This window comes from Spirillospora sp. NPDC048823, from assembly GCF_043198445.1.
Lineage (GTDB): Bacteria > Actinomycetota > Actinomycetes > Streptosporangiales > Streptosporangiaceae > Spirillospora.
The window spans coordinates 109,444-165,864 of record NZ_JBICUT010000016.1; the positions used below are offsets into that span (position 1 = coordinate 109,444).

The window sequence follows — 56,421 nt, forward strand, 5'->3', positions numbered from 1 at the left end:
CGGCGCAGGTGAACACGGCCGCGAGCACCATGGCGCGCGCGATGCGCGCCGGGATGCTCAGCGGAGCCGGGGTCGCCTCCATGGCGTGCTCCGGCTCCGCCTTCACGGCCGTGTCCTCCGTCATGAGCTCCGGCTCCGCAGGTTCCGCACGGCACCGACCGTGAGCACCACGATCGCCACGGCGAGCAGCCCGATCCCGATCACCGTCCAGACGGCGCGGGCGGTGATGGTGGACTCCGCCAGCCTGTCGTTCGGGGGCGCCTGCGCCGCCCGCGAGGTCTCCGCGGGGACCGGCGGGGCGAGGCCCTCGTCCGCGACGAGCATCGGCAGCGCGCCGATGGCGTCCCGGAGCCTGGCGGTCCCGTACTCGCCGTCGATGTCGTCCTCACCGACCTGTCCGAGGCGGCGCTCGAACGTGGCCTCCCGGAAGCGCTCGTCGAAACTGCTCTTGATCTCGAACCGGCCGAACGAATACTCGCCGTACGACTCCGAGTAGCTGTAGCGGGCTTCGAGGATCACCCACTTGGGGCACTGGCCGGGGGTCTGTCGCGGGTCTTTGCCCGGGCCGAGGTTGGAGCCGAACTCGACTCCCGGCCCGTCCAGCTGGTTCAGGTCGTACTCGATCTCCCCCTGCGAGGAGAAGTGCCCATCCCCCGTGGGGACGGGCGCGGGGGCGGAGACGGGGGCGGGGGCCTGCTTCGGGGGGTGGGGACGGAACGTTCCGGGATAGGACGGCGTCACAGGCTTGATCTCGCGGTTCCGGCCGGAGTCGATCACCCAGCCGTAGCAGATGCCCTGCGCGTCGGCCGCCGTGGAGAGCTGCTCGACGAGCCGTCCCGTCTGCTGCGGCCCGAAGACGGGCGCGTCCTTCGCCGCCTTCTTCTCGAAGACGCCCTCGTCGTACAGGGACCACAGGATCCCGCCGACGATGAGGAGGGCGAACACCGTGACGCAGCCCCATCCCTGCACCTGCTGCTGCCGCTTGGAGGCCGGACTCGTGGAAGCCGGACTCGCGGAGGCCGGCTTCGCGTTCCCGCCCGCGCCGCTCCGGGCCGGGCGGTTCGACGGGCCTCCTTTGCCGTCACCCTTGGTCATTTGCCTCCACCTCCGGGGCCGCCGCCGCGGAAGGACGACGCCTTGCCGCCGGGCCCGCCCCAGGTCCCGCCGACGACGGAGTAGTAGCGGGCGTATCCGCGTGCGGGCTTGTCGAGGGTGATCCGGGAGCCGCCGGCGGCGGGCAGGATCCCGACGACCGCGTCGTGGTAGCGCAGGTAGATGCCATTGGGGGTGTAGACGCGTTCGTCCGTCTTGTGTTTTTCGGTGATCTCCTGGGCCACCGCCAGGGGCTTCTTCGACGACGTGTAGGTGCCGTCCGCCACCTTCCGGTAGTCCTTGGGGATGTCGCCGCGGGGTGAGGTCCTCCCCGCGAACATCGCGATCAGCAGGATCATCACGCCGAACGCGGCCAGCAGCCCCGCCCAGGTCAGCGATCCCTTCATGCTGCGGCGCCTCGTACTCAGGAGACCGCTCCGGCGACGATCGCGGCGACGCCGAGGTCGGCGGCGGCGACCACCCAGCCGGCCGGATGGATCTGCTTCCCGGTGCCGTCCGCGTCGACGAGCGTCGCGCCGAGCTTGCCGGGCGTCATCACGTCCAGCAGCAGGAACGCGATGACCATCAGCACGATGCCGATGCCGCCGAAGACCGCGGTGTCGATCAGGCCGGCGCTCAGGTCGCTGTCACTGGTGACGATCGCGGTGGTGACGATCACGCCGACGCTGAACAGCTTGACCGCCAGCAGCAGCGCGGCGCCCTTGTTCGCCTCGGTCCAGATCTGCTTGCCGAGCCTGCCGGGGGTGGTCACCTCCACCACCAGGTAGCCGAGCGCCATCAGGGCGATGCCGACGGCGCCGTAGGCGAAGGTGGCGCCGATCTCTTGCAGGATGTCGTCGTTCATCTATTGCTCCTCATTTACCCGACCCTGGTCCGCCGCCGCGGAACGACGCGACGCCGCTGCTGGTCCATCCGTTGCTGCCCGGGCTCCGCCAGATTCCGCCGACATGGGAGTGGTAGCGGCTGTAGCCGCGGCGGGGGCTGTCGACGGTGATCCGGCTGCCCGACCCGCTGGGCAGGACGCCGACGACCAGCTTCGGATACTGCAGGAATATGCCGCCCGCCGAGCCCCTCGTCGCCAGGTTGTTCACCCGGTCGATCGGCCTGAACTTGCGGCTGATCTCCGAGGCGACCGCCTGCGGAGCCTTCGGGGACCGGTAGGTGTCCGGCCCGGCCTTGCTGTACTTGTCGGCGATCCAGTCCCGGTTCGAGGTGCCGCAGCCCCCCAGCGCCGGGACGATCAGAACGGCGGCGAACACGCCGCCGATCATCCGGTGTCCTCTGTTCACGATGGTCTCACCAACCGGCTCCGTGTCATCACGATCTCCCGGGTCTGCGGGTAGGCGTGCCACGTCCGCCAGCCGATCCCGCCGTCCTCCAATGCGTGGTTCTCCAGTGCGAGTGCGGTGACGGCGTGCCGTGAGCCGGGGAAGGCGCCGGTCAGCGCGTCACCGCGGTCCGCAAGCCGTGCGCAGACCGCCTCGACGGCACGGCCGAACGCCGTGTCGTCGCTGTGGGTGGCCGTCGTCGCGGCGAATTCGTAGGCCCAGCCGGGCATGCTGGTGCTCGCGCGTCCGGGCAGCGGCTCGGCGTCGCCGGGCAGGCACGCCACCGTCTCGCTGAGCGGCCCGGCGATGACCTGGTGGGACGCGCCGAGCAGCCGGAACTCCACGGTCACGCCCGCACGCTCGACGGGCAGGACGGCGAGGGCTTCCAGGGGCGCCAGCCCGAGCGCGAACGAGAGCGCGTCGGCGCGCGCGTCCGCGTAGGGGGTGCGGAGGGAGGCTCGCAACGTCAGGCACCGCCGCCCGGGTAGATCGTCATCGACCCGGTCGGGACGCGTTCGCCGAGGCCCGCCTCCCACTGCCCGCCGCCGTACTGCTCGAACGACAGGTACTTCCCGCGCGGGCCCTCGTAGTCGACGTACTCGACCCGTCCCTGGACGCCGACGCCGGTCGTGCCCTCGCTGGTGTAGTCGGCCGTCCCGTGCTCGTCGCGGCGGTACTCGACGCCGTCCACGACGAGGGTCCGTTCACTGGGCGTCATGTCGCCGATGTCGTGTTCGGTCCACCAGACGACCTCGAGGTCGGGGTCCTCCTCGACGGAGATCCACACCTTGGCGCCCTCGATGGTGTCGGCGTCCAGCAGATGCTCGCTCCAGGTGAAGCCGCCCTCGCGCAGCCGCACCGAACCGCGCACGAAGTAGCGGACGCCGAGATACTCGACCATGTCCCCCGCCTTCAGCGTCCGCGGATCGCCCGCCACCTGGTCCTCGGCGGCGAACGGGTCGCGCGGGGGCGGCGGGGCGGCGGGGGCGGGGGGCTGCCGGCGCCGCAGCAGGACGAAGATCAACACGATCAGGGCGATCAGGATCAGCACGAGCAGGATCACTATCGCCGTTCCGCTCACGGACACCTCCTATGTTTCGTGCACACCCGGTCGCAGACCTGCGGATCCTACCGACTGCGGCCTTCCAGGCCCATACCGTGTTCAGACGTATCAAACGAGTGGTCGGTTGCACGCGAAAAACAACGAAACGGCACACAAACGACGCCGGCCCGCGCCGAAGGGTTTGCCGGGCGTCAGAGGCGGCCGACGGCGGCGGCGACACGCTCGTCGGTGGCGGTGAACGCGACCCTGATGTGCCGCGCCCCGGCGGGGCCGTAGAACTCGCCGGGCCCGACGAGGATGCCGAGGGACGCCAGATGCGCGACGGTGTCCCAGCACGGCTCGTCCCGCGTGGCCCACAGGTACAGGGACGCCTCGGAATGGTCGACGCGGAAACCGTGCCCCTCGAACGCGGCGCGCAGCGCGGCACGGCGCCGCGCGTACCTCTCCCGCTGCTCGTCCACGTGCGCGTCGTCGTCGAACGCGACCGCCATCGCCGCCTGCACCGGGCCGGGGACGATCATCCCCGCGTGCTTGCGGACCTCCAGCAGCCGTTTGACCAGCGCGATGTCGCCCGTGACGAACCCCGCACGGTAGCCCGCCATGTTGGAGCGCTTGGACAGGGAGTTGACGGCGAGCAGCCCCTCGTGGGACCCCCCGCACACGTCCGGATGCAGGACCGAGATCGGCGGCCTGTCCTCGTCCCAGCCGAACTCCAGGTAGCACTCGTCGCTGACGACGACGGCGCCGCGGCCGCGCGCCCACGCGACGACCTTGCGCAGATGCTCGGCGGGCAGCACCTTGCCGGTCGGGTTGGACGGCGAGTTCACCCACACGATCTTGGGTGAGACCGGGCCGAGGGACAGCAGCCCGTCCGTCGCGACGGGCGTCGCCCCGGCCAGCCGGGCGCCCACGTCATACGTCGGGTAGGCCAGCTCCGGGAAGACGACCCGGTCGCCGGGACCGGCGCCGAGCAGCGTCGGCAGCCAGGCCACCAGTTCCTTGGTGCCGATGACGGGGAGCACCGCGTCGGGGTCGGCGCCCGACACGCCGGCGCGGCGCCGCAGCCACCCGGCGACCGACTCGCGCAGCCGCGGCGTCCCATAGGTCTGCGGATATCCGGGCGCGTCCGCCGCAGCGGCCAGCGCCGCCCGGATCGGCTCGGGCGTGGGGTCCACCGGCGTCCCGACCGACAGGTCGGCGATGCCGTCCGCGTGCGCCAGCGCCCGCTCCTTGTACGGCGCGAGCCGGTCCCACGGAAAGTCCGGCAGCGTGAACACGTCCCACCCCTCAACTGGAGACCCTCGGGTCACTCGGAAACCCGCGGGGCCGCGGCCCTCCACCAGCGTGGGAGGCCACGGCCCCGAAATCGGCGCAGGCCGCCCCGGGAACCGCGCCCCGCGGGGGCGCATCCCGGCGCCGCGCGCCGCCCGTCAGTCGTCGTGGCTCTGCGGAGGCAACGCGGCGACGATCGGGTGGTCCTTGTCGATCTTCCCGACCTTGGACGCCCCGCCCGGCGACCCGAGGTCGTCGAAGAACTCCACGTTGGCCTTGTAGAAGTCCTTCCACTGCTCAGGCGTGTCGTCCTCGTAGTAGATCGCCTCAACCGGGCAAACCGGCTCACACGCACCGCAGTCGACGCACTCATCCGGGTGGATGTAGAGCATGCGCTTGCCCTCGTAGATGCAGTCGACCGGGCACTCCTCGATGCATGCCTTGTCGAGCAGATCCACGCAGGGCTGCGCGATGACGTAGGTCACGTCAGTGACTCCTCTCGGTTTTCCGGCCCCGCCGCACGTCACGGCTCACCGCAAGCTCGCTGTGAATAGTATGGCCACCACGGCGCCATCGATTCGACAGCGGGGGTCCCTCATGTCAGGCCGATTCGGCGCGCGCCTGGTGGTCACCATCAGTGGCGCGGACGTGGGGCAGCGGATCTCGCTGCGCCGTCGTCTGCCAACGGGAGAGTACAGCGACGTGGTCGGCGTGCTCGAATCCTGGTCCGGCGGAACGCTCGCGGTGCGCCGCCGCACCGGCGAACTGGTCGAAGTCCCCGAGGAGACCATGGTCGCGGCCAAGGTCGTCCCGCCGCAGCCTCCCCCGCGCCGCAGGCCCCGCAGCACCTGATCGCGCGTTTCAGCGGGTGGGCCAGTCGGGGACGGCGGCCGGGAGGTCCTTGCTGACGCGCATCGGGAAGACCGCGTCGCGCTTCTCCAGGAAGGCCGAGACGCCCTCGACGGCGTCGGCGGCGCCGCCGAGGGCGGCCATGAGGTGGGAGTCGGCGACGTGGGCGTCCCACGGGGACGGGGCGGACAGGCCCGACCACATGAGCCGCCGGATGGTCGCGACGGAGACCGCGGAGGTGTTGTCGGCGATCTCGCGGGCCAGGGCGTAGGCGGCGGGCAGGAGTTCGCCGGGGGCGAGGACGCGGGAGACGAGACGTCCGTCGAGGGCCTCCTGGGCGCCGAAGACGCGGCCGGTCGCGGCCCACTCCATGGCCTGGGCGATGCCGACGAGGCGGGGCAGGAACCAGCTGGACGCGGCCTCGGTGACGATGCCGCGGCGGGCGAACACGAACCCGAACCTGGCGTTCTCGCTGGCGAGCCGGACGTCCATCGGGAGGGTCATGGTGACGCCGACGCCGACGGCGGCGCCGTTGAAGGCTCCGATGACGGGCTTGAGGCAGCGGGCGATGCGGAGCGCGACCGTGCCGCCGCCGTCGCGCGGGGTGCCGTCCTCGAAGACGTCGTTCTCCCCGGCGAACATGTCCTTGGTCTTGTCCTTGTCGAAGGTGTCGCCGCCTCCGCTCAGGTCGGCGCCGGCGCAGAACGCGCGTCCCGCGCCCGTCACCACGACCGCGCGCACGTCGTCGTCGGCGTCGATCCTGTCGAAGACGTCCAGCATCTCGTTGCGCATGGTGAACGTGTAGGCGTTCATCTTCTGCGGACGGTTCAGCGTGACGGTGGCGATCCCGTCCCGAACCTCGTACTCGATCTCTGTGTACGTCACCTGCGAACCCTTCTCCGACCCGGCTGGACAGAATCAGATTCTAGGAACACGCGGCGGGCGGGCCTCGCGGCAGGTGCGGCCTCGGTCAGGTACGGGCCTCGATCAGGTGCGGGCCTCGGTCAGGTGCGGGCCTCGGGGAACAGGCGGAGCAGGACGTCCCGGCGCCAGTCCCCGGGATCGCGGCCGGGCGGCGGGACGGCGACCAGCGCACCGTCGGCGGCGAGTGTGAGACTGATCTCTACTCCGGGGCCGAGGGTGACGCTCGCGGGAATCTCCCCGGCCGCCGCGAGACGCTGCGCCAGTGCGGCGAGGACGCGCGCCCAGCCCTGCCCGAGATAGGGCGGGAGCCCTTCCACACGAAGCTCCGGCAGCCCCCCGGCGGACAGGCCGGAGGTGCGCAGGGCCAGGCCGTCGGGCCCCTCGGATCCAGCGATCCGCACCTCGGACGTGACGTCCACCATCACGAACGCCGCCTCCCCGCTCGCCATTGTCCGATAAATTATGACAGTGAATTGGGCCGTGACGACGTACGACTCCGCTTTCGGGTACGTCTCCGCGCACGGTGCGCCCCTGGTCGACCTACTCGATCCGCAGCCCGGCGAGCGGGTCATCGACCTCGGGTGCGGCACCGGGACGTTCAGCGCGGAGATCGCAGAGCGGGGCGCCGAGGTGCTGGGCATCGACGGCAGCCCCGACATGGTTGCGCAGGCGACCGCGTTGAACCCCGGGCTGTCGTTCATCGTCGGCGACGCGCACGACTTCACCGTCGGCGAGTCCTTCGACGCGATCGCCTCCAACGCCGCACTGCACTGGATGAACCGCGACCCCGACGCCGTGATCGGACGCGTGCACGCCGCACTGCGTCCCGGCGGGCGTTTCGTCGCCGAGCTGGGCGGCGCCGGGAACTGCGCGGAGCTGATCGCCGCGATGCAGACCGCCTGGCGCGTGTTCGGCCTCGGCGAACCCGAGCTGCCCTGGTACTTCCCGACCCCCGCCGAGTACGCGGCCAAGCTTGAGGAGGCCGGGTTCACGCTGCGGCTGCTGGAGCACGCCGACCGGCCGACCCGGATGACCGAGGGCCCGAACGGCGCCGCCGACTGGATCCGCGCGTACGCGGCGCGAGCGCTGTCGGACGTCCCGCCGGAGCTGGTCGACCCGCTGCTCGACCGGGTGAACGACCTGGCCGCTCCGGCGCTGCGCCGCGAGTCGGGGTGGGTCGCCGACTATGTGCGGCTGCGGTTCGCGGCCGTCCGCAAGGCCGACAGCGCCACACCGCTGCCGACCGGGCCGTTCCCCTCCGACCCGCAGCTCTGACCCGCCGCGCCGTCCCGGCGCGCTGACGCCGCCGAGCGACCCGCCGCCGTGGCGTGGGGCGGCCCGGCCTAGGGTTGGGGCATGCTCCGGCTGTACGACCCTCGCACCGGGCGGACGGAACCGCTGCCCGCCGGCCGCGGCCTGCGCGTCCAGGTGCTGGACGGCGCCGGGCGCCGCGTCCTGGTGGTGACCGACCTGCTGCGCCGCGTCGCGGAACGGGCGGGGCGGCGTGTCCGGGTCGTGAGCACCCCGTCCCTCCCGCAGGGCGGCGACTGGTCCGACTACAACATCGCGCCGTTCGAGGTGCTCGACTCCCCGATCGCGGACGCCGACGTCCAGGTGTCCGCCGGCGGCGGCGCGGGCGGGGACGTGCTCAGCCTGGCCGTGCCGCGTGAGACCGGGGAGTGGGCGTCCGCGGACCCGCTGTCGGTGCGGCTCGCGATGCTGGAGGTCCCCTACCGGGAGCCGCTGGAGCTGACGGAGGCGACGCTCGCGCGGGCCGCCGAACGGCTGGGACGCTGGCGCGGCGCGGTCGCCGAGTGGGCGACGGCCCCGGGCCGGCCGATGAGCCGCGAGTACGCGACGGAGGCGCAGGCCGCCCTCGCGGACGACCTGGACAGCCCCGCCGCGCTCGCCGTCCTCGACCGCCTCGGCGCCGACACGGACGTGCCGCCGGGCGCGAAGCTGGAGACGTTCATCCACCTGGACCTCGTCCTGGCGCTCGGGCTGGTGTCCGCGATCGGCACCGCCTGACGCCCGGTCAGGTGTACCGCACCTCGGTGATACGGGCGGTCCTGCCATTCGGGCGGCAGCGAACGATGCGGATACGGGGTCCGCGCCGCGTAGGTCACGTTGCCGTCCGGGCCGCCCAGCCCGACACGCCTCGCCCCGTCACGACACGCGCCCTCCATGCGTCCGGTCGCCCCCGATGGCACCTTTCCGGCAGATTAACCGCACGGATCGACATATTGCGGAGTGACCCGGGCGTTCGCGACGCTCGGGGGAGGCTAAGTTCCTATGTCGTGTCGACCGCCGCACCCCAGTCGCCGATCCCGGCGATCACCGAACCGCCGACCCCCCGGCGCCGCCGCCGTGTCCGCGCACTGATGGCGACGGCCGTCGCCCTCATCGTGCTGCTGTGCACGGTCGTCGGCGGAATCGGCTGGTACTTCGCGGGCGTCGCCATCGAGGTCGACCACGCGGCCGAGTACCCGCTCACCATCATCGACGCGGGCGGCGGCACGGTCACACTGCCCCGGGACGCGGCGACGGAACGTCCGGGCACGTGGGCACTCGTCTGGAAGGGCGGGCGCGCACTGCTCGGGCCGGTCGTCAGCCGGGACGGTGAGCGGGTCGTGCGGAAGGTCTCGTCCGTCGTCGAAGGCTCCCTGGCGAAGGGCGTTCCCGCGGCCATCGACCACTGGATGTACGACGGCGACCCGAAGACGGCGCTCGGACTGCCGTTCCAGGACGTCACCTACCCGTCCAAGGTCGGTCCGATGCCCGCGTGGCTGCTGCCGGGGACATCCCCCAAGAGCACATGGGTCATCGGCGTCCACGGGCGGAACGCGGACAAGGCCGAGACGTTCCGCGCGATGCGCGCCGTCCACGCGGCGGGGCTGCCGATGATGTCCATCGCGTACCGGAACGACGTGGGGGCGCCGTCGTCCGGCGACCGCAAGAACCATCTCGGCGACACAGAATGGCAGGACGTCGTCTCCGCCATGGGCTACGCACGCGCGCACGGCGCGACGGGCGTCGTCCTGTACGGGTGGTCCATGGGCGGCGCGATGGTCATGGCGACCCTGCGGAAGGATCCGTCGTTCGTCCGCGGGGTCGTGCTCGACTCCCCCGTCCTGGACTGGAACGCCACCCTCGACAAGCAAGGCGCCGCCCGCGACCTGCCCGGCTTCATCACCGGCGTGGCCAAACACGTCCTGGAGTGGCGCATCGGCATCGACCTGACCGAGTTCGACCACCGCCGGTACGCACCGAACCTGCGGACACCCGTCCTGCTCTTCACCGCCGCCGACGACGCCACCGTCGCCAACGGCCCCGCCTACACCTTCGCCGCGACGGCCCCGCCCGGCATGGTCACGCACATCACCACTCCGGGCGACCACACCGAATCGTGGAACATCGACCCCGCCGCCTATGAACGCGCCCTCGGCACCTTCCTCAAGAAGGTGGGTTAGCAGACGTCCAGAAGGTGGGTCAGCGGACCTCAAGAAGCGCCTTGCCGACGGTGGAGCGTGACTGGATCGCGGCGTGCGCGTCGGCCGCGCCGTCGAGCGGGAACCGCTGCCCGATCACCGGCCGCAGCCTCCCGGCGGCCGCCTCCGCCAGGGCGGTCCGAGTGAACTCCCGCAACTCCTCGGGGGTGGCCGTGGCCCGGACGAGCGTCACCCCCCGCGCCGCCGCGTCATCCTCCTGGATGTTCGCCCACTCGCCGCTCGCCAGGCCGAAGCTGACCATCCGTCCACCGGTTCGCAGGAGGGTGAACGCCTCGCGCGCCACGTCGCCGCCGACTCCGTCGAGCACGATGTCCACCTGCCCGACCTTCTCCGTCCAGCCGGGTTCCCGGTAGTCGGCGGCCTCGTCCGCGCCCAGCCGCATCGGCAGCTCCGCCTTGTGCGAGCCGCCGGCCGCCGCCACGACCGTCGTCCCGGCCGCCTTCGCCAGCTGGACGAGCAGCGTCCCGACGCCACCGGCCGCCGCCTCGACCAGGACCCGTTCGCCGGGCTTCGGCTCCACCGCCCTGAGCATCATCACCGCCGTGCGCCCGTCCGCCAGCAGCGCAACCGCCTCGTCAAGCGCCACACCGTCCGGCACCTCCAGGATTCCCGCCGCGTCCACCGCGACCATTTCCGCGTAGGCGCCGGTGCCGCCGGTGGCACTCACGACCCGGCGTCCGACCAGTCCCCCGTCGGCCCCCGGACCGACCGCCGCCACCGTGCCACCGACCCCGTTGCCGAGGATGACCGGCGGCTCCTTCATCGGGAACGGGGCGGCGCCCGCCCGCATCTGCGTCTCCACGAACGTGATGTTGACGAACTCGACCGCGATCAGCACCTGCCCGGCGGCGGGGACCGGGTCGGGCGCCTCCCCCGGCACCAGCTTCTCCGGCCCCCCGAACTCCCTCAACCACACGGCACGCATACGGAACCCCTCCGATCACATCGTTCACCCGCAGCCTGCTACCTCGACCATGGTTGAGGTCAAGTCGTTCGCAACGAATCGCTTTTCTCGCCCCACAGACCTCTGTAAGCTTTCGCGCGTATTCCGCCCCGTTGTCGGCTGCCGCTCAGGGATGGCGATGCGCGCCCGGTTGGTACGTTCCTCCCCGCAGGGGTCCCGCCGCGCCACCACCGTGCCGGTCGTCGCGCTGGCCCTGACACTGTGCGCGGCCGCCGGGTGCGGCTCGTCCGGCTCGTCCGGCAACGGCGAACTGGCCCCCAACGGCACCATCGACGGCGGCGCCGCCGCCCCCGCGCCCACCGCCGTCGCACCTTCCGCCATCCCCACGGCGCAACTCTTCGAGACGGTCCTCCAGCGCTACCGCGCCTACCAGGCCGCCTACAAGAAGGCGTACGAGACCAACGACCCGTCCGAACTCACCACGGTCGCCATGGATCCCCTGCTTACCGAGATCACCGAACAGATAGAGGCGACCAAGGCCAAGGGCGAAGTCTGGCGCTACACCAGCACGTTCAACCCCCGCGTGTACGCCCGGTCCAAGGACAGCACGAAGGTCTACGTCGCCGACTGCATCCGGACACTCGTCGGCTACCGCTACTCCGCCGAAACCGGTGAACGTCTCGGCGGCGGCCCCGGCGGGACCCACCTCTTCCGGACGACACTCCAGTACGACTCGGGCGTCTGGAAGGCCGCCGCCAGCGTCCGGGAAAAGAAATGCTGACCGCCGGCAGGGAAGGACACACGATGCGTCCCCATTCCCGTAACCACCACCGTCTGACCTCCACCGCGATCTTCGCGGCGGCGCTGCTGGCCCCGGCATTCATCGCCCTGCCAGCTCAGGCCGATGAATGCAAGAGCGGCAACCCGTTCGACTGCAAGTACTTCGAAAGAGGCAGCGGCTCCGGCGGACAGGGCGGATCGTCCGGCGGCGGAAGCTCGGGCCCCGTGGAGCCACCCGACCCAGTGGGCCTGACCGAGAACGAGGACGTGGGATTCGTCCCCATCGATGGGGATCCGGCGCCGGCCGCACCGACCACGCTCGACTGGGTGGCGGCGGCCGAGAGTTCCGCCAGACTCCCAGCGCCCATCGTGCACACCGCACCGAACGGCAAGACCTACGTCAGGATGCGGACGTCCCTCTGGGTGGACGGCTTCGAGGTGGTGAGAACGGACCCGATCGGTGGCGGCGGGCAGTCGATCCAGGCCACGGCGAATCCCGTTTCCGTCACCTGGAACATGGGCGAGGCACAGAAGAAATGCGAGGACGCGGGAAGCAAAGAAGGCAAGAGCTGTAACTACACCTACAAGCGGTCGTCGGCTGGGCAACCCGCAGGCGCTTACCAGATCACCGCGACCATCACGTGGGATCTCACCTGGACCTGCGAAGGAGCGGCCTGCGACGCCCCGGGGGGCGACCTGGGGCCTGAGAGCGTGACGTCCCAGCCCACGCCGCTCGTCGTGAGTGAGATCCAGACCAACACGGGCCAATGACGTCGCGCGAATACCCCGTAGCCGGGTTCGTCGAGCTGGCGGAGTTAGGGGCCGGGGCACAGGGCAAGGTCGTGCTCGCGCGGCATGAATCCGGCGGCGGGCCAGTGGCGATCAAGTACCTGGCCGTCGATCTGCTCGGGAACACCGAAGCGCGGAACACCTTCCGCACCGAGGCGGAGATGCTCAAGCGGGTCGTCAATCCGCATGTGGCCCGGCTGCTGGACTATTTGGAGTCGCCCTGGGGAGCGGCGATCGTCCTGGAGGCGGTCGCCGGACGTCCGCTCCGCAAGGTCCTGGACGAACACGACGGGCCCTTAACGCCAGAGGCCGCGTTGACGACGTTGAAGGGCTCACTGCTCGGGTTAGCGGCGGCGCACGCGGTCGGAGTCGTACACCGCGATTACAAGCCCGCGAACGTACTCGTCCAAGACGACGGACAAAGCAAGCTGATCGACTTCGGGGTGGCGGTACTCACCGGGCAGGGCGGCCGGGCAGGCACCCCGGTTTACATGGCGCCGGAACAGTGGGCGGGCGAACCCGCCACTCCCGCGACTGACCTTTACGCAGCAACCTGCGTCTTCCTGGAATGCGTCAGTGGCGGAAAACCCTTCCACGGGACGACCCCGGAAGCACTTAAAGCCGAGCACATCAACACTCCGCCACCACTCGAACTGGTTCCCGACCCGCTGCGTCCGCTCATCGAGCGCGGGATGGCCAAGAGCCCGGCCGACCGGTTCTGGGACGCCCACGAGTTCGTCAACGAGCTGGAAGCCATCGCCGTCCAGACGTACGGACCCGACTGGGAACGGCGTGGACTCCTGATGCTCGGAGCCGTCGCCGCCGCAGTGGCGACCACGGTCCCACTCGCGGCGCTCGGAGGCGCGCTACTCGCCCCCGGTGCGTCGTCCACAGCTGCGGGCGCGGTCACTTCCGGTATGACGGCGCCCGGCTCAATGGTTTACGCGCAGGGCACCGCGACAGCGGACTTCATGGCCAAGACCGGTACGTCCGCGTCCAAGGGCTTCATGGCCAAGGTCGGCGGGACGAAGGGGGCCGCGGCCATCGGGGGCGTTGGGGTCGGGGCTGTGATCGCCGCCTGGGTGCTCTGGCCTTCGGGGCCGGGTGTCGGCGGAGAGAGCCGCGGCGGGATCCACGCCTACTTCACCCGCCCGGGGGTGCTGACCGGGCAACCCAACATGCCCGCGTCCGAGACCCCCTACATGGACTTGATCATGACGGTCACTCCGGCCAGGGTGAAGCCCGGGACTGACCTACGCTTGGTCCAGCAGTTCCGAGCCCGGACGCCCGCCGGCGCGAAGTATCTTCCCGGCGGCCGACGCCAGTGTTTCGGTGAGGACACGAAACGAACTGACGTCGTGGGGAACTACGGGTTCGGGTGGTACGACACCGAAGCCCCGTCCGACGGGACCTATCTGGCGTTCTACCGTGTTCCCCCGGCGAAGCCGAAGCAGCTCCCAACTGGACCGGGCGCCGTCTTCATCCCAGCGAAGAGCAAGAAGAGCGGCGATGCGCAACCCTACATAGAGGCGGAATGCGCGTTCCGGAGCAAGTGGACCCAGAGCTCCACACTCAAGGTGCCGGGCCCGGATGTTCTGGCACCAGGGACCTACCTGGTCTCGATGATCGCTCCGTTGCAGATCACCGGTAAGAGAGAAGGCGTCTCCCAGGAGGCGATGGGCACAGTCAACGAAGGGTCCGCCCCGATCGTCGAAGTACTGGACGGCTGAGGAATGAGCAGGAGTTTCGCACCAAAGCCCACGCCGCTCGCCGTGGGCGAGATCGGTGTTGAGCGGATCGAGGTTGGCCATCTGCACTCTCCCCGACTCGTCACCGTGATCTTGCACGGTGACGGACGCGGACCCTGCGGGCGGCCAGGTCGGGTGGGAATGGGGGTTCGCCGTTCATTGCCGCTTCCAGTTGTTCCGGTGACGACGCCCAGATGAGGAGGCGGCCCGAGGAGCGCCACGTGCCCCCGTCCACTGATATGGCCCAGGCGGGGTGCCGCTTCCGGAGTCGGGCCAGTACATCGGGCTCGTTCACGAGGTGCTGTCGGGCAGCAGGGCCCACACTGCCTTTCCGCCGCCCCCGACCGGCTGGGCGCCCCACTCCTTGACCAGCGCGCCCATCATCGCCAGGCCGCGTCCGCCCTCGCTCAACAGGTCCGCCGACGCCGCGACCGGCAGCACGTCGCAGGAGTCGAAGACCTCCACGACCGTCCCCTTGTCGGCCTGAACGACCCGCACGGTCGCCGTCGCGCTTTCGGTGTGCCGCAGGACGTTCGTCAGCAGCTCCGACACCACGACCTTCGCCAGGTAGGTGTCCTGGTCCAGCCGTGCGAGCACCTCCTCTACCCAGTCCCTCACCACCTTGATCGACTCGGCCTGCACCGGGACGACGATCTCCGCGGGGCCCTGCATGAACGATCACCTCCGATTTCTCGTGACTCCCCGCACAGAATCCACTCCAGGGCGTAATGTGACCACGAAAGAACAACAACTCACGCACACCGGTCCCAGGTGGTGTGAGCCGGTTTCTAGGGGGTGTTCCAGTTGGCTGCACGCAGACCGACGCCTCAGACCATCGCCTTCGGCCAGGAAGTGGCCAGGCTTCGCGACGAGGCCGCCCTATCGCGCCTTGACCTCGCCGAACGCGCTGCCGTGAGCCGCAGCTACATAGCCCAGGTGGAGAACGGAACGACCCGCTGCAGGAGGGACTTCGCAGTAAGGCTGGACGAAGCCCTCGGCTCCGGCACCACGCTGACCGACGTGTGGGACGACATCCTCAAGTCCTCCGCCCACCCGAAGTTCTTCACCGACTACTCGGTGGCCGAGTCGTCCGCGGAGCTGCTGCGCGCTTACCACGAGACGTTCGTCTACGGCCTGTTCCAGATCGAGAGATACGCCCGAACGCTGCTGGTGACAGACAGCGCTTACGAAGGACGCATCGGACGCCAGAAGATACTCAAGGCGGAGACTGCGCCGACGATCTGCGTCGTCATCGGAGAGGCCGTCCTGCGACGGGAAGTCTGCGGACCGGACGTGATGCGCGAACAACTCGATTATCTACTCGAGGTATCACGCTGGGAGAACGTCACGCTCCAGATAGCGCCGACGGCCTACTACCGAGGCATCAGCGGCTCGTTTGATCTCGCTTCCCAGGCAACTGGTGAAGAGCTGCTGTATCAGGAGACCTCCACCGGAGGTGTCACCTCAAGCGACCAAAGCGATATCTTGCACATCGTCAAGGCGTTCTCGATGTTGCAAGCCAAGGCACTGAGCGCCAACGCCTCCCGCGAGTTCATACGAAAGGTTATCTCGGAGCGATGGACAGGGACGTGACGGTGTGGCGGAAAGCTCGGCGGAGCAACGACCAGGGTGGCTCGTGCGTGGAGCTTGCGTCCCTCGCTGAGGGCGTGGGCGTGCGGGACTCCAAGGACCCGGACGGGCCGCGGCTCCACCTCGACCCCGGCGCATTCCGCGCACTCTTGACCGACCTCAAGCGGCAGTAGCCTTTCGCCCCGCAGAGCTTCGGCCGGTCGGCCGGAGCTCTGCGAATTAGAAGGCGACCAAGTCCGGAACCACCTTGTAGCGGGTCCCGTCCAAGATTCGTGTTTTCACCAACGGCCGGTCGAGTGTTGATCGCGTTGGCGCTCGTCGCCCTTGTCGGCGTGGCGACACCCGGGCGGGCCTGCGCGTGCAGTTGTGCGGCCATGACCGACCAAGAGGCGTATGCCAGGGCCGATGCGGTGTTCACGGGACGACTCGTTGAGCGTCAGGTGCAGTCCCGGGGGTGGGGGCCGTGGAAGAGGCACGGCAGCGGTGATCCCGCGACTCTGGTCTTCGAGGTGAGTGCGGTCAACAAGGGCAAGGTCTCACGTCGGCAGGATCTGGTCACCGCCTCCAACGGCGCCAGTTGCGGACTTGAAGCAGACGAGGGAAGCGAGTACCTGGTCTTCGCCCAACGGGACGGCGGCGTACTGCGGGCGGATCTGTGCGGCGGCACCCGGTCCGCCGGCGAACACCTCGCGGTCCCTACCGTTTCAGCGCGTCCCCCCATACCGGGTGATGCCACAGGCGGCCTGGCGCCATCCCCGCGGGGTACTGATGATGGCCTGCCGGTCGCGGGGCGCGTGGCGATCGCGGCAGGTCTGACGGCGCCGATCATCGTCGTCCTTCTCCTCGTCCGGCGCCGCCGCCCGCACGGCCGCGGCAGCGGCAGCGGGGACGCGGGTGACTGAGAACATGGGTCATACACCGACGCGCTCTTGCGGGTCACGCTCGGTACCGTCTTGCACCCGGTAGACACCTGGCCTGATTTCCTTGGACCGTGCCCTGATCAACGTCCGCATGTTCGGCGGCCACCGGGTGCCCCTGTCCCACAGCACCCCGACGAGCACCTCCGCCAGGCTGGACTCCGGCAGCTCCAGATCCGCCAAGTCTGCCCGTGACGCGTCGATCTCCATGCTCACCAAGAAGTTCCCGAGGAACCGGACGCCGGAGAGGACGGCGTCGAGGTCACGGGCAAGGTCACGGGCGAGGCCGTGGGCGATGTCGAAGTCGCGGTCGAGGGCGCCAACGACTTCGCTGGCGCGGTCGAGGACAAGGTCGCGGACGCGTTCGAGGTCAATGGCGCGGACGCGGACGAGGTCGAGCGCGCGTACGAGGCCGCAGACCCGGTCGAGGTCGAGGCCGCGATCGCGGGCGCAGGTGCGGGCGAGGTCGAGGTCGAGGGAGCCGGCGACGCCGCCGGCGAGGTCGCGGGCAAGGTTGAGAGGGCGGACGAGGGCGCGGACGCGGGTGCGGGCGACCTCGTGGTCGCGGGTGCGAGTGAGGTCGTGGACAAGCGCGCGGACGCGGTCGAGTTCGAGGTCAAGGTCGCGGACTAGGGCGCGAACCCGGATTTGCTGTGCCGGTCCCGAGAGCACTGGTCTCGTGAACGCCGGCTCGAAGGTGGTAGTGGTGTCGGGCTGGTTGTCCTGAGGAAATTCCTCCAGGAGCGCGGCTAGCACGGGGGTGGGGTCGGCGTGTGTGCGCACATGGTTCAGGAGCTCGGCGTCCCCGGCGGCCAGGAACGCGTCCAGCGCCTGGTCAGGGTCCGGCTTGCTCCAGGGTGGCCATCTCACTGCTTTCTCCTCCTCTCGCGGTATGCGGGTGGGGGCAACTGTTTCTTGAGCTGTTTGCGGGCCTTCTTCCGCAGGTCCCGGACCTTCTGTTCGGTGATGCGCAACGTGATGGCGATGTCTTTCGCGGGGACGTTGTCCAGGTCGAAGGCGATCACCGCGCGGCAGTTGTGGTCCAACTGCTGCAGGAGGGCCACCACGTCGCGGGCCTGATCGGTCAGTTCGGCGTGACCGGGGCCGGGCTCCGGGACGTCGATGTCCGGGCCGAACGCACTCTGGGGCCTGGCGCATTGCTGGGCACGGTGATGATTGAAGGCCACCTGCAGGATCCAGGCCCGTGGGTGGTCGATCTCAGCCCAGCACCCGTCTTTGGCCCTGCGCCAGCCCTGCAAGAACGCTTGCTGCGCAGCGTCCTGCGCGTCGGCGAGGCTGGCGCCATCGCGCATTAACAGCCGCATCACCAGGTGGTACTCGGCGTCGAAAAAGTCCAGGAAGTCCGCAGCACCACTCCGACCGGCCGGGACACGCCCCCCGGTAGGGCTTGGGCTCCTGGCGGCCATCGCTATTCATCGCCGGTGTGAGAGCGATGGCCGTGGCGAACCCGTAGCAAGGTGCCGGCCAGGTTGATCACAGCAGCCAGTACTGGAGCCGCCGCCCCCAGTGCCGTCAGCAGGTTCATGCCGTCCAGTCCTCCTTCCCGGCCCGCCTTCGCCACGGGGGTGCTGCGCCTGGCGGGCCTTTCATACGTAAGAGGGCCACAACCAAGATCAACGGGAAGCGCGGGCCAAGATTTTCTCGGCGCCCTCTTCTCACTAGGAAATCCTGTTTGAAGCAGCAGTAGTCTTCCGACCCCCGCAGAGCTCCGGCCGGGTCGCCGGAGCTCTGCGACGCGAATGGGCGGTGCACTGCGGGCGAGTGCCTGAGACCCCGGGTTCCCATGGGGGGTCAGAGTTTGACGGGGTCTGGGGCGGCCGGTCGGTCCTGGCTCTCGTTCGCCGCCGGGCGGCCCGGGATCAGCGCGAGGGCCAGCAGGCCCGCCACCAGCGCGATTCCCGCGGCGGTCAGCATGCCGATCCGGTAGCCCTCGGTGAGCGCGGCGGCCATGACGTGCTCACCGCCCTCGATGACATGGGTCGTACGGGCGGTGGCGATCGCGACGACGACCGCCAGGCCGAGTGAGCCGCCGAACTGCTGGGCGGTGTTGAACAGGCCGGACGCGAGGCCGGACTGCTCCGGGCGGGTGCCCGACGTCGCCCCGACGGTGGTGGTGACGAACGCTAGGCCGCCGCCGACACCGATCACGATGGACGGGCCGAGGACGTCCACCAGGAAGCTCCCGTCGACCGACATGCGGGACAACCAGGCCAGCCCGGCGGCGGTCACCACCAGCCCGGCCGCCATCGCGGCCCTGACACCGATGCGGGTGATGAGGGCGGACGCCGCCCCGGCGGTCACCGCGATCGTCAGCGCGAGCGGCAGCGCGGCCAGCCCGGCCTTGACCGGGCCGTAGTCCAGCACCTGCTGCATGTAGAACGTCATGTAGAAGAACATCGGGAACATCGCCATGGTGCTCAGCAGGGCGACGATGTTGGCGCCGCGCAGCCCCCGCAGGCGGAAGATCTGCAGCGGGACGAGCGGGTGCGCGGCACGCGCCTCGATGACGAAGAAGAGCGCGATCAGCAGCAGCGACAGCGCTCCCAGGCCGAGGGTCTGGGCGGAGTCCCAGCCGGCGTTGTTGGCGTCGACGAGCGTGTAGACGAGCAACGCCAGCCCGCCGGTGGCCGTCACCGCGCCGGCCAGGTCGAAGCCGCGGGCGCCGGGGTCCTTCGCCTCGGGCAGCAGCAGGGGCGACAGCGCGATCGCCAGGATGCCGATCGGCACGTTGACGTACAGCGTGGACTCCCAGCCGAGCCATTCGGTCAGGCCACCGCCGAGGATCGACCCGGCCGCGCCGCCCGCCCCGGCCACCGCGCCGACGACGCCCATGGCCCTGTAGCGCTCGGGCCCCGCCGGGAACAGGGTCATGATCAGCGACAGTGCGGCCGGGGCGACGATCGCGGCGCCGACGCCCTGGACGGCGCGGGCCGCGACCAGCATCTCCGCGTTCACCGACAGCGCCCCGACGAGGGAGGTCGCGGCGAACAGGGTCATGCCGGCCATGAACATGAGGCGCCGGCCGGCCAGGTCGGCGGCCCGCCCGCCGAGGAGCAGCAGGCCGCCGAACGTCAGCGTGTAGGCGTTGGCGACCCAGGAGAGGTCCTCGGGCGCGAACTCCAGGTCCGTCCCGATGGACGGCAGGGCGACGCCGACGATGGACGCGTCGAGCACGAGCACGAACTGGGTGGCGGCGAGGAGTGCGAGCGCGAGCCCTCGACGCCGGGATGCCTGTGTCATCTTCTGCCTAACTGGGATCCGGTGAGTCGCCGCTATGACGGGCAGCGGCGGACAGAAGTGACGCTAAGGGAAAACTCGATCTCGTCAGCTTTCCGTCAAACGCGCACGTCAAGACCCGGAATGTCAGGCGGTACGGGATGTCAGGCGGGGGCTCTCCGGGCGTCGGCCGCTCCCGGTGTGAGGTAGGCCACCGGGCGGGCGCACCTTCTAGGAGCCCGCCGCGCGGATGTACGCGCCGGCCTGCGCGATCGCGGCGGCCGCTTCGGGCAGGAACGACCAGTCGTCCGCCCCTTCGAATCCGGCAATGTCCTCCTCTGCCATCGCTCGGCCCCCTGACCCTCACGACCGGTCCCGGGCCGGGAAGGCCTCGGCCCGCGGACGAGAGGCGCGCTGGGCGCTGGACGGGCCGCTGGTAGGATCTCGGGCGGTGCGTGGGCGGTCGGAGTGATGTAGCCAGGATCCCCGCCCCGGCGTGAAGCGGCCGACATCCATCGCCGTTCGCCCGCAGGTCCACAGTTAGGTTCCCGTGTTGCTCTCCCCGTTCGCCGACCGTCTTCCGAGGGTCGGGGCCGCCGTGACGGTGCTCAGGGGCCACTGGTTGTTCTCGGTGGTTCTGCTCGCGGGTGTCGTGCTCCGGGTGATCGTGATGCTGGGGTTCCGGGGGACGCTGTGGTTCAACGACAGCTACGACTTCCTGGCGATCGCGAACGACCCTTTCCCGCATCCGCTGCGCCCGTCCGGATACGGGATCTTCCTGTGGACGTTGAAGCCGTTCCACAGCCTGGCGCTGGTGACGGCGCTGCATCACGCGGCGATCGTCGGGGTGGCGGTGGTCGGCTACCGGATGCTCGTCCGCGACTTCGAGGTGCGGCGGACGTGGGCGGCGCTGGCGGTCACGCCGGTCCTGCTCGACTCCTTCCAGATCGAGCTTGAGCATCTGCTGCTGTCGGACACCCTGTTCACCGTCCTGGTGTTCGGGGCGATGCTGGCGCTGGCGAAGCCGGGCGCGACGGGGTGGCGGCGGGCGGCGCTGGTGGGGGCGCTGCTGGGGCTCGCGGCCGTCACGCGGACGGTGGGGGCGCCGCTGTTCCTGATCGTGGTGCTGTACCTGCTGGTCCGGCGGACGAGATGGCCTGCGTATGTGGCGCTCGCCGCGACGTTCGCGCTGCCGGCCGGCGCGTATGCGATGTGGTTCCAGCAGGAGCACGGCCGGTTCGCGATGACCGGCACGGACGGCATCTTCCTGTGGGGCCGCACGGCGGCGTTCGCGGACTGCGACGCGTTCACGCCGCCCCCGGATCTGGCGCGGCTGTGCCCGTACGGCGAGAAGGGCGACCGGCCCGCCTCGTCCCACCAGATCTGGAAGGAGAACTCGCCGGTCGGGTGGTCCAACGGTGAGGCGTTCGACGAGAAGACCAACCAGGATGCTCAGCGGTTCGCGCTGTGGGCGATCCGGAACCAGCCGGGCGACTATCTGGAGGTCGTGTCGTACGACTTCTTCGTCCGGACGTTCTCGTGGAACCGGAGCCGGTATCCGACGGTCGGCACCGAGGCCAGGTACCACTTCCCGACACGGCCCACCGCGCGGAAACCGGGGCTGCCCGTGCTCGGCGGCGCCGACCGGCGGTCGGTCGTGCACGAGTACTCGCACGGCACGGGACGCCTCCACATCGTGGAGCCGTACGCCGGGGTGATGCGCGGCTACCAGGAGCGTGCCCGTGTGCCCGGTACGGTGCTCGGGATCGTCCTGCTGGTCGGTGCGGCGGGGATCGTGTGGCGGCGGGCGCGCGCGCGGACCGCCCTGTTCTGGGTTTCCGGGGTGACACTGCTCGCCGTTCCGCCGGTCACGGTGGACTTCGACTACCGCTACATGCTGCCCGCCATGCCGTTCGCGTGCTTCGCCGCGGCGCTGGCGTGGGGCCGCCGCCGCGTCCCGGCCGACCCGTCCCGAGGGGCCGGCGAGGGAACGCCGGATGAGAGAGAGCCCGAGGCGCAGCCCAGCCGGGCCTGAGTTCGTCCTCTGATCAAGATGAGTAGGAACGCGGATGCCGCCGTGCCCGGTTCGTCTCGATCATGGACGTATGCGCCGACTCGCGATCGTTCTGGTCTCCGCCCTGCTGGCCGCCGGCTGCGGCGGGGTTCCGGGTGCCGGGACGGCCGAGGACCGGGCCGCCGATGACGCGCGGAAAGCCGCCGTGAAGATCTCCGAAAGGCTCTACAGCTCCCGGGTCCGGCCCGCGCAGGACGTGGCGCACCGTGCGGCGGACCTCCGGGGCGTCGAGGTCATGCGGGTGGCCGGCGCAACGACCGGCGAGGGGGACGGGGTGCGCGTGGTCGTCCGGGTCTCCGGCACCGCGGCGGCGCAGTGGCCGGACGCCCACGGGCCCGTCACCGTGAAGCGCTGCTTCGAGTTGCGGTTCGCGGCGGGCGCCGAATGGCACGAGGACGAGCCGCGCGGCGTGCGGTGCCCGGCGGGCGAGCCGCTCACCTTCGAGCCGTGGCCGCGGACGCCGGACATCCCCGCCGAGCGGCTGGAGAAGGCGCTGCCCCGCGTTCCGGCCGGGGGAAGGGCGGACGAGGGGAAGGTCCGCGCGGCGGTCGCGTCCCTGCGGCTCGACCCGGCCGTACGCCGCGAGTTCACGACGGACGGCGACGTCGTAGGGGTGGTGTTGTCGGTCAAGCCGTACCTGTCGGACGCGCTCGACTGCGTCCTCGCCCGTGTCGCTCCCGGACGCACGAGTGTGTGGTCACCGCCGCGGATCCAGCGGACGCCCGGTGAGGGCGGCTGCAGTGCCGGCAACGCCGTCCATCCGATGCCGCCGCCGCACTGACGCGTCCTGCCGGGGTCTCGCCCGTCACGGTGTGCCGAGGCGTGCGGCGGCGACCTTCTTCGGGACGACCATGCGCCACGCCTCCAGCACCAGTTCGCGCATCTCGGGCTCGTCGAGCGCCGCCGTCCAGGCGTGGACCCAGTTGAAACGCATGTCGGATTCGCGCGGGAGGTGGAACTTCGCGGGCTCCGACTCGATCAGTGCGGCGCGTTCCTCTTTGGGGAACGCGAAGCCCATCACGGTCTCGTCCTGCGAGAATGCGACGTAGACGATGGAGCCGACGCGGAACTTCACCTGGTCCCTGATCAGGTGCTCGGACGTGCGCGGAAGCGTCCGCGTGAGCGCCCGCACCTGCTCGACTGTGATCACGGTGTCCTCCTGTGGCCGTGTGGTCTCCAGCAAAGCATCCCGAAACGCATGATCTTGATAGGTTTTCGTGGCGAAGGGGGCGGCCTTGAACGAACTGGTGCGCTGGCGGACCGAGAACGGGACCGTGGTCGTGGAGACCGACGACCGGGAACCGGGGTTCCAGTCGGTGTCCCGCGCGGGCGACATGATGCATGACGCGGCGGGCCGGTTCGAGGACGCGTTCCAGAGCGTCCGGGACGCGGCGGAGTCGGCGCTCGCGGCGCTGCGCGGCGGCGCCCTCGACCCCGACGCGGTCGAGCTGGAGTTCGGCGTGAAGCTCAACGCGGCGGCCGGGGCCGTCATCGCGAAGACCTCCGTCGAGGGGCATCTCAAGGTCAAGATGACCTGGGGGCGGCCACTGGCGGCGCCGCCGGAGGAACCGGAGGGGGCGTAGCCGCATCGTGGACGACTGGCAGTGGCGCGCCTGGGTCGGCCACCCGGCGGGCGGCAAGCTCGGAGCCGCGTTCCTCGTCACCGAGACGCGGCTGCTGACGTGCGCGCACACCGTCCACGGGCTTGCGGAGGCGCGGGTCGGGTTCCCCGGGCTGCTGGAGGATCTGCCCGCCACGGTCGTCCGGTGCGGCGACTGGCGGCGGGCGGGTGACATCGGCGATGTCGCGGTGCTCGAACTGCATGAGCCCGTCCCGTACGGCGCGGCTCCGCTCGCCGATCCGGGGAGCCTGCGCGAACGCACGCTGGGAGGACGGACGTTCAGCGTCACCGGGTTCCCCCGGCGTCCCGACCGGAACGAGCGGCACGCGGCCGTGACGACGTCCCCGCATCGCGGGATGCGGCGCGAATGGTGGGAGCTGAAGACGGCGCCGGGCGACTGGCTGGAGGAGGGCTACAGCGGGTCGGCCGTGTACGACGCGGCCACGGGCGAGGTCATCGGCATGGTGACGAACGCCGAACTCCGGCACGGTGACCGCGCGGACCTCGGCTGGATGCTCCCCATCTCCCACATCCGGACGTACTGGGAGGAGCTGGACGATCTGCTGCCGCTGCGGTGGACGACCCCGGCGGCGCGGCGCGACCTGCGGGAACTCCTGGACGGGGTGCGTTTCACCGATCCGCTCGCCGCCGATCTGGAACGCGTCGTCGGGCGGGCGGCACTCGGCGGGTTCGGGTCCGCGTGGGGTTCGGTCCGGTACGTCGCGGAGGGCTGGCCGGAGGAGCGGCTCGCCGGGTACCTCGCGGCGCTCGGACGGCATCTGCCCGAGCCTCGGCGGCGGCTGCTCGCGGCCTGGTCCGCGCGGCACCTGCCGGGCGCCGCCCCCGCCGCCGCACCGCGTACCGGGCCCGCGTCGGTGATCGTCCGGCTGGAGCGGGTGACGTTCGACAACGCCTTCGACGTCACCGTGCACACCTGGATCGACGGTGCCGAAGGGCCGTCGCAGAAGACCGAGCGCGTCACCGAGCGGCGGGTCCGGGCGGTGGTGGAGGCGGGCGTGGCCGGGCTGGCGCCCGCGCTGTTCGGCCGCGACTGGATGATCGAGTTCGCGGTGCCGGAGAGCTGGCTCGGCAAGCCGTTCGAGCAGTGGTACGTCGACCCCCGCAACAAGATCCCGATGCGCCGGTACCCGGTGGTCGTCCGGGACGTGGAGCGGCTCCGTCCCGACTCGATCCGCCGCGACCAGGCCCACCACCGGTGGCGGCTGCTGAACGAGCGCGGACGCAGCGACCCGCGCCCGATCGCCTGCGACGCGCCGCGCAAGGGCAGCGACTTCCAGGACTGGCTGGAGGCCCACGTCGACTTCTGCGTGCTCGTCTACGGGTCGCGTCCGGTGAAGAGCTGGCTGACGGCCGCGCTCAACAACGGCATCCCCGTCATGCTGTGGACGCGGACCCCGTGCGACGCCCCCGCCCACGGCGACTGCCGCGGGCACCGCGTCCTCGACGAGCTGACCGCCGCCGTCGGCGACAGGCATCCGGGTGAGCTTCCGCAGGTCGCGCTCGCCCTCCGCAAGGAGGCGCTCGTCGCCCCCAAGAACACGCCGCACTGCGGACGTGACCTGACGCTGCTGTGGGACGATCCGTCCCGGCTGCCCGACCCCCCGCTCGCCATGGAGGTATAGGTGCCCGACTGGCTGCTCTACACAGGGAGCCGACTCCCGCACGACGGCATCGACAGGCTCCCGCCCCCGCCGCCCTGGCGCGCGTTCGACGGCGAGCCCGTGCGGCCCGTCCCGGACGGCGGTTCAGGCAACGCGCACCAGGCGACCACGTACCGTCCGTCGGACGATGCCGTGCAGCAGGTCAACGCCGCCTTGTATCTGCGTCGTCCCTTGCTGGTGACGGGGCCGCCGGGCACCGGGAAATCCACCTTGGCCTATGCGGTGGCCCATGAACTGGGGCTCGGACCCGTCCTGCACTGGCCCATCACCAGCCGGACGACCCTGCGCGACGGCCTCTACCAGTACGACCCGCTGACCCGCCTCTACGCCGCCGGGCGGGACGACGCTCCGAGGGACGACGACATCGGCCGCTACATCCGGCTCGGCCCCCTGGGGACCGCGCTGCTCCCCTACAGCCGTCCCCGCGTCCTGCTCGTGGACGAGATCGACAAGAGCGACATCGATCTGCCCAACGACCTTCTCACCATCTTCGAGAAGGGCGAGTACGAGATCCCGGAGCTGAGCCGCCGCGCCGACCCGTCCGCCGATGTCATGACCGCCGACGGACCGTCCTCCAGCCCCCACCCACCGCCATCCAGCCCCCACCCACCGCCATCCAAAGGACGAGCTCCGCTCGACCGGCCCGGCGCCCGCGTCACCGTCACCGCCGGGACCGTCCGCTGCCACGCGTTCCCCCTGGTCGTGATGACCAGCAACGGCGAACGCGAGTTCCCGCCCGCGTTCCTGCGGCGCTGCGTCACCGTCGAGCTGCGGCAGCCCTCGGGGGACGCCGAACTGTCCGCGATCGTCCGCGAGCACCTGGGGCCGCTCGCCGACCAGAGCGACGACCTCGTCCGCCGCTTCCTCGAACGCTCCACGGCCGGCACCCTCGCCACCGACCAGCTCCTCAACGCCGTCTACCTGTGCCGCCACGCCGACACCGAGGACCGCCGGGCCCTCGCCGACCGCATCATGCCGTACCTGACCGGACCCATCGATGACGATTGACCGGTTCCGGGACGTCCTGGAGGCGGCCGGGCCGCCGCCGGACGCCCGGGAACTGAGCGAGATGCTGTGGCTCGCCTGCCACATCTCTCCTCCCGGGCAGGACGCGCCTCCCGACCCGCCGGTTCCGCCTCCGCAGATCTCCGAAGAACCCGCGAACAGCCCCGGCCTGGCGGTTCCGCCCGCCCGGACGCCTCCGCCCCCGCCGCCGCTTCCACCCGAACCGGTCACCGCACTGCATCCCCGCCCCGCCGCCGGGGACGAGCCCGCCGGCGAAGCCGAAGAGGTCCTCGTGCCCACGGCGCCGATGCTGGCCGACCCTCTCGGCGTGCAGCGGGCGCTGCGGCCGCTGAAGCGCCGCGTCCCGTCCAGGCACCGCGCCGAACTGGACGAGGAGGCCACCGCCGCCCGCATCGCCGACACCCGCATGTGGACGCCCGTCCTCGTGCCGTCCCCCGAACGCTGGCTCAGCCTCAGCCTGGTCGTCGACACCGGCCCGACCATGCGGCTCTGGCGTCCCCTCGCCCGCGAGCTGGCGGAGACGCTCCTGCGCCAGGGCGCCTTCCAGAACGTCCACGTCAGCTACCTCGGCACCACGGGGGGCATCACCTCCACCCCGGACGCCCCACTCCAAGACCCCGGCACGCTCCTGGACGGGTCCGGCCGCCAGGCCGTGCTCATCCTCAGCGACTGCTCCGGCCCGCACTGGTGGGACGGACGCGCCGGCCAGGCCGTCCGCCGCTGGGCGCGGTCCGGGCCGGCCGCGATCCTCCAGCCCCTCGCCGAGCGCCTCTGGCGCCGCACCGCCGCACCGGCCTCGCCTGGCTTCGCCGCCCTGCCCCGCCCCGGCGCCCCGAACAGCGACCTGCGCTTCACCCCGTACGACGGCGGCGCGGCGCCCGGCGTGCCCGTCCCTGTCCTGGAGGTGGCGCCCCGCTGGTTCGGCGCATGGGCCCGGCTGGTCGCCGGCTCGGACCCGCAACCGGCCGCCATCACGAGCCTGCCGTCCCGCCCCTCCGGGCCGGCCCCGCTGCACCGCGAACGCGAACTGCCGATCGCCGAACGCGTCAGCCGGTTCCTCGCCACGGCCTCCCCCGACGCCGCCGAACTCGCCGCCCACGTCGCCGTGTCCGTCCCGTCCCTGCCCGTGATGCGCCTCATCCAGCACCGGATCCTCGGCGGCTCAGGCCCCGGGCAGCTCGCCGAAGTGCTGCTGAGCGGCCTCCTGCGTCCCGCCGGGGGCGCGCGCTACGAGTTCGTCCCCGGCGCCCGCGACGCCCTCCTCGACACCCTCCCGCGACCCGAGGCGCTGCACACCCGGCACGTCCTCGAAGCCGTCTCCGCCGAGATCGAACGCCGCGCCGGCACGTCCGCCGAGATCTTCCGCGCCCTCGTGCCCGCCGAGGGCGGCCCGGTCACCCTCACCGCCGACACCGACCACTTCGCCGTCGTCACCCCCGAAACCCGCTCCCACCTCGCCGCGACCCCGCCGGCGCCCCCCGCGGCCCCGGAACTGCTGGACATCCAGGACGCCCCGGTCGACGAACTGATCGGCGAGGACTGGGATCGCCCGCCTCACCCCACTCCCATCGGCGTGGACGAGAACGCGGACACCGTGTGGCTCGACATCCTGCGCAGCGGCCGGTTCGGGCCGCACGGCATGATCACCGGCCCGCGACGCGACCGCGACGCGCTACTGCGGACGATCGTGTTCGGCCTCGCCATCAGGCACTCCCCGAACGTCGTCACCTTCGCGTTCGCCGACTTCTCCGGGGGTGCGTCCTTCGTCGGCCTGGGGAACCTCCCCCATGTCGCGACCGCCGTCCACACCACATCGGCGGAGTCACCGGTGATCAGCCGGCTTCCGGACGTCCTCGAAACCGAACGCAGGCGCCGCGAAGCCGTCCTCCGAGAGGCCGGGACCCCGAGGTGGGACGACTATCAGGCGGCCATCGCCGAGGGACGGCCACTCGATCCGCTGCCCGCCCTGATCGTGATCGTCGACAACACGGGCCCGCTCCTGGAGGCCCGCCCCGACCTGATCGAACGGTTCATGGCCCTCTGCGAAGAGCGCCCGGCCCAGGGGATCCGGTTCGTCTTCTGCTCACCGGAAGAGGTGGCCTTCCTCACCGACCTCGTGGCCTGGCAGATAGAAATCCCCGGTGGAACGGGCTCCGCGTCGCTCCAGGTCTATGGCGAGAGCAGTCATCCGACCTTCCGCCCCGCGCACATATCGCTCGACGTCAGCGACCCCATCGTGGAGGCGATGCGCGAGAGCGTGCCGCGAACGCGCCGACTCCCATGGCCGGACGAAGCGGAACCGTCCCCGGCACCCGACGCGCCGTCCCTCCCTGCAACCTCGGCCCCGCCTCCGGCCGTCCCCCAGGACGACGTCCTCGAGTTGAACGGCGGCGGATCCCTCGGATCGTGGGCGCTTCCGGCATCCACACCGCGCAATCCCGCCATCGGTCTCGATTCAGAGGGGAACCCCGTCTCCCTGTATCCGCTCGATCTAACGGCCGGAATCCCGCACGGCCTGATCGTGGGAGACACCAGCGCACGCCAGCACGTCCTGCGGGTCATCGCCCTTGCCCTCGCCACCGCCCACTCACCCTCGGACCTCACCTTCGCCGTCGCGGGGCTCGGCGAGCACCCTTTCCGCGAACCCCTCGCTCTCCCACACGTCCGCTATTCGGACGACGAACTGCTCGGATCTCCACAGAGGCTCCAGCGGTTCACCGAGTTCCTGTCGGACGAACTCCGCTCCCGGGCCGAGGCGCCGTCCCCGGGAGACCTGCCGCGCCTGGTCGTGGTGGCCGACGTGTCGCTGACGTTCCCGTCCAGCAGACCAGTGGTGGCCGAGAGGCTGCTCTCGCTGGCGCAACGCGGCAGAGCCCTCGGCGTCCAGCTCCAGCTGTCCTCGTCCACCGTCGAGGGCACCACCATCTGGGACCGCTTCCTGCCCCTGCTCGGCTGGCGCATCGCGGCGGGCCGGATGCCGCCCTCGCTCCAGCGCGTCCTCGGGCGGGCGAGCCTCCCCTTCCCCGACGAACGGACCGCCTACCTTCTCGCGGGCGGCGGCACCCCCCGCCGATTCACGGCGGCACCGGAACCTCCCGGACCGGTCCTCAAGAACTTCATCATCCGCACCAACCACCACCACGCGGACCAACTGCTCCCCGACCTCCTCATGACCGACCCTCACACGGAGGACGAGGGCGTCATGGACGTGCTCCGGCGGCTCTGCGTCTCGGAGATCGCGGCCAGGCCGTCGGGCGAGTGGCGATCCCGTCACATTGTGTACGCAGGGACGGACGAGCCACGGATCGCCAGACTGGCGACGTTGTACGGGCGGATGCTCGCCGGCCTGGGCGCCTTGTCGCACGGCAGTGTGCGGGAGGCCACCGCCGACTGGTTGGGCCGGGTCGCCGGTGAGCCGGGCACGACGATGGCCGACCTCTTCAGGGAAAGCCGTGGCGGAGTGCTCCTTCTCCGCATGGGCCGGACTCCCGAGGACGCACAGGCCGGAGAAGCGACCGGCGGGCTCTTCCCGGAGGAACTGCGGTCGCTGACGCTGGAACACGGTGAGGACCTGGTCGTCGTCCTCTGCGCGGACGCCGGGCAGATGATCGGCCTCCGCAGATTCGACCCCACCTTCACGGACCGGTTCCGCAGGTTCACCGAGTTCCGGCCGCCGGAGCCGTCCTGAGCCGTGCCCGGCACCGTGACCCCCGCGCACGAGGGGCGGTCAGCGGCAGGCGTCGGCGGGGAAGCTCCACAGGGCCCGTTTGCGGGCGTATTCGGCGACCGTCCAGATGCGGTGCTGGCCGCGGTAGCAGGACAGGTCTTCCGGGCCGTGGGAGATGGTGCGGTAGGTGACGCGGTCCCAGTCCCACCAGTCGCGGCGGGTCATGAGGAGCCGGCCGCGCTTCTTGCCGCGGCCCTGGGTGAACCACCATTGGCCGTTCGTCCGGACGCCGCCCTGGATCCGGTCGCCGGGGAGCGGGGCGGCCCAGTTGGCGTGGACGGTGCGGCTGCCGGACAGCGCCCGCAGCGGCCAGGTGGCCACGCGTCCTTGGGGGCCCTTGCGGCGGCACCACTCACCGGCGATGAGGACGTGGTTCCAGGCGGTGCGGTCGACGGCGATCCAGGACATGCGGAGCGGGCCGGAGCCCCGGCATGTGCCGCCGGTCCTGCCGTGGGCGAAGTGCCAGCTTCCCGTCTGCGGCATCACGTACCGGTAGCCGTGCCCGTAGTACGTCTTGCCGTGCAGGCCGACCCGGCCCGGCCTGCCCGTGGAGCCGGCCTTGCTCTTGCCCAGGTCGTAGATCTGGCGCATGTCGAACTCGCGTACGCCGTGGCGGGTGTCGGCCACGTACAGCTTGTCGCCGTACCAGGCGATGCCGCCCGCGTGGATGCCGATGTCGGTGTACGTCGGCCGCTTGCCCCGCATCGTCGGATAGACGAGCAGGACGTGCCGGTAGGTGCGCTTGCCGGGGTTGACGAACGTGAGCCTGACGCGGCCGCTGTCGTGCCAGGACACCAGGATGGGTCTGCCGCCGCCCGCCCATCGTTCGCCGTCCACCGCGTCCGAGACGGTCGTGACGCCCTGCGGGACCCACTTCCTCGTGTTGGAGTCCGTCTTGTCGAAGCAGTACACGAGCGAGTGGGCGGGCACACCGGCCGCCTTGCCGCAGCCGCGGCGGAGCCTGTTCTGGCCGGACGAGCCGAGCAGCGCGTCGACGCTGCTCCTGCCGAGCCTCTTGTCGAGCGCCCGGATCGGCGCGGTCCGGTCGGAACCCCGGCGGAGGTCGAAGTCACGGAGGTCCGGGTCCGCCGCCGCCCGCGCGGGCGCCGCGTGGACGACGTCCGGCAGCGCCGCCACCGGCGCGGCCAGCGGAACGCCCGCCGCGAGAAGCGCGATCCTCCGGCGGCGGACACCGTTCACGGTACGCTGCATGATCATCACGTTCCGCAACGTATCCCAGGCCGGACGGCCGAAACGGCGCCGGCGGATCCCGGGACGGGCAACTTAGTTTTCGTTCGCCATTACGTCGCCCAGGTGAACCGTCCGCCGCGGGCAGGCGTCGGCGGACGGCCCCCGGCGGGCCGGGGACCGTCCGCGGACGCTCCGGGTCAGCGCAGGCGGCACGTCCCGGTGCCGGACTTCGACGGGTCGCTCTCCGAGGTGCCCGTCAGCCGCAGGCGCGCGCGGCGGTCCGCGCCCGGCCCGGCCTTCGCCCACACCTCGGCCCTCGTGCGGCCCCCGGCCTCGGCGGTGGCCAGTTCGTTCGGCAGCCAGGTCGTCCAGCCGTCGCCCGAGACGGCGGCCTTGAGCCGGAAGACGTCGGAGCCGTGGTGGCCGGTGCCTCCCCTGCCCCTGTTGTGGAGCGTCAGCGTGCACTTCATCCAGCCCTCGCCGGCCGGCTTCGCGCGGCCGTCGCCGACCCGCACGCCGCGGCGCTGCGGCCCGGCGCCGTCGAGGGAGCGGATCGCGACCGTGTAGGACAGGACGCCCTTCCTGTCGCGGCGCAGGTCGAGGACGTAGAAGTGCAGGCGGTTGGCCTCGTCGACGTACTCGTACTCGCTGCCGGAGTCCGTTCCCGCGTGGTAGAGGGCGTCGGAGAGCTGCCGGTAGTCGCCGATCGTCATCTTCCTGGGCGTGCCGTCCGGCATGACGAAGTCGACCTTGTCGATGTCCTGCGGGTTGGCGTCCTTGACCCAGATGAACGGGGCCCGGTCCTGGTCCTTCGTCTTCGCCAGCAGGACGCCGGAGTCGGGGGTGAACGAGTCGGTGCCCATCCGGTCGACGACCTCGATGGTGTAGTTGTCGTAGCCGCCGCCGTCGCAGAGGGGGTCGGTGGAGGTGTCGCAGGCGGGGCTCTTGTCGCCGCCCTCACCGAGGTCCAGGTTGATGCCGGCCAGGCCGTTCCCGCCCGGTTCGGTGGCGCGGGCCGTCACCCTGGCGACGACCATGCCGGACGCGGCGAGCGCCTCGCGGTCGAGCCGGAGCACCTTGCCCGGGTCGACGATGCCGAGCTTCATCTTGTTGCGGAGCATGTGCTGCGCGCCCATGGACGCGCCGCCCGTCGCCGGGATCGTCCACCGGCTGTGCGGGCCGCCGGGCCCGTTGAAGGTGCCGCGGCTGAGCATGTCCCAGGGGCCGCTGAAGGCGCGGCGCGGCGGGACGCCGTACGGGTTGTTGTAGTTGTCGCCGATGCCCAGGATGTGGCTGAACTCGTGGGCGAAGACCGACATGCCGGAGCTCTCCGCCTGCGTGGAGCTGCCGGACGTGGCGTTCGGCCAGATGGTGGACCCGGCCTGCCAGGACGTCCAGTCGATGTACCGGGTGTCCACCCAGTTCGGCAGGTTCGGGTCACCGGGACCCCACTCCGGCGGCACGTTCTCCTTCGTGCCGAACTTCATCTCCCCGAACTCCTGCCACGTGGAGCTTTCGTCCTGACCGGCACTGAGGAAGAACACGAAGTCGTACTTGGCGGCCTCCTCCTCGCCGACGTCGGCGATCCACGCGGCGCGGGCGTCCGCGCGCAGGTCACGGTCGCAGGTGTCGCCCTCCGGGCAGCCCGTCCCGCCCTGCATGCGGCTGTCCACGCCGTACTCGTGGTCCTTGGAGGGCATCTGGTACGCGCCGTACGCGGTGAGGTCCACCCCGTACCGGCCGCCGGAGTCCTCCATCCAGTACTCGTGGAGGGTGTGGCCGTGATTGAGCTTCTGCGGCTTGTTGAGGAAGTCCTCGTAGAACGCGGCGACCTCGGCGCGGGGGACGTCGCTGACGCCGACGGGGTTGCCGAAGATGCTGGAGTTGTGCGGCTGCGTCACCTCGAACGGCTGGTTGGGGTAGTCGACCAGGACGATCGCGCCGTTGAAGTTCTTCACCGACCCCTTCCGGGACGGGTCGGCCCAGGACGTTCCCGGCACCGGCGTGTAGTCGTCCCACGTCATCGTGTCGGGAAGCTCGTAGCGCTGCGGGTCGATGGGACGCGGGGCGCCCGCCGCGAAGGTGCGGGGCGACGGCTGGGCGCGCTGCCACGGCTGCGTCTGCGGCCAGTGCCGCATCTGCCACGGGTTGGCGGTCGGTTCAGGGATCGGAGGTGCGGGCTGCGCGGCGGCCGGGACGGCCGCGAGTCCCACGATCAGCCCCATCGCCGTCGCGGGCACCAGCAGCATGTTCTTGGCGCGCATGTCTCCCCTGCCTCTGGTGGGTTGCGCAGAACGTAAGGCAGGGGATTGCGCCCGGCTACGGCCGACTTAGCCGATCTCGCGTTGTTTGCCCTGGCATGTCGGACAGTGCGCCCTGGTCACACCGGCGAGCCCGGCCACCGCCGGGCACGGCGTCACGCCAGCAGGTCGCGCCCCGCGAGGACGATGCCGTCCTCGTCGCTGTAGAGCCGGTCGCCCGGACGGAACTCCACGCCGCCGAACGTCACCGGCACGTCCACCTCACCGGCGCCGTCCTTGGCGCTCTTGCGCGGGTTCGAGCCGAGGGCCTTCGCGCCGAGGTCCAGTTCGCGCAGCGCCGCCACGTCGCGGACGGCGCCGTTGATGACGACCCCGCCCCAGCCGTTCGCCACCGCCGCTGCCGCGATCATGTCGCCCATCAGCGCGGACGCCAGCGAACCGCCGCCGTCCACCACCAGGACCCGGCCCCCGCCGGGGGTGTTGAGCAGCTTCTTCACCAGCCCGTTGTCGCGGTGGCAGCGCACGGTCGAGACCGGGCCGGCGAACGACGCGCGCCCGCCATAGCGCCGGAACTGCGTCTCGCAGCTGCGCAGCTCGTCCCCGAAGTCGTCCATGAGGTCAGCGGTCGCGAAGTCCATCCCGGCAGCCTACTGGGCGGTAACGATCAGTGGGAGGGCGCGTCGGTGGGGCGGCCGATCAGCCGGGACAGGACGATCGACGTCTTCGTCGCGGTGATGTTGTCCTCGCGGCGCAGCCGTTCGAGGGCCTGCTCCAGGTGCTGGATGTCGCGGGCCCGCACGTGCACGAGGGCACTGGCGTCGCCGCTGATCGTGTAGGCGGCGACGACCTCGGGGTGGACGCGCACGCTTGAGTAGATCTCGTCCGGGGACGTCGCACCCGTGCAGAAGATCTCGATGAACGCCTCGGTCGTCCAGCCGAGCGCGGCCGGGTCGACGACGGCGGCGAAGCCGTTGATGACGCCGTCCGAGCGGAGCCGGTCGACGCGCCTCTTCACCGCCGGGGCAGACAGCCCCACCTTGTCACCGATCTGCGCGTACGACGCGCGCCCGTCCTCCAGGAGCCGCGCAACGATTCGACGGTCAAGCTCATCAAGTCGCAACAAATAACACCCCCTAAGTCAGTTTTTGTCATTGGTCGACGGTCGATCCCGAACATACGCTGGGAAGCGGACCGGCGGCCACCTGACCCGCCCGGCCCTCCCCCTCGGCACCGGGCCGCTGTCCGGTGCCCCAGCTATGCCCGGTCAAGGACGACCGGGCCGAGCCGTGAAGGAGCGTCGTGAGGCCGACCGATCAGCTGAGGGCGATGTCCGACGAGCACAGCGCGCACAACTATCACCCCCTCCCGATCGTCGTCGCCGAAGCCGACGGCGTCTGGCTGACCGACGTCGAGGGACGCCGCTACCTGGACATGCTGGCCGCCTACTCGGCCGTCAACTTCGGGCACCGCAACCCGCGCCTCACCGCGGCCGCCAAGCGGCAGATGGACCGCGTCACGCTGGTGAGCCGGGCGTTCGACCACGACAACTTCGGGCCGTTCGTCACCGAGCTCGCCGAACTGTGCGGCAAGGACATGGTCCTGCCGATGAACAGCGGCGCCGAGGGCGTCGAGACCGCCCTGAAGACCGCCCGCAAGTGGGGATACGAGGTCAAGGGCGTCCCCGCCGACCAGGCGAACATCATCACCTTCGAGGGCAACTTCCACGGCCGCACCACCACGATCGTCAGCTTCTCCACCGACCCGGACGCCAAGGACTCCTACGGCCCCTACACGCCGGGCTTCCGCACCGTCCCGTACGGGGACGTCGACGCGCTGAAGTCCGCGATGGACGCCTCCACGGTCGGCGTGCTGGTCGAGCCGATCCAGGGCGAGGCGGGCGTGAACGTCCCGCCGAGCGGGTTCCTGCGCTCCGTGCGGGAGCTGTGCGCCGCCAACGGCACCCTCATGATCGCGGACGAGATCCAGTCGGGCCTCGGCCGCACCGGGACCACCTTCGCGTGCGAGCACGAGGGCGTCGTCCCCGACATCTACGTCCTCGGCAAGGCCCTGGGCGGCGGCATCATGCCCGTCTCCGCCGTCGTCGCCGACGCGGAGATCCTCGGCGTGTTCAAGCCCGGCCAGCACGGCTCGACGTTCGGCGGCAACCCGCTCGCCTGCGCGATCGGCCGCGAGGTCGTCGCGATCCTGAAGACCGGCGAGTACCAGGAACGCTCCCGGACGCTCGGCGCGCACATGCACGAGCGGCTCGGCGGGCTGCCGGGCGACCTCGTCCGCGAGGTCCGCGGGCGCGGCCTGTGGGCGGGCGTCGAACTGCACGGCAAGGCGCGCCCTGTCAGCGAGCGGCTCATGGACCTCGGCGTCCTCGCCAAGGAGACCCACGAGACCACCCTCCGCCTCGCCCCGCCCCTGACCATCGGACGCGACGACCTCGACTGGGCCCTCGACCAACTGGAAGCCGCCCTCAAGGGCTGATCCCGGCCGGGAGCGTCCCGCCGGGGCGGCCCGGCACCGCGAGCAGGCCGCCGCCGGTCAACGGCGCCCGGCGGCGGCTTTCGCGGTCACCTGAAACCCCGGGATCGTCAAAGTCTCGGCCTGTGCCCGCATGGCGTGGCCGGTCGGCGCGCCCCCGCGAGCAGGGTTGGGCGCATGCTGCGGAAATGGGGTAGGCGCCGGGTCGCCATCGGTTGCGGCGGGCTGGTGCTCGGCGTCGTGATGCTGCTCGGAGGCGGCCTCTACCTGCTGCAACACGCCTACGACGACGAGGTCAAGCGGATCGCCGGGGCGATGCCCACCGCCTCGGGCCGGCCGTCGTCCACCGGGCGCGGTGAGAACTGGCTGCTGATCGGCTCGGACCGGCGCGCGGACATGCCGTCGATGGGCGCCCGGGCCGACACGATCATGCTGGTGCACATGTCCGGGAACGGCGAGCGGGTCTCGGTGATCGCGATCCCCCGGGACGGCTGGGTGCCCGTCCCCGGGCACGGCACGACGAAGATCAACGCCGCGTTCGCGTACGGCGGGCCGGCGCTGCTGATCCGCACGGTGGAGCAGCTCACGCACGTCCGCGTCGACCACTACGCCGCCCTCGACTTCAACGGCTTCGTGGAGATGACCGACGCGCTCGGCGGTGTCGACGTGACCATCACCAAGCGCACCCACGACCCGATGCACGACCGCACCTGGGAGGCGGGGCGTCAGCATCTGAACGGCATCGAGGCGCTGGACTTCGTCCGGCAGCGCTGGAACCTGCCCGGCGGCGACCTCGACCGGATCAAGCGGCAGCAGGCGTTCCTGCACGCCCTCGCCGACAAGGCGCTGGACACCCGCAACCCGATCAAGATCGACCGCTTCGTCCGGGCGGCGACCCGCTCGGTGACCGTGGACGGGTCGGTGACCTCCGGGACGCTGCGCGGGCTGGCGCGCCGGCTGCTGGACACGTCGCTGCTGGAGTACCTGACCGCGCCCGTCGAGAAGACGGACCGGCGGGGCGGCCAGAGCGTCGTGCTGCTGGACGAGAACGGTGTGCGGGCACTGTTCACGGCCGTCCGCGAGGACCGCGTCGGCGACTACGTGTCCCGCAACGGCGCGGCGAACTCGGTGGACGCCGTCCGCTGAGACCGGGGGCCCGGCCAAGGGCGCCGCTACCCGCGGGGGCGCGCCGCCTTCCCGAGCAGCCAGTCGCCCGGCGGGCGCGCCGCGGGCACCAGCATGACCCCGGCCACGGCGGCCAGCATTCCGCCGACGATGTAGACGTATCCGGCGGTCGTCCCGGGGATGACCAGGTCGCCCTCGGCGCGGCGCATCGACATGACGAACGCCACGATGGCCCACATGACCGCCGGGATCGTCGCGCCGAGCCGTCCGCCCATGCCCAGCCCGGCCAGCCGCACCATGCAGAAGACCAGCGCGACCAGGACGATCGCCGCGACCGGCACCGGGCCGGTGGTCCAGTTCTGCATGAACGAGCCGAACAGCCCGAACAGGACGCCGGCCAGCCCGAGCGCCCCGTACGCGGCACCGGCCACGAACGCGTCGAGGGGCGCCTCTGCGTCCTGGCGTTCCAGGCTGGAAGAGGCGGAGGCGCCGTCCCCCGTGTACGGGGACGCCCCGCCACTCCCCCCGGCGGGGACGCGCGTGAGGCCGTCCTTCGCCAGGCTCACCCGCGACTCCTCGGAGTCCTTGTCCACGGAGTCCTTGTCCACGGACGCCAGGCTACCGGCCCGGTCCCGCCCGGCGGCGCCGGGCGGGCGGCCGTTCAGGCGCGCGGGCCGTTCAGGCCCGCGAACAGGTCCTTCTCCCGCCGGCTGGGGCCGACCGGGCCCAGTTCACCGGCCTGGAGGATGAAGTACTCGGTGCCGAACACCTGCTGGCCCAGGTTGTTCGACAGCGCGAAGAACGGCCCGACATCCTCGGGCGCCACGACGATCTGGGTGCGGTGGGCGCGCAGGGCGGCGAGCTTGGCGGGCAGGTGGGCGCGGGCGTCCACGACCGTGGTGACCTGGCCGTCGGGGACGCCGGAGCCGAGCTCGTCCAGCCCGGCGACGCGGGAGAACGGCAGCTTCGCCTCCCGCATCACCGCGATCGCGCGGGCGAGGACGGTACGCGGGGTGGCGTAGGCGTAGAACTTGGCGGCACACCACGGCTCCGCGCCGTCCTCGTGGGACGGGTCGGCCGCCAGTTCGTAGGCCCGCCACGCGACGCGGTGCGCCTGGATGTGGTCGGGATGCCCGTAGTTGCCGCGCTCGTCGTAGGTGACGATCACCTGCGGCCGGAGCTCCCGGATGACCGCGGCCAGGTCCACCGCGGCCGTGTCGACGTCGGCCCGCCAGAAGCAGCGGGGGTGGTCGTTGCTGGGGGCGCCCATCATGCCGGAGTCGCGCCAGCGTCCCGGGCCGCCCAGAAAGCGGTGGTCGAGCACGCCGAGCGCCGCGCACGCCTCCGCGAGCTCCCCGATGCGGTACTCGCCGAGGCGGTCCTCCTTGTCGGACGCCAGGTGGCGGAGGTCCTCGGGGATGACCTCGCCCTCCTCACCCAGCGTGCAGGTGACGAGGCTGACGTGGGCGCCCTCGGCGGCGTACTTGGCCATGGTCGCCCCGGTCCCGATGGACTCGTCGTCCGGATGGGCGTGGACGAACAGGATCCGCGGCTCCTTCATAGTCACCGAGCCTACTCAGGGCGCGACACCCGGGTGATGACCGCCCTGCACCGAGCCTCTCGGAGGGGCGTCACCGTCCCGGCTCAGCCGCCCCCGCCGCCGGTTCCGGGGTCACCGCCACCGGCGTCACCACCGCCGCCGGTCCCACCGCCGTCACCACCGTCGCCGCCGTCACCACCACCGCCGCCACCGCCGGTGGGCGTGTCCGTCGGGGTGGTGGTGGTCGGCGTATCCGTCGGGGTGTCGGTGGTCGGCGGTTCCTGCGTGGGGAAGGACGTCCGCGGCGGCGGCGTGGTCTCGCGCGTCCGGGTGCGGGTCGGGGTCGGGTCGTCGTCCTCTTCCTCGGTCGGGGTCTCCTCGACCGAGGAGGAGTCGGTGACGGACGGTGTGACGGGGGCGGTCGGCGAGTCGTCACCCCGGTTCGCCATGAACAGGCCCACGACCAGGGCCAGCGCGGCGATGGCCGCGACGGCGGCGAAGATCGGCCACTTGGACTTGGGCTCGGGCTCCCAGTCGTCGCGGCGGCCGCGGCCCCCGCCGCCGTACGGGGGCGGGGCGGGCGGCAGGTTCCCGGCGTACTCGGCGGGCGACACGCGGCGGGTCGCCCCGCCGCCGGGCTGGGTCGAACCCGCCATCATCCCGCCGGCGGCGAAACCGCCCGCGGCGAGCGTCGAGCCCTCCGCGAGCATCGTCGTCGCCTGCGCGGGGTCGTCCATGACCGTCTGCCCGGCGCCGCCCGGACCGCTGCCGATCAGCGCCATCATGAGCCGCTGCGCGGTCGGCCGCCGCTCCGGCTCCTTGACCAGGCACGCCGCGATCAGCCGGTGCAGGTCGTCCGGGACGCCCTCCAGCGACGGCGGCTCGTGCATCACCCGGTTGATCACCGCGACGACGGTGTCGTCACCGAACGGCGGGCGGCCGGTCGCGGCGAACACCATCGTCGTCGCCCACGCCCACACGTCCACGGCCTCGGTGAGGGTCGCGCCCGCCACCTGCTCGGGCGCCATGTAGGACGGGGTGCCGATCGCCTTGGTCGCCGCGGTCTGCCCGGTGTCCAGGGCCCGCGCGATACCGAAGTCGATCACCCGCGGCCCGTCCGGCGCCATGATCACGTTGTGCGGCTTGAAGTCGCGGTGCACGATCCCGGCCTGGTGGATCGCGACGAGCGCGGTCGCGGTGCCGATCGCGAGACGGTCCAGCGCCGCGCCGACGATCGGCCCGGATTCGGTGATCTGCTTGTAGAGCGACGGCCCCGGCACGTACTCGCTGGCGATGTAGGGCTGGTCGCCCGCGACGTCGGCCTCCAGGACCTGCGCGGTGCAGAACCGCGCCACCTGCTTGGCCGCCTGCGCCTCCCGGACGAACCGGTTGCGCGCCATCGTGTCCCCGGCGAGGTCCGCGCGCAGCAGTTTGATGGCGGCCCTGTTCCCGGAGGCGTCGACACCCGCGTAGACGACGCCCTGGCCGCCTTCGCCGAGCCGGTCGACGATCTCGTACGAGCCAAGCCGCCGGGGATCTCCCGGCTGCAGCTCCGGCATTGACCACTCCTCAAGCCCGCGACGATGAAAGTGTTTGGGGAAGCTTTGAGCTTACGCGAGCGCGGACCCGGGCACGGGTCTTTCCCCGCCCACCAAGCGACGACCCGTGATCATAGGGCCCCGGAGGTCACCGTGCCCCGCACTTGCGCACCGTCCCCGTACCGGCGGACGCGGTACTGGCAGACTCGGATGCCATGAGCATCAGCTATCCGCGGCAGAGCGCCCGCACGCGAAGGTTCAGCCTCGGCGTCCCGCGCGCCTTCCAGATCGCGCCGGACGACTCGCGCGTCGCGTTCCTGCGCACCAGGGCGGGCGACGACCCGGTGACCTGCCTGTGGACGCTGGACACCGCCACCGGGGAGGAGCGCTGCGTCGCCGACCCCGCGGCGCTGGACGTCCCGGGCGAGGAGAACCTGCCCGCCGAGGAGCGCGCCCGGCGCGAACGCGCCCGCGAGCAGGCGGGCGGAATCGTCGGGTACGCCACCGACCGGGCGATGCGGCAGGCCGTGTTCACCCTGGGCGGGAGCCTCCACGTCGCCGACCTCGACACCGGGCTCGTCCGCGAGCTGCCCGCGCAGGCGCCGGTCTTCGACCCGCGCCCCGACCCGGCCGGGCGCCGGATCGCCTACGTGTCGGGCCGGACGCTCCGGATGATCGAGATGGACGGCACGCAGGACCGGGCGCTCGTCCAGCCGGAGTCCGACCAGATCTCCTACGGCGTCGCGGAGTTCGTCGCGGCGGAGGAGATGGGCCGGATGCGCGGCCACTGGTGGTCGCCGGACGGCGGGACGCTGCTGGCCGCGCGGGTCGACGAGACCCCGGTGCAGCGCTGGCACATCGCCGACCCCGCCAACCCGGACGCGCCGCCCGCCGAGATCGCCTACCCGGCCGCGGGCACGCCGAACGCGCTGGTGTCGCTGGTGCTGCTCAAGATCGACGGCGGCCGCGTCGGCGTCGCCTGGGACCGCGGCATGTTCCCCTACGTCGTGACGGCCTCCTGGGACGCGCACGGCCTGCTGATCGTCGTCCAGCCGCGCGACCAGCGGGTGCTGCGGGTGCTGCGGGTCGACCCGTCCAACGGGGCGACGACACTCCTGCACACCGAGCACGACCCGGTGTGGACGGACATCGTCCCCGGGCTGCCCGCCCGGACGAGCGGCGGCGACCTGGTCTGGGCCACCGAGGACCGCGAGACCGACACGCGCCGGATCACCGTCGCGGGCACGCCCGTCACGCCCGCCGGCCTGCAGGTCCGGTCGGTCATCGGGGTGGACGGCGAGTCGATCCTGTTCACCGCGTCGGAGGAGCCCACCGAGATCCACCTCTTCTCCTGTGACAGGGGCGAGGTGATCCGGCACACGGAAGGGCCGGGCGTCTTCGGCGGCACCCGCTCCGGCGAGATCACCGTGGTCACGGGCGCGCGGCCGGACCGTCCCGGGGTGGAGGTCGAGGTGCGCGGACCGTCCGGTACCCATCCGGTCGTGTCGCTCGCCGAGACCCCGGTGATCACTCCGCGGGTGGAGCTGCTGCGGTCGGGCGACCGGGAGATCCGCACCGCCGTGCTGCTGCCGGACGGATGGCGGCCCGGCGACGGCCGCCTGCCGGTCCTCATGGACCCCTACGGCGGCCCGCACGCGCAGCGCGTCCTCGCCGTCCAGCGGGCGTACTGCGAGCCGCAGTGGCTCGCCGACCAGGGCTTCGCCGTGGTGATCGCCGACGGCCGCGGCACCCCGGGGCGCGGCCCCGCCTGGGAACGCGCCGTCCGCGGCGACTTCGTGGAGCCGATCCTGGAGGACCAGGTCACCGCGCTGATCGAGGCGGCGCGCCGGCATCCGGCCGCGTTCGACCTCGACCGCGTCGGCATCCGCGGCTGGTCGTTCGGCGGCTGGCTCGCGGGCCTGGCCGTGCTGCGCCGCCCGGACGTGTTCCACGCCGGCATCGCCGGCGCCCCCGTCACCGACTGGCGCCTGTACGACACCCACTACACCGAGCGCTACCTGGGCCACCCCGATGAGGAGCCGGAGAACTATGCCGCCAACTCCCTCATCGAGATGGCGGGGGAGCTGAAACGCCCGCTCATGCTCATCCATGGTCTCGCGGACGACAACGTGGTGGCCGCCCACACGCTCCGGCTGTCGTCCGCCCTCCTGGCCGCGGGCCGCCCCCACACGGTCCTGCCGTTGTCGGGCGTGACCCACATGACCCCGCAGGAGGTGGTGGCGGAGAACCTCCTGCACCTGCAGGTCGACTACCTCAAGCAGGCCCTCTCCCGTTGACCCGCGGCGTGTTCAGGTGCCGTGCCAGCTTCTCCACAGCGCCGCGTAGGAGCCGTCGGCGGCCAGCAACTCGTCGTGGGTGCCCAGCTCGGTTATGCGGCCGTCCTCCACCACCGCCACGCGGTCGGCGTCGTGGGCGGTGTGGAGGCGGTGCGCGATCGCCACGACGGTCCGGCCGTCCAGGACGGCGGCGAGCGAGCGTTCCAGGCGGCGGGCGGCGCGCGGGTCGAGGAGCGAGGTCGCCTCGTCCAGGACGAGGGTGTGCGGGTCGGCCAGGACGAGCCGGGCCAGCGCGAGCTGCTGCGCCTGCGCCGGCGTCAGGGTCTCGCCGCCGGAGCCGACGACGGCGCCGAGGCCGGGACCGTCCCAGTCGACCGCCGCGAGGACCTGCTCCATGTCCCCGTCGGACGCGTCCGGGCGGGCCATCGCGAGGTTCTCGCGGAGCGTGCCGCGGAACACGTGGTGCTCCTGGGTGACCAGGGCGACGTGGCCGCGCAGATCGTCCAGCGTCAGCTCGACCAGCGGCACGCCGGCCTCCGCGCCGAGGGTCACCGTGCCGGAGCGGGGGCCGTCCACGCCGGCGAGGAGGCGGCCCAGCGTGGATTTGCCCGCGCCGCTCGGCCCGACCATCGCGATCCGCTCACCGGGTCTCAGGTCGAGGTCGACGCCGTGCAGGACGTCCTGGCCGGGGCGGTAGGAGTAGCGGACGCCGCGTGCCGTGAGCCGCTCGCCGTCGGGGCGGCGGCCGTTCGGCGTGCGGTCGGGCGGGACGTTCCCGACGCCGAGCAGCCGGGCCAGGGACGCGCCGCCGAGCTGCAGCTCGTCCAGCCAGGACAGCACCGTGTCGACCGGCTCGATGAGCTGCTGCGCGTACAGGGTCGCGGCGGTCACCTGCGCGAGGGTCGCCATGTCGTTGATGTAGAGGAGGCCGCCGCACAGCAGCGTCGCCACGACCGGGAGCACGAAGCCCATCTCGGCGACCGGGAAGAGGACCATGCGCAGCCTCAGCGTGTAGCGCTCGGCCTTGTACGAGGCCGCGATGTCGGCGTCGCCGCGGGCGTGCCTGCGGCCGGCCAGGCCCAGCGCCTCGACCGTCCGGGAGCCCTGGACGGTCTCGGTCAGCCCGCCGGCGATCTGCGACCACGCCTCGTTCTCCCGCAGGTAGCCGCGGTGGGCGCGGGGCAGGTACCAGCGCATCACCGCCCACAGCAGCGGGACGCCGACCAGCGCGGGCAGCGCGATCAGCGGGCCGTTGAGCAGGAGCGCCCCGACCGTGAGCCCGCAGACGACGATGGCGACGAGCGTCTCCGGCATGGCGTAGCGGACGGAGGTGCTCAGCGTGTCCACGTCCCGGGACGCGCGGGTGACCAGGTCGCCGGTGCCCGCCCGCTCGACCCTCGACAGCGGCAGCGCCAGGACGCGGTCGACGAACTCCTCCCGCAGCCCGGCCAGCACCCGCTCGCCCAGTTTCGCGGACGCCAGGTAGGCGTACCGGGTCAGGACTCCCTGGACGACGACGAACGCGGCGATGGCCAGGCCGGTCGTGTCGATGTCGGCCCGGCCGTCGCGGACGTCCTCGACCAGGGCGCCGAGCAGGCGCGGGGTCACCAGGCCCGTCACGGCGGCCAGCGCGTGCAGCGCGAGGACGACGGCGAGGTCCCGGGGATGCCGCAGAACGAGGCCCCGCGTGTACGCGCGCACCTGCGCGGGTGTGGCGACCGGCAGCGCTTCGGCGCTCACGTTCCCGCCCTTCCCGCGGTCTCCCGTGCGGGCGCGGACCCGCCCCTCGTCACGGTCGCCGTGTAGCGCGGCTCGAAGTCCAGGAGGTCGCGGTGGGTTCCTTCCGCGACGACCTGGCCGTCCTGGACGAAGGCCACGTGGTCGGCCCGGTCCAGAAGCAGCGGGCTCGTCGTGCACACCACGGTGGTGCGTCCCGCGCGCGCCGGGCCCAACCTGCCGGCGATGCGCGCCTCCGTGTGCGCGTCGACGGCGCTGGTCGGTTCCACCAGGACGAGGACGTCGGGGTCGGCGGCGAGCGCCCGCGCGAGGCGGAGCCGCTGCTGCTGGCCGCCGGAGAACTCCCGTCCCGCCTCGGCCACATGGGCGTCCAGCCCGACGGATTCGACGACGTCCTCGGCGCAGGCGGCTCGGAGGGCGGCATGGACGGCCGCCCGCGGCGCGGCCCCGCCGTCCTTGCGGTCGCCCTCCGGCGCGAGGCTCTCGGCGAGGGGCCCGGCGAAGAGGCGGTCCTCGTTCACCGCGACGAGGATCCGTTTCCGGACGTCCGCGACGTTGTGCAGCGGGACGCCGCCGAAGTCGACGTCCCCCGGCGCGTACCCGCCGAGCCGGTCGGCGATGGCCTGCGCGTCCCGCGGGTCCGCCGCCGCGATCCCGGTGACCCGGCCCGGACGCACGACCAGCCCCGAGGCGATGTCGACCAGTTCGGCGGTCGCCGCCGGGCGGGCGGTCCCGGTGTTCGGCAGCTCCGGGTCGATCTCCAGCAGGGCCGTGACCCGGCCCGCCGCGACCAGCGCCTTGGTGATCTTGCCCGCGGCCTCCCCGAGCGTTTTCAGCGGAATGATGAGGAACACCGCGTAGCCGTAGAAGGCGACCAGTTCCCCGACGCCGATCGTCCCGGCTACGGCGAACCGGGCGCCGGCCCAGGTCACCAGCGCGATCAGCAGGCCGGGCAGCAGCACCTCGGCGCCGTTCAGCCGGGTCTCGGCCCGCGCGACCGCCACCCCCGCCGCCCGGACCCGCTGCGACTCGGCGCGGTAGCGGCCGGAGAACAGCGGCTCGCCGCCGATGCCGCGCAGCACCCGCAGGCCCGCGACCAGGTCGGTGGCGTGCGAGGACAGCTCGCCGACCAGTTCGCGGTGCGCCAGCTCCCGGTCCCGGAACGGACGCAGCAGCGGCGCCGCGATCACCAGGATCAGGGGGACGCCCACCAGCACGATCAGGCCGAGCGGCGGCGAGGTGGACAGCAGGATGGCGGCGACGGCGACGATGGCGACCACGGCGCCCGACCCGCGCGAGACGATGTCCAGGGCGCCCCCGATGTGGACGACGTCCGACATGCCGATGCTCACCACCTCGCCCGCGCTCAGCCGCTTCGGCAGCGTCCCGCCGAGGCGGGTGGCCTGCCGGGTGACGATCTGGACCGTCCGGTACGAGGCCGCCAGCCAGTTGAACACCGCGAACCGGTGCCGGACGGCGCCGGTCACGGCCTGCACGACACCGAGGCCGAGCAGCACGGCGCACCATGTCACGAGCGCGCGCTCGTCCCGCGCCGCGACGCCTTCGCCGAGGGCGCGGCCGATCGCGGCGGGCATCAGCGCCTGGGCGAGCATCCAGACCACGCCGAGGGCCGCGCCGGCGGCGCAGCTGCGCCACTGGACGCGCAGCAGCCACAGCAGATAGCGCGCGGGGGATCCACGACCGGCGCCGGAGGCGCTCCGAGGGTTGCGGGGGGTCGTCCCCCCTCGAACAAGGTCGCCGGGGCTGCCCGGATCTTTCTCCGGCAACGGCTTCACGGGACGAAGGTTATGCAGCGGAACGTCCGAAGTTCGACTGGTTTTTCGGCGACGCAGATCAGTTCCGGACTGTCCTTAAATACTCAGTCGGACGCGCCCCGGGGGTGCGTCGGGCGGTTTGGACACGCTAGGGTCTGGATCTACGGAGCGATGCTTCCTCCGCTCCTTGAGCCGGGATCCCGGCGGCTAGGCCAATGCCGCTCCCCGGCGCGGCCCCTCCGCTCCCCTGCTGTCGCAGGAACAAAGCGGAACGCCGTGACCGTTGCCACAGCCAGTCGCCAGCCCGACTTCTTCCGGAAGCCTTGTGAGCACCATCAGTCAGCAGACGTATCCCTTCACGCCGGGGGCGGAGGGCAGGACCGACCTGCTCCTCATCGACGACGACCCCTCCGACGTCCTCATGGTCGAGAAGATGCTCGCCGAGAGCGGCATGGACGCCGAGATCACCGTCGCCGGCGACCTGGCCACCGCGAGGCGCATGCTGACGCGGCGCACCCAGTGCATCATCGTGGACCTGTCCGCCCCGGGCCTCGACCGGCTCGACGGGCTGCGGCAGGTGCTCGCCCTGTCCGGCCCGGCCGCCGTCGTCGTCCTCACCGGCCTCGACGACGCCCACCTCGGCGTGCAGGCCGTCGCCGCCGGCGCCGAGGACTACCTCGTCAAGCAGGAGGTGGACCCGCCCCTCCTCGCCCGCGCCATCCGCTACGCCATCGAGCGCAAGCGGTCGGAGGATGCCGAGCGGCGGCTCGTCGAGGCCCGCATCCTCGGCCGCGAGAACGCCCGGCTGGAGCGCGGCCTGCTGCCCGTCCCGCTGATCGACGACCCGTCGCTGCGGCACCACACCCGCTACCGGCCCGGCCGGCGGCGGGCGCTGCTCGGCGGCGACTTCTACGACACCGTGCAGACCGAGGGCGGCGCGGTCCACCTGGTGATCGGGGACGTGTGCGGGCACGGCCCGGACGAGGCGGCCCTCGGCGTCCAGCTGCGGATGGCGTGGCGGACGCTCGTGCTGGCCGGGCACACCGGCGAGCAGCTCCTCGGCACCCTCGACACGGTCCTCGGCCACGAGCGGCGCAGCGAGGAGATCTTCACCACGCTCTGCATGATCACGATCGCGCCGTCGCGGCGGACCGCCCGGATGCACCTGGCCGGCCATCCCGCGCCGCTGCTGTTCCGCGAGTCCCCCGGGGAGGGCGGGCCCGGCGGCGACGGGATCGGTGCCGGCGGCCGCGAGGTGACGGCGCTGCCCGACTACGCGCACGGCCCGGCGCTCGGCCTGCTGCCCGGCGCCGAGTGGCCCACCACCGAGATCGATCTCGGCGAGTCCTGGTCGCTGATGCTCTACACCGACGGCCTGATCGAGGGGAAGGTCGGCGCGGGCTCGGACCGGCTCGGCACCGACGGTCTCGTCGGCCTGGCCCGCACCGCCCACCGCGGGGGCGCGACGGGACGGTCCCTCATCGACGAACTCGTCACCGAGGTCGAGCGTCTCAACGGCGATGCCCTGACCGACGACCTCGCCGTGCTGCTGCTGTCGCGGCAGGTCGATGCCGGTCCGGCGGGACGCCCGTCCAATATATGACACACCCCCTCTGACCTCGTCAATGTCTTCTGGATCACTCGTGGAGAGAGTTCCAGAACGCCCTGTGAAGTCACTCACCGCACCATTCATCACGAAACGGACTCAACGCCCGTTCTACTTGTGTTCATAGCCTGCGGCTATTGAAACGAGTGCCCTGATGACTTGGAACTCTCGCGCCGGGCCGACATAGCTTCCGACGTGTGGCTATAGCGATACCTGCGATCTACCGATCGACCGTCGGCAAGAAGGCCGTCATGGCGGTGACCGGCGGCATCCTCGTGCTGTTCCTGATCACGCACATGATCGGGAACCTGAAGATCTTCTTCGGCGCGGAGGACTTCAACCACTACGCGCACTGGCTGCGCACGATCGGCGAGCCCGCGGTACCGCACCGGACCGTCCTGACCCTCCTCGAGGTCGTGCTGGCCGTGGCGGTCGTCCTGCACATGTGGTCGGCGGTGTCGCTGGCGCGGCGCGCGGCGGCGGCCCGTCCCGTCAAGTACCAGGCGAAGAAGAAGTCGCAGGCGCAGGGCTATGCCGCCCGCACCATGCGGTACGGCGGCGTCATCATCGCGATCTACGTCGTCTGGCACCTGCTGGACCTGACGTTCTTCGTCGTGAACCCGCTGGGCTCCGGCGACACCCCCTACCAGCGGGTGGTCGCCGGCTTCGACCCGTCCCGCTGGTACATCACCGTCTGGTACGTCGTCGCGCTCCTGCTCGTCGGCCTGCACATGCACCACGGCATCTGGAGCGCGTTCCAGACCCTCGGGCTGCGCACCCCGCGCACCGACCGCCTCCTGCGCGGCCTCGCCGGGTCCGTCGCCGCGCTGGTGACGCTCGGTTTCATCGCCGTCCCCGTCTCCATCACGTTCGGATGGGTGAGCTGAACATGACCGACAGCTTCTACAAGTCCGGCGAGCCGATCGCCGACACCAAGGCGCCCGCCGGCGCCATCGAGGACCGGTGGACCACCCGCAAGTTCGAGGCCAAGCAGGTCAACCCCGCCAACAAGCGCAAAAAGAAGATCATCATCATCGGCACGGGCCTGGCGGGCGGCTCGGCCGGCGCCACCCTGGGCGAGGCGGGCTACCACGTCCAGCAGTTCTGCTTCCAGGACTCCCCGCGCCGCGCCCACTCGATCGCCGCGCAGGGCGGCATCAACGCCGCCAAGAACTACCGCAACGACGGCGACAGCGTGTACCGGCTGTTCTACGAGACGGTGAAGGGCGGCGACTTCCGGTCCCGCGAGTCGAACGTGTACCGGCTCGCCGACATCTCCCGGAACATCATCGACCAGTGCGTCGCGCAGGGCGTCCCGTTCGCCCGCGAGTACGGCGGCCTGCTCGACAACCGCTCGTTCGGCGGGACGCAGGTCTCCCGCACCTTCTACGCCCGCGGGCAGACGGGCCAGCAGCTGCTCCTCGGCGCCTACCAGGCGCTGATGCGGCAGGTCGAGGCCGGCAACGTCGAACTGTACCCGCGGCACGAGATGCTCGACCTGATCATGGAGGACGGGCGGGCGCGCGGCGTCGTCGTCCGCGACCTGATCAGCGGCGAGGTCAAGAACTACACGGCGGACGCGGTGGTGCTCGCGTCCGGCGGCTACGGCAACGTGTACTTCCTGTCCACGAACGCGATGGGCTCGAACGTCACCGCGTCGTGGCGCGCCCACCGGCACGGCGCCCTGTTCGCCAACCCGTGCTACACGCAGATCCACCCGACGTGCATCCCGGTCAGCGGCGACCACCAGTCCAAGCTGACGCTCATGTCGGAGTCGCTCCGCAACGACGGGCGCGTGTGGGTCCCGAAGAAGGGCGGCGACACCCGCGACCCCTCCGACATTCCCGAGGACGAGCGCGACTACTACCTGGAGCGCATCTACCCGTCCTTCGGCAACCTCGTCCCGCGTGACATCGCGTCCCGCGCCGCCAAGAACGTCTGCGACGAGGGACGCGGCGTCGGCCCCGGCGGCCTCGGCGTCTACCTCGACTTCGCCGACGCCATCGGGCGGCTCGGCCGCGACAAGGTCGAGGCCAAGTACGGCAACCTCTTCGAGATGTACGAGCGCATCACCGGCGAGAACCCGTACGACACGCCGATGCGCATCTACCCCGCCGTCCACTACACGATGGGCGGGCTGTGGGTGGACTACGACCTGGAGTCCAGCATCCCGGGACTGTTCGTCATCGGTGAGGCGAACTTCTCCGACCACGGCGCGAACCGCCTTGGCGCGTCCGCGCTGATGCAGGGCCTCGCCGACGGCTACTTCGTCCTGCCGAACACCATCGGCGACTACATCGCCCGCAACAGCCTCGGCCCGGTCGCCGGCACCGCGGTCCTGGAGGCCGAGGAGCGGGTGAAGTCGCAGATCGACAGGCTGCTGTCGATCGACGGGGACCGTTCCGTCGACTCCTTCCACCGGGAACTCGGCCACATCATGTGGGAGTACTGCGGGATGGAGCGCACCGAGGAGGGGCTGCGCAAGGCCCTCGACCTCATCCCGGCGCTGCGCGCGGAGTTCTGGGAGCGCGTCAAGGTCACCGGTAGGGGCGAGGAGCTCAACCAGCAGCTGGAGAAGGCGGGCCGCGTCGCCGACTTCTTCGAGCTGGCCGAGCTGATGGTCATCGACGCGCTGCACCGCACCGAGTCCTGCGGCGGCCACTTCCGGGCCGAGAGCCAGGACGAGGACGGCGAGGCCAAGCGCGACGACGTCGACTTCGGCTACGTCGCCGCCTGGGAATGGGGCGGCGAGGGCGAGCAGCCCGTCCTCCACAAGGAGGCCCTGAACTTCGAACACGTCAAGCCGAGCCAGAGGTCGTACAAGTAAATGAAGCTCACACTGCGCGTCTGGCGCCAGAGCGGCCCCCAGGACAAGGGGAAGATGGTCGAGTACAAGCTCGACGACATCTCCCCCGACGCCTCGTTCCTGGAGATGCTGGACGTCCTCAACGAGAAGCTCATCGCCTCCGGGGACGAGCCGGTCGCGTTCGACCACGACTGCCGCGAGGGCATCTGCGGCATGTGCTCCCTCGTCATCAACGGCACCCCGCACGGCCCGGAGCGCGCCACCACGACCTGCCAGCTCCACATGCGCAAGTTCGAGGACGGCGAGGTCATCGACGTCGAGCCGTGGCGGGCCAAGGCGTTCCCGGTCGTCAAGGACCTGGTCGTCGACCGCTCGTCCTTCGACCGGATGATCCAGGCGGGCGGCTACATCACCGCGCCGACCGGCACCGCCCCCGAGGCGCACGCGGTCCCCGTCCCGAAGCCGGACGCCGACCGCGCGTTCGAGGCCGCCGAGTGCATCGGCTGCGGCGCGTGCGTCGCGGCCTGCCCGAACGGCTCGGCCGCCCTGTTCCTCGGCGCCAAGGTCACCCACCTCGGGCTCATGCCGCAGGGGCAGCCGGAACGCTGGGACCGTGTCGTGTCGATGCTGGAGACCCACGACGAAGAGGGCTTCGGCGGCTGCACCAACACCGGTGAGTGCACCGCCGCCTGCCCGAAGGAGATCCCGCTGGACGTCATCGGGCAGCTCAACCACGACTACCTGAGGGCGACCGCGGGCGGCAGGAAGCGCTGACCCGCTCCCTTCGCCGTCCCCACGACCAGGCCCCGCCCGGAGTACCGGGCGGGGTCTTTCCATGGCGCGCACTAAAGCCTCTGACCAAGAAGCGATCTTGCGTTACGGTATGCACGTGCATAAGACAGTGCATCAGCATGAGCCAATGCACGGTATCGGCGAGGCGTCGCTCGCGGTGCACCGGTCGATTCTGTGCGTGGACGTCCAGGGCTACGGGGGCCGGACGAACTGGGACCAGTTAGCCGTGCGCAGCGGCCTGTTCAAAGCCCTGCACGAGGCGCTGGCCGAATCCGGTGTGCCCGAGACGTCCTTCGAGCGGGAGGACCGCGGCGACGGCGCACTCGTCCTCATCAAGCCCGACGTGCCGAAGGAACGGCTGGCCGGGCCTTTCCCGCCGGCACTGGCGCGCCTGCTCGAACGGCACAACAGCAGCGCCCCGCCGGGTGCCCGCATCAAGATCCGCGTCGCCGTGCACGCCGGGGAGGTCCACTACGACGACCACGGCGTCACCGGCACCGCGATCAACAAGACGTTCCGGCTGCTGGACGCCGAGCCGCTCAAGGACGCCCTGCGCGACTCCCCCGGCATCGTCGCGCTGATCACGTCCGACTGGTTCTACCAGGAGGTCGTCCAGCAGTGCCCGACATGCGACGCCGCCGCGTACCGTCCCGCGCAGGTCTCGGTCAAAGAGACCCGCATGCGCGGATGGATACGGCTTCCCGACACCCGCACCGACGCCGGCCGCATCCTCCGGCTCCTGTCCCTGCATCCCGGGACGGAGATCTCCGTCCCGGCCGCCGCCGCTCTCCTCGACGTCCCCGCGGACGAGACCCGCGTCCTGCTCGGCGGCCTCTCCCTGGACGAACGCCCCGGGGGCCGCTTCCGCGTTCCCGCCCTCGACCAGGGACCGGCCGAGGACGAACGCGAGGACGAACGCGAGGACGCCCTCCGGCGCGTCCTCGCGTGGTACCTCGGCACCGCCGACAACGCCCGCCGCGTCCTCTGCCCCGAACGCATCACCGCGACGCTCACCCTGCCGGACACCCCATGCCGTCCCCTCGAGTTCACCTCGGCGGCCGAGGCCCGCGAATGGTGCGAGGCCGAGCGGCTCAACCTGATCGCCGCCGCCCGCGTCGCCGCCGACGAGGGCCACCACGACATCGCCTGGCGGCTCCCGCTCGCCCTGTGGACGTTCTTCTTCCTCCGCAGCCCGTGGACCGACTGGATCGAGGCACTCCGCACCGGGCTGGCGTCCGCCGAGCACATCGGCGACGACCGCGGCATCGCCTACGCCCTCGCCGGGCTCGGCCACGCCGGCCAGCACCGCTGGCGCTTCGAGGAGTCGGTCGGCTTCTTCACCGCGTCCCGCGACGTCTTCCACCGGATCGGCGACCGGGGCGGCGAGGCCTGGGCGCTGCACGGCCTCGGCTATGCCTGCCGCCGCCTCCAGCGGTTCCGCGAGGCGGTCATCCACCACCGGAGATCCGTCCGACTGGCCCGCGAAGCCGGCGAGCACCACGCCGCCGGCCTGGCCCTGACCGCCCTCGGGTACGCGCACGCGGGCCTCGGCGAGTTCGCCACGTCGCTCGGCTGCTTCGAACAGTCCCGCGCCATGGCCACCGAACCCCGCGCGAGGGGCTGGGCTCTGCACGGGCTCGGCTACTCCCACCACGGACAGCGTGACTTCGACGCCGCCATCGCCCATTACGAGGAGGCCCTGGACGCGTTCTGCGAGGCCGGCGACCGTCCGGGCCAGGGTGAGACCCTCTACAACCTCGGCCGGGCCCACCTGCACATGGGACGCCGTGACGCCGCCCGCGACCACTGGATCGGGGCCCTCGCCATCTTCGAAGACCTTCAGACCCCGCAGACGGCCGGCGTCCTCGCCCGCCTCCGCTCCCTCGATCCGCGCCCGTGATCCCCAGGTCCCTCGGCACCGCCTGAGTGCGGACGCGCTGTCAGCGGGGGCGGGGCGGGTGCTTGGCGATGAACAGGCCCTCGGCGGTGACGCGCACTTCGCCGCCGGCCCGGATGGCGCCCTTCGTGCGGATCTTGCGGCCGTCCACCGAGATCTGCTCGGCGGTGATCGTCAGCGGTTCGAAGAGCGGCGTCAGGCGGTGGTAGCGCAGGGTCAGCTCCGCCGTCATGCCCGATGTGCCCGCCCAGCCGTTCGCCACGCCCAGCGTGTGGTCGAGGAGCAGGGCCGACACGCCGCCGTGGACGCTGGACGGCGGGCCCTGGTAGGGCAGCCCGAGCGTCGTGGTGGCCTCGATGGTGTGGGAGTCGACGCCGACGTACTCCAGGGGCGGGGCGATCGGGTTCTCCGGGCCGGTCACCGGGTCGTGGCGCGTGTTGCCGTCGCCGGCCCACATGTCGACGAGGCGGTCGTTCCGCGGCGGGGCCGCCTCCTCCAGATCGTCGGCGACGGCGTTGAGCCGGTCGGCGATGTCCGCCATGTCGACATCCGTCATGTCGCCGGACCGGACGAGGGCGTCGATGACGCGGCGGGCCGCGGCGGAGGCCGCGTCCACGCCGCACGTCCGGGCGCCGGCCTGCAGGTCGAGCGTCATGACGCCACCGGGTCGCGGGGCAGGCCGAGGAGCCGCTCGCCGATGATGTTGAGCTGGACGTCCGTCGTGCCGCCGGCGATCGACATGTTCCGGGAGTTCAGGAACATCCACGTCGGGTCGTCGACCCCGCCCTCGCCCTCGCCGGTGAGCGCGTCGGGGCCGATCCAGTCGACGGCCGTCTCCCACACCTGCTGGATGTGCTCGACGCCGATGAGCTTGCCGATGCTGGACTCGGCGCCCGGCTGCCCGCCCGCGAGGGAGCGCAGCGTGGTGCGGAGCCCGAACAGGCTGCTGGACTGGGCGTCGCAGAGGATGCCGCCGAGCGTGGTGAGGCGCTCGTCGTCCGCGCCTTCGGCGGCCAGTCCGATGAGGGCCTCGCCTCCGCTGCCCAGGGACGAGTCGTTGGACAGCGACACCCGCTCGTTCGCGAGGGTCGTGCGGGCGAGCTTCCAGCCGTCGCCGGGGGCCGCCACGAGAAGGTCGTCGGGGATGAACACGCCGTCGAGGAACACCTCGTTGAACAGGGTGTCGCCGGTCAGCTCGCGCAGCGGGCGGACGTCGATGCCGGGCGACTTCATGTCGAGCAGGAAGTACGACAGGCCCTTGTGCTTCGGGACGGACGGGTCGGTGCGCGCCAGCAGGATGCCCCAGTCGGCCTCGCGGGCCATGGACGTCCACACCTTCTGGCCGGTGATCTTCCAGCCGCCCTCGGCCTTCTCCGCGCGGGTGCCGAGCGCGGCGAGGTCGGAGCCGGCGCCGGGCTCGGAGAACAGCTGGCACCAGCGGATGTCACCGCGCAGCGACCCGGGCAGGAACCGCTCGTGCTGCGCGGGCGAGCCGTGCGCGATCAGCGTCGGCACCACCCAGTTACCGATGATCATGTCGTGGGCGCGGAGCCCGGCGGCGCGCATCTCCTCGGCGATGACGAGCTGCGTGATCGCGTCGGCGCCCTTGCCCCACGGGACGGGCAGGTGCGGGGACGTGTAACCGCGGTCGGCGAGATACATGGCGCGCTCATCGCCGTCCAGTGCCTTGGCGGGCCCCAGTTCGGCGCGGACCTCGGCGCGGATCCGCTCGGCCTCGGGCGGCAGCTCGACACCGAGTTCGCGGCGGACGCCGTCCAGGGTGAGGCTCGCGACGCGGCGGCGCCAGCTCGCCGTGGAACCGAGCAGGACGCGGAGAGTCTGCGCGCGGCGCAGGTAGAGGCTCGCGTCGTGTTCCCAGGTGAATCCGATGCCGCCGAGCGTCTGGATGCAGTCCTTGGCGACCTGGAACGCGGCCTGCACGCTGGTCGCCCCGGCGACGGCCGCGGCGAGGGACACCTCCCGGGGGCCGGTCCCCGGCTCCTGGGCGCGGGCGGCGTCCCAGGCGCAGGCGCGGGCCTGCTCGGCGTGCGCGAGCATCCGGGCACAGCGGTGCTTGACGCCCTGGAACTGGCCGATCGGGCGGCCGAACTGCTCGCGGACCTTGGCGTACTCGGCGGCGGTGGACGTCGCCCAGTCGGCCAGACCGGACGCCTCGGCCGCGAACAGCACCGCCGCGAGATCACCGACGGCCTGTGAGCCCACGTCCAGGACCGAACGCGCGGCGAGGGTCGTGTTCCCGGACTCGATCCTGGCCGGGCGGCGGGTCAGGTCGTGGCCGGGCAGTTCGTGCACCGTGACGGCCTCGCGGGGCACGACGATCCAGGCCGTCCCGTCGCCGTCCTTCGCGGGCACGATGAGGAGATCCGCCGACGGGGCGCCCATGACCGGGCCCGAGGTGCCGGTCAGCGTGACCTCGTCGCCGGAGCGCGACAGCGCCAGCCCGCCCGCGTCCAGGCCGACCGCGCCGACCTTCGTGCCGTCGGCCAGCGGCGGCAGGTGCTCCTCGTGCCCCGCCCGGTGCAGCACGGCACTCGCCAGGACGGTCGGCAGGAACGGCCCCGGGGCGATGGCGCGTCCCAACTCCTCGACGACGACGGCCAGTTCGACCAGGCCGTAGCCCGCACCGCCCGCGTTCTCGGGAAGGTGCAGGCCGAGGAGCCCCTGCGCGGCGAGGTCGTCCCAGAAGGCCGGGGCCTTCTCCCGCTCGGCGTCCACGGCGGCGCGGACGACCGCCGGCGTCACCTGCCGCGACGTGAACGCGCGCACGGCGTCGCGCAGGTCGCGGTGCTCCTCCGTCAGTCCGATGGTCATGTGGTCCTCAGATCCGTTCGATGATGGTGGCCGTGGAGTGCGCGCCGCCCGCGCACATCGTGACGAGCGCGGTGGACCCGTCCGACCGCTCCAGCTCGTTCACGGCCTGGGTGAGGAGGCGCGCGCCGGTGGAGCCGACCGCGTGGCCGAGGGCGATGGCGCCGCCGTTGACGTTGACCTTGTCCATGTCCGCGCCGAGCACGGACGCCCACGACAGCACGACCGACGCGAACGCCTCGTTGATCTCGACGAGGTCGATGTCGGCCAGCTTCATCCCGGCCCGCTCGAGGACGTGCTGCGTCGATCGTCGTGCACGCCGTCCGGTAGGGCAGGTCCGCGTACAGCCGGAACGTTCCAGCAGACCCCGCTGCGTCAAGCCGA

52 protein-coding genes and 2 pseudogenes (1 of these 54 only partly in view) are annotated in these 56,421 nt (G+C 71.6%); 24 read left to right on the forward strand and 30 right to left on the reverse strand.

Annotation, left to right across the window (positions count from 1 at the left end):
- The 9 genes from ACGFK0_RS30215 to fdxA form a co-directional block, all read right to left on the reverse strand.
- On the reverse strand, positions 1-124 hold the 5' portion of the coding sequence (locus ACGFK0_RS30215) for a polyamine aminopropyltransferase (RefSeq protein WP_392910926.1). The gene continues 1,484 nt to the left of window position 1, outside the view; the window shows 124 of its 1,608 coding nt (coding positions 1-124); it begins with the start codon at positions 122-124; its stop codon lies off the left edge, out of view.
- Positions 121-1,095, reverse strand: coding sequence for a hypothetical protein (locus tag ACGFK0_RS30220; protein WP_392910928.1), 975 nt, complete (start codon positions 1,093-1,095; stop codon positions 121-123). The genes ACGFK0_RS30215 and ACGFK0_RS30220 overlap by 4 nt, the downstream gene beginning before the upstream one ends.
- Positions 1,092-1,499, reverse strand: a complete 408-nt coding sequence (locus tag ACGFK0_RS30225; protein WP_392910930.1) for a DUF4247 domain-containing protein — start codon at positions 1,497-1,499, stop codon at positions 1,092-1,094. The genes ACGFK0_RS30220 and ACGFK0_RS30225 overlap by 4 nt, the downstream gene beginning before the upstream one ends.
- A 17-nt stretch (positions 1,500-1,516) precedes the next feature.
- Positions 1,517-1,957, reverse strand: a complete 441-nt coding sequence (locus tag ACGFK0_RS30230; protein ID WP_392910932.1) for a DUF350 domain-containing protein — start codon at positions 1,955-1,957, stop codon at positions 1,517-1,519.
- A gap of 10 nt (positions 1,958-1,967) precedes the next feature.
- Complete coding sequence (locus tag ACGFK0_RS30235) at positions 1,968-2,402, reverse strand: DUF4247 domain-containing protein (RefSeq protein ID WP_392910934.1); 435 nt, start codon at positions 2,400-2,402, stop codon at positions 1,968-1,970.
- Complete coding sequence (locus ACGFK0_RS30240; RefSeq protein ID WP_392910936.1) at positions 2,399-2,905, reverse strand: DUF2617 family protein; 507 nt, start codon at positions 2,903-2,905, stop codon at positions 2,399-2,401. The genes ACGFK0_RS30235 and ACGFK0_RS30240 overlap by 4 nt, the downstream gene beginning before the upstream one ends.
- 2 nt (positions 2,906-2,907) lie before the next feature.
- A complete protein-coding gene (locus ACGFK0_RS30245; protein WP_392910938.1) occupies positions 2,908-3,522 on the reverse strand; it encodes a DUF4178 domain-containing protein in 615 nt (204 codons plus the stop codon).
- A gap of 173 nt (positions 3,523-3,695) precedes the next feature.
- Entirely contained in the window at positions 3,696-4,781 is a 1,086-nt protein-coding gene (dapC, locus tag ACGFK0_RS30250; RefSeq protein ID WP_392910940.1) for a succinyldiaminopimelate transaminase, read from the reverse strand.
- Positions 4,782-4,934: 153 nt separating this feature from the next.
- On the reverse strand, positions 4,935-5,261 hold the full coding sequence (gene fdxA, locus ACGFK0_RS30255) for a ferredoxin (protein WP_141966697.1): 327 nt from the start codon (positions 5,259-5,261) through the stop codon (positions 4,935-4,937).
- A 112-nt stretch (positions 5,262-5,373) separates the two neighbouring features.
- Between fdxA and ACGFK0_RS30260 the strand changes: the two genes are divergently transcribed.
- Positions 5,374-5,628 carry a hypothetical protein gene (locus ACGFK0_RS30260; protein ID WP_392910943.1) on the forward strand — a complete coding sequence of 85 codons (255 nt, stop codon included), beginning with the start codon at positions 5,374-5,376 and terminating at the stop codon, positions 5,626-5,628.
- Between the two features lie 9 nt (positions 5,629-5,637).
- Here ACGFK0_RS30260 and ACGFK0_RS30265 read toward each other — a convergent pair whose 3' ends face one another.
- On the reverse strand, positions 5,638-6,510 hold the full coding sequence (locus ACGFK0_RS30265) for a crotonase/enoyl-CoA hydratase family protein (protein ID WP_392910945.1): 873 nt from the start codon (positions 6,508-6,510) through the stop codon (positions 5,638-5,640).
- A gap of 119 nt (positions 6,511-6,629) precedes the next feature.
- Positions 6,630-6,998, reverse strand: coding sequence for a hypothetical protein (locus tag ACGFK0_RS30270; protein ID WP_392910947.1), 369 nt, complete (start codon positions 6,996-6,998; stop codon positions 6,630-6,632).
- Between the two features lie 19 nt (positions 6,999-7,017).
- Between ACGFK0_RS30270 and ACGFK0_RS30275 the strand changes: the two genes are divergently transcribed.
- Both ACGFK0_RS30275 and ACGFK0_RS30280 read left to right on the forward strand, forming a co-directional pair.
- Positions 7,018-7,824, forward strand: a complete 807-nt coding sequence (locus ACGFK0_RS30275; protein WP_392910949.1) for a class I SAM-dependent methyltransferase — start codon at positions 7,018-7,020, stop codon at positions 7,822-7,824.
- A gap of 81 nt (positions 7,825-7,905) precedes the next feature.
- Positions 7,906-8,577: a hypothetical protein gene (locus ACGFK0_RS30280; protein ID WP_392910952.1), complete on the forward strand. Its 672-nt coding sequence runs from the start codon at positions 7,906-7,908 to the stop codon at positions 8,575-8,577.
- A 35-nt stretch (positions 8,578-8,612) separates the two neighbouring features.
- Here ACGFK0_RS30280 and ACGFK0_RS30285 read toward each other — a convergent pair.
- Positions 8,613-8,735 (reverse strand): annotated as a pseudogene (locus ACGFK0_RS30285) (hypothetical protein); the annotation flags it as partial.
- Positions 8,736-8,846: 111 nt separating this feature from the next.
- Between ACGFK0_RS30285 and ACGFK0_RS30290 the strand changes: the two are divergent.
- Positions 8,847-10,019, forward strand: coding sequence for an alpha/beta hydrolase family protein (locus ACGFK0_RS30290; protein ID WP_392910954.1), 1,173 nt, complete (start codon positions 8,847-8,849; stop codon positions 10,017-10,019).
- A 19-nt stretch (positions 10,020-10,038) separates the two neighbouring features.
- Here ACGFK0_RS30290 and ACGFK0_RS30295 read toward each other — a convergent pair whose 3' ends face one another.
- Positions 10,039-10,983 carry a zinc-binding dehydrogenase gene (locus ACGFK0_RS30295; RefSeq protein ID WP_392910956.1) on the reverse strand — a complete coding sequence of 315 codons (945 nt, stop codon included), beginning with the start codon at positions 10,981-10,983 and terminating at the stop codon, positions 10,039-10,041.
- 157 nt (positions 10,984-11,140) lie between these two features.
- Between ACGFK0_RS30295 and ACGFK0_RS30300 the strand changes: the two genes are divergently transcribed.
- From ACGFK0_RS30300 to ACGFK0_RS30310, 3 genes are read left to right on the forward strand one after another with little or no spacing between them, the layout of a single operon-like run.
- Positions 11,141-11,743 carry a hypothetical protein gene (locus tag ACGFK0_RS30300; RefSeq protein ID WP_392910958.1) on the forward strand — a complete coding sequence of 201 codons (603 nt, stop codon included), beginning with the start codon at positions 11,141-11,143 and terminating at the stop codon, positions 11,741-11,743.
- Positions 11,737-12,513: a hypothetical protein gene (locus tag ACGFK0_RS30305; RefSeq protein WP_392910960.1), complete on the forward strand. Its 777-nt coding sequence runs from the start codon at positions 11,737-11,739 to the stop codon at positions 12,511-12,513. Before ACGFK0_RS30300 ends, ACGFK0_RS30305 begins: the two co-directional genes overlap by 7 nt.
- Positions 12,510-14,261, forward strand: a complete 1,752-nt coding sequence (locus ACGFK0_RS30310; RefSeq protein ID WP_392910962.1) for a serine/threonine-protein kinase — start codon at positions 12,510-12,512, stop codon at positions 14,259-14,261. The genes ACGFK0_RS30305 and ACGFK0_RS30310 overlap by 4 nt, the downstream gene beginning before the upstream one ends.
- A 309-nt stretch (positions 14,262-14,570) precedes the next feature.
- Here the strand turns inward: ACGFK0_RS30310 and ACGFK0_RS30315 are convergent, their stop codons facing one another.
- Positions 14,571-14,951 carry an ATP-binding protein gene (locus ACGFK0_RS30315; protein ID WP_392910964.1) on the reverse strand — a complete coding sequence of 127 codons (381 nt, stop codon included), beginning with the start codon at positions 14,949-14,951 and terminating at the stop codon, positions 14,571-14,573.
- 132 nt (positions 14,952-15,083) lie between these two features.
- On the opposite strand from ACGFK0_RS30315, the gene ACGFK0_RS30320 reads away from it, so the two are divergent.
- The 3 genes from ACGFK0_RS30320 to ACGFK0_RS30330 all read left to right on the forward strand — a co-directional run bounded on the left by ACGFK0_RS30320 (position 15,084) and on the right by ACGFK0_RS30330 (position 16,771).
- Positions 15,084-15,872 carry a helix-turn-helix domain-containing protein gene (locus ACGFK0_RS30320; protein ID WP_392910966.1) on the forward strand — a complete coding sequence of 263 codons (789 nt, stop codon included), beginning with the start codon at positions 15,084-15,086 and terminating at the stop codon, positions 15,870-15,872.
- Positions 15,857-16,042 (forward strand): DUF397 domain-containing protein, encoded by a 186-nt coding sequence (locus ACGFK0_RS30325; protein WP_392910969.1) that lies wholly within the window; start codon positions 15,857-15,859, stop codon positions 16,040-16,042. Before ACGFK0_RS30320 ends, ACGFK0_RS30325 begins: the two co-directional genes overlap by 16 nt.
- Positions 16,043-16,201: 159 nt before the next feature.
- Positions 16,202-16,771 carry a hypothetical protein gene (locus tag ACGFK0_RS30330; RefSeq protein WP_392911066.1) on the forward strand — a complete coding sequence of 190 codons (570 nt, stop codon included), beginning with the start codon at positions 16,202-16,204 and terminating at the stop codon, positions 16,769-16,771.
- 9 nt (positions 16,772-16,780) lie between these two features.
- On the opposite strand, the gene ACGFK0_RS30335 is transcribed toward ACGFK0_RS30330, so the two are convergent.
- From ACGFK0_RS30335 to ACGFK0_RS30345, 3 genes are all read right to left on the reverse strand, one after another.
- Complete coding sequence (locus ACGFK0_RS30335; RefSeq protein ID WP_392910971.1) at positions 16,781-17,656, reverse strand: hypothetical protein; 876 nt, start codon at positions 17,654-17,656, stop codon at positions 16,781-16,783.
- Entirely contained in the window at positions 17,653-18,213 is a 561-nt protein-coding gene (locus ACGFK0_RS30340; RefSeq protein WP_392910973.1) for a sigma-70 family RNA polymerase sigma factor, read from the reverse strand. The genes ACGFK0_RS30335 and ACGFK0_RS30340 overlap by 4 nt, the downstream gene beginning before the upstream one ends.
- A gap of 385 nt (positions 18,214-18,598) precedes the next feature.
- Positions 18,599-20,047: an MFS transporter gene (locus ACGFK0_RS30345; RefSeq protein WP_392910975.1), complete on the reverse strand. Its 1,449-nt coding sequence runs from the start codon at positions 20,045-20,047 to the stop codon at positions 18,599-18,601.
- Positions 20,048-20,621: 574 nt separating this feature from the next.
- Here ACGFK0_RS30345 and ACGFK0_RS30350 point away from each other — a divergent pair.
- The gene (locus ACGFK0_RS30350) at positions 20,622-22,058 is read left to right on the forward strand and encodes a hypothetical protein (protein ID WP_392910977.1); all 1,437 of its coding nucleotides are present in this window, start codon (positions 20,622-20,624) and stop codon (positions 22,056-22,058) included.
- Between the two features lie 70 nt (positions 22,059-22,128).
- Positions 22,129-22,878, forward strand: coding sequence for a hypothetical protein (locus ACGFK0_RS30355; RefSeq protein ID WP_392910979.1), 750 nt, complete (start codon positions 22,129-22,131; stop codon positions 22,876-22,878).
- A gap of 24 nt (positions 22,879-22,902) precedes the next feature.
- On the opposite strand, the gene ACGFK0_RS30360 is transcribed toward ACGFK0_RS30355, so the two are convergent.
- Positions 22,903-23,247: an MmcQ/YjbR family DNA-binding protein gene (locus ACGFK0_RS30360; protein WP_392910981.1), complete on the reverse strand. Its 345-nt coding sequence runs from the start codon at positions 23,245-23,247 to the stop codon at positions 22,903-22,905.
- Positions 23,248-23,332: 85 nt separating this feature from the next.
- Between ACGFK0_RS30360 and ACGFK0_RS30365 the strand changes: the two genes are divergently transcribed.
- Genes ACGFK0_RS30365 through ACGFK0_RS30380 form a run of 4 tightly spaced genes read left to right on the forward strand, consistent with a single transcriptional unit; the run spans position 23,333 to position 30,114 of the window.
- Complete coding sequence (locus tag ACGFK0_RS30365) at positions 23,333-23,680, forward strand: CU044_2847 family protein (RefSeq protein WP_392910983.1); 348 nt, start codon at positions 23,333-23,335, stop codon at positions 23,678-23,680.
- A gap of 7 nt (positions 23,681-23,687) precedes the next feature.
- A complete protein-coding gene (locus tag ACGFK0_RS30370; RefSeq protein ID WP_392910985.1) occupies positions 23,688-25,361 on the forward strand; it encodes a trypsin-like peptidase domain-containing protein in 1,674 nt (557 codons plus the stop codon).
- The gene (locus ACGFK0_RS30375) at positions 25,362-26,408 is read left to right on the forward strand and encodes an AAA family ATPase (protein ID WP_392910987.1); all 1,047 of its coding nucleotides are present in this window, start codon (positions 25,362-25,364) and stop codon (positions 26,406-26,408) included.
- Entirely contained in the window at positions 26,398-30,114 is a 3,717-nt protein-coding gene (locus ACGFK0_RS30380; protein WP_392910989.1) for an SAV_2336 N-terminal domain-related protein, read from the forward strand. Before ACGFK0_RS30375 ends, ACGFK0_RS30380 begins: the two co-directional genes overlap by 11 nt.
- A gap of 39 nt (positions 30,115-30,153) precedes the next feature.
- Here ACGFK0_RS30380 and ACGFK0_RS30385 read toward each other — a convergent pair whose 3' ends face one another.
- The 4 genes from ACGFK0_RS30385 to ACGFK0_RS30400 form a co-directional block, all read right to left on the reverse strand.
- The gene (locus tag ACGFK0_RS30385) at positions 30,154-31,365 is read right to left on the reverse strand and encodes a hypothetical protein (RefSeq protein WP_392910991.1); all 1,212 of its coding nucleotides are present in this window, start codon (positions 31,363-31,365) and stop codon (positions 30,154-30,156) included.
- A 176-nt stretch (positions 31,366-31,541) separates the two neighbouring features.
- The gene (locus ACGFK0_RS30390) at positions 31,542-33,608 is read right to left on the reverse strand and encodes a M6 family metalloprotease domain-containing protein (protein ID WP_392910993.1); all 2,067 of its coding nucleotides are present in this window, start codon (positions 33,606-33,608) and stop codon (positions 31,542-31,544) included.
- A gap of 152 nt (positions 33,609-33,760) precedes the next feature.
- A complete protein-coding gene (rraA, locus tag ACGFK0_RS30395) occupies positions 33,761-34,243 on the reverse strand; it encodes a ribonuclease E activity regulator RraA (protein WP_392910995.1) in 483 nt (160 codons plus the stop codon).
- Between the two features lie 26 nt (positions 34,244-34,269).
- Entirely contained in the window at positions 34,270-34,725 is a 456-nt protein-coding gene (locus ACGFK0_RS30400; RefSeq protein WP_392911068.1) for an Lrp/AsnC family transcriptional regulator, read from the reverse strand.
- A gap of 206 nt (positions 34,726-34,931) precedes the next feature.
- On the opposite strand from ACGFK0_RS30400, the gene rocD reads away from it, so the two are divergent.
- Positions 34,932-36,098, forward strand: a complete 1,167-nt coding sequence (rocD, locus tag ACGFK0_RS30405; protein ID WP_392911070.1) for an ornithine--oxo-acid transaminase — start codon at positions 34,932-34,934, stop codon at positions 36,096-36,098.
- A 174-nt stretch (positions 36,099-36,272) separates the two neighbouring features.
- A complete protein-coding gene (locus tag ACGFK0_RS30410) occupies positions 36,273-37,241 on the forward strand; it encodes an LCP family protein (RefSeq protein WP_392910997.1) in 969 nt (322 codons plus the stop codon).
- Positions 37,242-37,267: 26 nt separating this feature from the next.
- Here the strand turns inward: ACGFK0_RS30410 and ACGFK0_RS30415 are convergent, their stop codons facing one another.
- The 3 genes from ACGFK0_RS30415 to ACGFK0_RS30425 form a co-directional block, all read right to left on the reverse strand.
- The gene (locus ACGFK0_RS30415; protein ID WP_392911000.1) at positions 37,268-37,828 is read right to left on the reverse strand and encodes a DUF6113 family protein; all 561 of its coding nucleotides are present in this window, start codon (positions 37,826-37,828) and stop codon (positions 37,268-37,270) included.
- 53 nt (positions 37,829-37,881) lie between these two features.
- Complete coding sequence (mshB, locus tag ACGFK0_RS30420) at positions 37,882-38,781, reverse strand: N-acetyl-1-D-myo-inositol-2-amino-2-deoxy-alpha-D-glucopyranoside deacetylase (protein WP_392911002.1); 900 nt, start codon at positions 38,779-38,781, stop codon at positions 37,882-37,884.
- Positions 38,782-38,864: 83 nt separating this feature from the next.
- A complete protein-coding gene (locus ACGFK0_RS30425; protein WP_392911004.1) occupies positions 38,865-40,319 on the reverse strand; it encodes a serine/threonine-protein kinase in 1,455 nt (484 codons plus the stop codon).
- Between the two features lie 194 nt (positions 40,320-40,513).
- Here ACGFK0_RS30425 and ACGFK0_RS30430 point away from each other — a divergent pair, with 194 nt between their 5' ends.
- The gene (locus ACGFK0_RS30430) at positions 40,514-42,595 is read left to right on the forward strand and encodes a prolyl oligopeptidase family serine peptidase (protein ID WP_392911006.1); all 2,082 of its coding nucleotides are present in this window, start codon (positions 40,514-40,516) and stop codon (positions 42,593-42,595) included.
- Between the two features lie 12 nt (positions 42,596-42,607).
- Here the strand turns inward: ACGFK0_RS30430 and ACGFK0_RS30435 are convergent, their stop codons facing one another.
- Positions 42,608-44,335, reverse strand: coding sequence for an ABC transporter ATP-binding protein (locus ACGFK0_RS30435; protein WP_392911008.1), 1,728 nt, complete (start codon positions 44,333-44,335; stop codon positions 42,608-42,610).
- Positions 44,332-46,128, reverse strand: a complete 1,797-nt coding sequence (locus tag ACGFK0_RS30440; RefSeq protein WP_392911010.1) for an ABC transporter transmembrane domain-containing protein — start codon at positions 46,126-46,128, stop codon at positions 44,332-44,334. Before ACGFK0_RS30440 ends, ACGFK0_RS30435 begins: the two co-directional genes overlap by 4 nt.
- Positions 46,129-46,432: 304 nt before the next feature.
- On the opposite strand from ACGFK0_RS30440, the gene ACGFK0_RS30445 reads away from it, so the two are divergent.
- The 5 genes from ACGFK0_RS30445 (at position 46,433) to ACGFK0_RS30465 (ending at position 53,211) form a co-directional block, all read left to right on the forward strand.
- Positions 46,433-47,710, forward strand: coding sequence for a PP2C family protein-serine/threonine phosphatase (locus ACGFK0_RS30445; RefSeq protein ID WP_392911012.1), 1,278 nt, complete (start codon positions 46,433-46,435; stop codon positions 47,708-47,710).
- 200 nt (positions 47,711-47,910) lie between these two features.
- On the forward strand, positions 47,911-48,600 hold the full coding sequence (locus ACGFK0_RS30450; RefSeq protein ID WP_392911014.1) for a succinate dehydrogenase cytochrome b subunit: 690 nt from the start codon (positions 47,911-47,913) through the stop codon (positions 48,598-48,600).
- A 2-nt stretch (positions 48,601-48,602) separates the two neighbouring features.
- Entirely contained in the window at positions 48,603-50,540 is a 1,938-nt protein-coding gene (locus ACGFK0_RS30455; protein ID WP_392911072.1) for a fumarate reductase/succinate dehydrogenase flavoprotein subunit, read from the forward strand.
- The gene (locus tag ACGFK0_RS30460) at positions 50,541-51,293 is read left to right on the forward strand and encodes a succinate dehydrogenase/fumarate reductase iron-sulfur subunit (RefSeq protein ID WP_392911016.1); all 753 of its coding nucleotides are present in this window, start codon (positions 50,541-50,543) and stop codon (positions 51,291-51,293) included.
- A 145-nt stretch (positions 51,294-51,438) separates the two neighbouring features.
- Complete coding sequence (locus tag ACGFK0_RS30465; RefSeq protein ID WP_392911018.1) at positions 51,439-53,211, forward strand: tetratricopeptide repeat protein; 1,773 nt, start codon at positions 51,439-51,441, stop codon at positions 53,209-53,211.
- Between the two features lie 40 nt (positions 53,212-53,251).
- Here the strand turns inward: ACGFK0_RS30465 and ACGFK0_RS30470 are convergent, their stop codons facing one another.
- The 3 genes and pseudogenes from ACGFK0_RS30470 to ACGFK0_RS30480 form a co-directional block, all read right to left on the reverse strand.
- Positions 53,252-53,863: a PaaI family thioesterase gene (locus ACGFK0_RS30470; protein WP_392911020.1), complete on the reverse strand. Its 612-nt coding sequence runs from the start codon at positions 53,861-53,863 to the stop codon at positions 53,252-53,254.
- A complete protein-coding gene (locus tag ACGFK0_RS30475; protein ID WP_392911022.1) occupies positions 53,860-56,040 on the reverse strand; it encodes an acyl-CoA dehydrogenase in 2,181 nt (726 codons plus the stop codon). The genes ACGFK0_RS30470 and ACGFK0_RS30475 overlap by 4 nt, the downstream gene beginning before the upstream one ends.
- Positions 56,041-56,047: 7 nt before the next feature.
- Positions 56,048-56,347: pseudogene (locus tag ACGFK0_RS30480) on the reverse strand (3-oxoacyl-[acyl-carrier-protein] synthase III C-terminal domain-containing protein); the annotation flags it as partial.
- Between the last annotated feature and the right edge of the window lie 74 nt (positions 56,348-56,421).

Coding starts and splice junctions, on each gene's coding strand:
- ACGFK0_RS30220 (WP_392910928.1), bottom strand. CDS start 1,095: ATGACCAAGGGTGACGGCAAAGGAGGCCCGTCGAACCGCCCGGCCCGG.
- ACGFK0_RS30225 (WP_392910930.1), bottom strand. CDS start 1,499: ATGAAGGGATCGCTGACCTGGGCGGGGCTGCTGGCCGCGTTCGGCGTG.
- ACGFK0_RS30230 (WP_392910932.1), bottom strand. CDS start 1,957: ATGAACGACGACATCCTGCAAGAGATCGGCGCCACCTTCGCCTACGGC.
- ACGFK0_RS30260 (WP_392910943.1), top strand. CDS start 5,374: ATGTCAGGCCGATTCGGCGCGCGCCTGGTGGTCACCATCAGTGGCGCG.
- ACGFK0_RS30270 (WP_392910947.1), bottom strand. CDS start 6,998: ATGGCGAGCGGGGAGGCGGCGTTCGTGATGGTGGACGTCACGTCCGAG.
- ACGFK0_RS30280 (WP_392910952.1), top strand. CDS start 7,906: ATGCTCCGGCTGTACGACCCTCGCACCGGGCGGACGGAACCGCTGCCC.
- ACGFK0_RS30295 (WP_392910956.1), bottom strand. CDS start 10,983: ATGCGTGCCGTGTGGTTGAGGGAGTTCGGGGGGCCGGAGAAGCTGGTG.
- ACGFK0_RS30300 (WP_392910958.1), top strand. CDS start 11,141: ATGCGCGCCCGGTTGGTACGTTCCTCCCCGCAGGGGTCCCGCCGCGCC.
- ACGFK0_RS30305 (WP_392910960.1), top strand. CDS start 11,737: ATGCTGACCGCCGGCAGGGAAGGACACACGATGCGTCCCCATTCCCGT.
- ACGFK0_RS30310 (WP_392910962.1), top strand. CDS start 12,510: ATGACGTCGCGCGAATACCCCGTAGCCGGGTTCGTCGAGCTGGCGGAG.
- ACGFK0_RS30315 (WP_392910964.1), bottom strand. CDS start 14,951: ATGCAGGGCCCCGCGGAGATCGTCGTCCCGGTGCAGGCCGAGTCGATC.
- ACGFK0_RS30325 (WP_392910969.1), top strand. CDS start 15,857: ATGGACAGGGACGTGACGGTGTGGCGGAAAGCTCGGCGGAGCAACGAC.
- ACGFK0_RS30340 (WP_392910973.1), bottom strand. CDS start 18,213: ATGGCCGCCAGGAGCCCAAGCCCTACCGGGGGGCGTGTCCCGGCCGGT.
- ACGFK0_RS30345 (WP_392910975.1), bottom strand. CDS start 20,047: ATGACACAGGCATCCCGGCGTCGAGGGCTCGCGCTCGCACTCCTCGCC.
- ACGFK0_RS30355 (WP_392910979.1), top strand. CDS start 22,129: ATGCGCCGACTCGCGATCGTTCTGGTCTCCGCCCTGCTGGCCGCCGGC.
- ACGFK0_RS30380 (WP_392910989.1), top strand. CDS start 26,398: ATGACGATTGACCGGTTCCGGGACGTCCTGGAGGCGGCCGGGCCGCCG.
- ACGFK0_RS30385 (WP_392910991.1), bottom strand. CDS start 31,365: ATGCAGCGTACCGTGAACGGTGTCCGCCGCCGGAGGATCGCGCTTCTC.
- ACGFK0_RS30390 (WP_392910993.1), bottom strand. CDS start 33,608: ATGCGCGCCAAGAACATGCTGCTGGTGCCCGCGACGGCGATGGGGCTG.
- rraA (WP_392910995.1), bottom strand. CDS start 34,243: ATGGACTTCGCGACCGCTGACCTCATGGACGACTTCGGGGACGAGCTG.
- rocD (WP_392911070.1), top strand. CDS start 34,932: ATGTCCGACGAGCACAGCGCGCACAACTATCACCCCCTCCCGATCGTC.
- ACGFK0_RS30410 (WP_392910997.1), top strand. CDS start 36,273: ATGCTGCGGAAATGGGGTAGGCGCCGGGTCGCCATCGGTTGCGGCGGG.
- mshB (WP_392911002.1), bottom strand. CDS start 38,781: ATGAAGGAGCCGCGGATCCTGTTCGTCCACGCCCATCCGGACGACGAG.
- ACGFK0_RS30425 (WP_392911004.1), bottom strand. CDS start 40,319: ATGCCGGAGCTGCAGCCGGGAGATCCCCGGCGGCTTGGCTCGTACGAG.
- ACGFK0_RS30430 (WP_392911006.1), top strand. CDS start 40,514: ATGAGCATCAGCTATCCGCGGCAGAGCGCCCGCACGCGAAGGTTCAGC.
- ACGFK0_RS30455 (WP_392911072.1), top strand. CDS start 48,603: ATGACCGACAGCTTCTACAAGTCCGGCGAGCCGATCGCCGACACCAAG.
- ACGFK0_RS30460 (WP_392911016.1), top strand. CDS start 50,541: ATGAAGCTCACACTGCGCGTCTGGCGCCAGAGCGGCCCCCAGGACAAG.
- ACGFK0_RS30465 (WP_392911018.1), top strand. CDS start 51,439: ATGCACGGTATCGGCGAGGCGTCGCTCGCGGTGCACCGGTCGATTCTG.
- ACGFK0_RS30470 (WP_392911020.1), bottom strand. CDS start 53,863: ATGACGCTCGACCTGCAGGCCGGCGCCCGGACGTGCGGCGTGGACGCG.
- ACGFK0_RS30475 (WP_392911022.1), bottom strand. CDS start 56,040: ATGACCATCGGACTGACGGAGGAGCACCGCGACCTGCGCGACGCCGTG.